The organism is Bacillus sp. YC2, from assembly GCF_019891195.1.
In the GTDB taxonomy this organism is placed as follows: Bacteria; Bacillota; Bacilli; order Bacillales; family Bacillaceae; genus Bacillus.
Genome location: NZ_JAHXDO010000007.1, coordinates 1 through 56,515 on the forward strand (window position 1 = coordinate 1; position 56,515 = coordinate 56,515).

General features: G+C 46.8%; 62 protein-coding genes and 1 pseudogene (1 of these 63 cut by a window edge). 42 read left to right on the forward strand and 21 right to left on the reverse strand.

Annotated elements, in window-relative coordinates; all coding sequences use genetic code 11:
- Together KY305_RS20050 and KY305_RS12340 are read left to right on the forward strand one after the other, a co-directional pair.
- Positions 1-177 (forward strand): annotated as a pseudogene (locus tag KY305_RS20050) (lipase); the annotation flags it as partial.
- 12 nt (positions 178-189) lie between these two features.
- Positions 190-501 (forward strand): hypothetical protein, encoded by a 312-nt coding sequence (locus tag KY305_RS12340; protein WP_223062793.1) that lies wholly within the window; start codon positions 190-192, stop codon positions 499-501.
- Positions 502-757: 256 nt separating this feature from the next.
- Here the strand turns inward: KY305_RS12340 and alr are convergent, their stop codons facing one another.
- The 6 genes from alr to KY305_RS12370 all read right to left on the reverse strand — a co-directional run bounded on the left by alr (position 758) and on the right by KY305_RS12370 (position 5,302).
- A complete protein-coding gene (gene alr, locus KY305_RS12345) occupies positions 758-1,942 on the reverse strand; it encodes an alanine racemase (protein ID WP_223062954.1) in 1,185 nt (394 codons plus the stop codon).
- A gap of 379 nt (positions 1,943-2,321) precedes the next feature.
- A complete protein-coding gene (locus KY305_RS12350; RefSeq protein ID WP_223062794.1) occupies positions 2,322-2,534 on the reverse strand; it encodes a spore germination protein in 213 nt (70 codons plus the stop codon).
- 145 nt (positions 2,535-2,679) lie between these two features.
- Positions 2,680-2,892, reverse strand: coding sequence for a spore germination protein (locus tag KY305_RS12355; protein WP_223062955.1), 213 nt, complete (start codon positions 2,890-2,892; stop codon positions 2,680-2,682).
- 131 nt (positions 2,893-3,023) lie between these two features.
- Positions 3,024-4,142 carry an NADH-dependent flavin oxidoreductase gene (locus KY305_RS12360; protein WP_214798965.1) on the reverse strand — a complete coding sequence of 373 codons (1,119 nt, stop codon included), beginning with the start codon at positions 4,140-4,142 and terminating at the stop codon, positions 3,024-3,026.
- A 92-nt stretch (positions 4,143-4,234) separates the two neighbouring features.
- On the reverse strand, positions 4,235-4,390 hold the full coding sequence (locus tag KY305_RS12365; protein ID WP_316252450.1) for a hypothetical protein: 156 nt from the start codon (positions 4,388-4,390) through the stop codon (positions 4,235-4,237).
- Between the two features lie 279 nt (positions 4,391-4,669).
- On the reverse strand, positions 4,670-5,302 hold the full coding sequence (locus KY305_RS12370; protein WP_223062795.1) for a helix-turn-helix domain-containing protein: 633 nt from the start codon (positions 5,300-5,302) through the stop codon (positions 4,670-4,672).
- A 147-nt stretch (positions 5,303-5,449) separates the two neighbouring features.
- On the opposite strand from KY305_RS12370, the gene ytaF reads away from it, so the two are divergent.
- The 10 genes from ytaF (at position 5,450) to prpB (ending at position 15,028) form a co-directional block, all read left to right on the forward strand.
- Complete coding sequence (gene ytaF / locus KY305_RS12375; RefSeq protein ID WP_396021522.1) at positions 5,450-6,085, forward strand: sporulation membrane protein YtaF; 636 nt, start codon at positions 5,450-5,452, stop codon at positions 6,083-6,085.
- A 329-nt stretch (positions 6,086-6,414) separates the two neighbouring features.
- On the forward strand, positions 6,415-6,708 hold the full coding sequence (locus tag KY305_RS12380; protein WP_223062796.1) for a hypothetical protein: 294 nt from the start codon (positions 6,415-6,417) through the stop codon (positions 6,706-6,708).
- A 19-nt stretch (positions 6,709-6,727) separates the two neighbouring features.
- Positions 6,728-7,354, forward strand: coding sequence for an N-acetylmuramoyl-L-alanine amidase family protein (locus KY305_RS12385; RefSeq protein WP_223062797.1), 627 nt, complete (start codon positions 6,728-6,730; stop codon positions 7,352-7,354).
- Between the two features lie 85 nt (positions 7,355-7,439).
- The gene (locus KY305_RS12390; protein WP_223062798.1) at positions 7,440-8,177 is read left to right on the forward strand and encodes a glycerophosphodiester phosphodiesterase; all 738 of its coding nucleotides are present in this window, start codon (positions 7,440-7,442) and stop codon (positions 8,175-8,177) included.
- Between the two features lie 126 nt (positions 8,178-8,303).
- A complete protein-coding gene (locus KY305_RS12395) occupies positions 8,304-9,485 on the forward strand; it encodes an acetyl-CoA C-acetyltransferase (RefSeq protein ID WP_223062799.1) in 1,182 nt (393 codons plus the stop codon).
- A gap of 23 nt (positions 9,486-9,508) precedes the next feature.
- Complete coding sequence (locus KY305_RS12400) at positions 9,509-10,360, forward strand: 3-hydroxybutyryl-CoA dehydrogenase (RefSeq protein WP_223062800.1); 852 nt, start codon at positions 9,509-9,511, stop codon at positions 10,358-10,360.
- 36 nt (positions 10,361-10,396) lie between these two features.
- The gene (locus KY305_RS12405; protein WP_223062801.1) at positions 10,397-11,530 is read left to right on the forward strand and encodes an acyl-CoA dehydrogenase; all 1,134 of its coding nucleotides are present in this window, start codon (positions 10,397-10,399) and stop codon (positions 11,528-11,530) included.
- Between the two features lie 21 nt (positions 11,531-11,551).
- Positions 11,552-12,649 carry a citrate synthase gene (mmgD, locus tag KY305_RS12410; RefSeq protein WP_223062802.1) on the forward strand — a complete coding sequence of 366 codons (1,098 nt, stop codon included), beginning with the start codon at positions 11,552-11,554 and terminating at the stop codon, positions 12,647-12,649.
- Positions 12,650-12,679: 30 nt separating this feature from the next.
- Positions 12,680-14,104, forward strand: a complete 1,425-nt coding sequence (locus KY305_RS12415) for a bifunctional 2-methylcitrate dehydratase/aconitate hydratase (protein WP_223062803.1) — start codon at positions 12,680-12,682, stop codon at positions 14,102-14,104.
- 18 nt (positions 14,105-14,122) lie between these two features.
- Complete coding sequence (gene prpB / locus KY305_RS12420; RefSeq protein WP_223062804.1) at positions 14,123-15,028, forward strand: methylisocitrate lyase; 906 nt, start codon at positions 14,123-14,125, stop codon at positions 15,026-15,028.
- A 25-nt stretch (positions 15,029-15,053) separates the two neighbouring features.
- Here the strand turns inward: prpB and KY305_RS12425 are convergent, their stop codons facing one another.
- Positions 15,054-15,296 (reverse strand): DUF2627 domain-containing protein, encoded by a 243-nt coding sequence (locus KY305_RS12425; protein ID WP_223062805.1) that lies wholly within the window; start codon positions 15,294-15,296, stop codon positions 15,054-15,056.
- 154 nt (positions 15,297-15,450) lie between these two features.
- On the opposite strand from KY305_RS12425, the gene KY305_RS12430 reads away from it, so the two are divergent.
- The 8 genes from KY305_RS12430 (at position 15,451) to KY305_RS12465 (ending at position 25,477) form a co-directional block, all read left to right on the forward strand.
- Complete coding sequence (locus KY305_RS12430) at positions 15,451-17,520, forward strand: sigma 54-interacting transcriptional regulator (protein ID WP_223062806.1); 2,070 nt, start codon at positions 15,451-15,453, stop codon at positions 17,518-17,520.
- A gap of 123 nt (positions 17,521-17,643) precedes the next feature.
- Positions 17,644-18,537, forward strand: a complete 894-nt coding sequence (gene yqiS, locus KY305_RS12435; protein ID WP_223062807.1) for a phosphate butyryltransferase — start codon at positions 17,644-17,646, stop codon at positions 18,535-18,537.
- Between the two features lie 11 nt (positions 18,538-18,548).
- Entirely contained in the window at positions 18,549-19,643 is a 1,095-nt protein-coding gene (gene bcd / locus KY305_RS12440; protein WP_214798666.1) for a Leu/Phe/Val dehydrogenase, read from the forward strand.
- A gap of 22 nt (positions 19,644-19,665) precedes the next feature.
- Positions 19,666-20,775 carry a butyrate kinase gene (buk, locus tag KY305_RS12445; protein WP_262417738.1) on the forward strand — a complete coding sequence of 370 codons (1,110 nt, stop codon included), beginning with the start codon at positions 19,666-19,668 and terminating at the stop codon, positions 20,773-20,775.
- A complete protein-coding gene (gene lpdA, locus KY305_RS12450) occupies positions 20,765-22,186 on the forward strand; it encodes a dihydrolipoyl dehydrogenase (RefSeq protein ID WP_223062809.1) in 1,422 nt (473 codons plus the stop codon). The genes buk and lpdA overlap by 11 nt, the downstream gene beginning before the upstream one ends.
- Positions 22,187-22,207: 21 nt before the next feature.
- Complete coding sequence (locus KY305_RS12455) at positions 22,208-23,200, forward strand: thiamine pyrophosphate-dependent dehydrogenase E1 component subunit alpha (RefSeq protein ID WP_223062810.1); 993 nt, start codon at positions 22,208-22,210, stop codon at positions 23,198-23,200.
- Positions 23,201-23,212: 12 nt separating this feature from the next.
- A complete protein-coding gene (gene bfmBAB / locus KY305_RS12460; protein WP_223062811.1) occupies positions 23,213-24,196 on the forward strand; it encodes a 3-methyl-2-oxobutanoate dehydrogenase subunit beta in 984 nt (327 codons plus the stop codon).
- Positions 24,197-24,217: 21 nt separating this feature from the next.
- Positions 24,218-25,477 (forward strand): dihydrolipoamide acetyltransferase family protein, encoded by a 1,260-nt coding sequence (locus KY305_RS12465; RefSeq protein WP_223062812.1) that lies wholly within the window; start codon positions 24,218-24,220, stop codon positions 25,475-25,477.
- 39 nt (positions 25,478-25,516) lie between these two features.
- On the opposite strand, the gene KY305_RS12470 is transcribed toward KY305_RS12465, so the two are convergent.
- Positions 25,517-26,422 carry a YegS/Rv2252/BmrU family lipid kinase gene (locus KY305_RS12470; RefSeq protein ID WP_223062813.1) on the reverse strand — a complete coding sequence of 302 codons (906 nt, stop codon included), beginning with the start codon at positions 26,420-26,422 and terminating at the stop codon, positions 25,517-25,519.
- 179 nt (positions 26,423-26,601) lie between these two features.
- Between KY305_RS12470 and brxB the strand changes: the two genes are divergently transcribed.
- The 6 genes from brxB (at position 26,602) to KY305_RS12500 (ending at position 31,115) form a co-directional block, all read left to right on the forward strand.
- Positions 26,602-27,039 carry a bacilliredoxin BrxB gene (gene brxB, locus KY305_RS12475; protein ID WP_003153223.1) on the forward strand — a complete coding sequence of 146 codons (438 nt, stop codon included), beginning with the start codon at positions 26,602-26,604 and terminating at the stop codon, positions 27,037-27,039.
- A 244-nt stretch (positions 27,040-27,283) separates the two neighbouring features.
- Positions 27,284-28,051, forward strand: a complete 768-nt coding sequence (gene artP / locus KY305_RS12480; RefSeq protein ID WP_223062814.1) for an arginine ABC transporter substrate-binding protein ArtP — start codon at positions 27,284-27,286, stop codon at positions 28,049-28,051.
- A 61-nt stretch (positions 28,052-28,112) separates the two neighbouring features.
- A complete protein-coding gene (artQ, locus tag KY305_RS12485) occupies positions 28,113-28,772 on the forward strand; it encodes an arginine ABC transporter permease ArtQ (protein ID WP_223062815.1) in 660 nt (219 codons plus the stop codon).
- The gene (gene artM / locus KY305_RS12490; RefSeq protein WP_223062816.1) at positions 28,765-29,487 is read left to right on the forward strand and encodes an arginine ABC transporter ATP-binding protein ArtM; all 723 of its coding nucleotides are present in this window, start codon (positions 28,765-28,767) and stop codon (positions 29,485-29,487) included. The genes artQ and artM overlap by 8 nt, the downstream gene beginning before the upstream one ends.
- A 77-nt stretch (positions 29,488-29,564) precedes the next feature.
- Positions 29,565-30,533, forward strand: a complete 969-nt coding sequence (locus tag KY305_RS12495) for an aromatic acid exporter family protein (protein WP_223062817.1) — start codon at positions 29,565-29,567, stop codon at positions 30,531-30,533.
- A gap of 51 nt (positions 30,534-30,584) precedes the next feature.
- Positions 30,585-31,115, forward strand: a complete 531-nt coding sequence (locus tag KY305_RS12500; protein WP_223062818.1) for a L,D-transpeptidase — start codon at positions 30,585-30,587, stop codon at positions 31,113-31,115.
- A gap of 13 nt (positions 31,116-31,128) precedes the next feature.
- Here the strand turns inward: KY305_RS12500 and prli42 are convergent, their stop codons facing one another.
- Entirely contained in the window at positions 31,129-31,224 is a 96-nt protein-coding gene (gene prli42, locus KY305_RS12505; protein WP_156476224.1) for a stressosome-associated protein Prli42, read from the reverse strand.
- Positions 31,225-31,314: 90 nt separating this feature from the next.
- On the opposite strand from prli42, the gene mce reads away from it, so the two are divergent.
- From mce to KY305_RS12520, 3 genes are read left to right on the forward strand one after another with little or no spacing between them, the layout of a single operon-like run.
- On the forward strand, positions 31,315-31,743 hold the full coding sequence (mce, locus tag KY305_RS12510) for a methylmalonyl-CoA epimerase (protein ID WP_223062819.1): 429 nt from the start codon (positions 31,315-31,317) through the stop codon (positions 31,741-31,743).
- Entirely contained in the window at positions 31,736-33,253 is a 1,518-nt protein-coding gene (locus KY305_RS12515) for an acyl-CoA carboxylase subunit beta (protein ID WP_223062957.1), read from the forward strand. Before mce ends, KY305_RS12515 begins: the two co-directional genes overlap by 8 nt.
- 16 nt (positions 33,254-33,269) lie before the next feature.
- Positions 33,270-34,385, forward strand: coding sequence for a M20/M25/M40 family metallo-hydrolase (locus KY305_RS12520; RefSeq protein ID WP_223062820.1), 1,116 nt, complete (start codon positions 33,270-33,272; stop codon positions 34,383-34,385).
- 377 nt (positions 34,386-34,762) lie between these two features.
- Here the strand turns inward: KY305_RS12520 and KY305_RS12525 are convergent, their stop codons facing one another.
- Both KY305_RS12525 and KY305_RS12530 read right to left on the reverse strand, forming a co-directional pair.
- Positions 34,763-35,596, reverse strand: coding sequence for a membrane protein insertase YidC (locus tag KY305_RS12525; RefSeq protein ID WP_223062821.1), 834 nt, complete (start codon positions 35,594-35,596; stop codon positions 34,763-34,765).
- 32 nt (positions 35,597-35,628) lie between these two features.
- A complete protein-coding gene (locus tag KY305_RS12530; RefSeq protein WP_223062822.1) occupies positions 35,629-35,910 on the reverse strand; it encodes a hypothetical protein in 282 nt (93 codons plus the stop codon).
- Between the two features lie 74 nt (positions 35,911-35,984).
- Between KY305_RS12530 and KY305_RS12535 the strand changes: the two genes are divergently transcribed.
- Positions 35,985-37,229, forward strand: a complete 1,245-nt coding sequence (locus KY305_RS12535) for a DNA polymerase IV (RefSeq protein WP_223062823.1) — start codon at positions 35,985-35,987, stop codon at positions 37,227-37,229.
- A gap of 108 nt (positions 37,230-37,337) precedes the next feature.
- Positions 37,338-38,747 (forward strand): NADP-dependent phosphogluconate dehydrogenase, encoded by a 1,410-nt coding sequence (gndA, locus tag KY305_RS12540; protein WP_223062824.1) that lies wholly within the window; start codon positions 37,338-37,340, stop codon positions 38,745-38,747.
- A gap of 86 nt (positions 38,748-38,833) precedes the next feature.
- On the opposite strand, the gene zwf is transcribed toward gndA, so the two are convergent.
- Positions 38,834-40,303 (reverse strand): glucose-6-phosphate dehydrogenase, encoded by a 1,470-nt coding sequence (gene zwf / locus KY305_RS12545; protein WP_223062825.1) that lies wholly within the window; start codon positions 40,301-40,303, stop codon positions 38,834-38,836.
- A gap of 208 nt (positions 40,304-40,511) precedes the next feature.
- Between zwf and rnz the strand changes: the two genes are divergently transcribed.
- Both rnz and rpmG read left to right on the forward strand, forming a co-directional pair.
- Positions 40,512-41,438 carry a ribonuclease Z gene (gene rnz / locus KY305_RS12550; RefSeq protein WP_223062826.1) on the forward strand — a complete coding sequence of 309 codons (927 nt, stop codon included), beginning with the start codon at positions 40,512-40,514 and terminating at the stop codon, positions 41,436-41,438.
- 75 nt (positions 41,439-41,513) lie between these two features.
- On the forward strand, positions 41,514-41,663 hold the full coding sequence (gene rpmG / locus KY305_RS12555) for a 50S ribosomal protein L33 (RefSeq protein ID WP_214798733.1): 150 nt from the start codon (positions 41,514-41,516) through the stop codon (positions 41,661-41,663).
- A 55-nt stretch (positions 41,664-41,718) separates the two neighbouring features.
- Here rpmG and KY305_RS12560 read toward each other — a convergent pair whose 3' ends face one another.
- The 3 genes from KY305_RS12560 to KY305_RS12570 form a co-directional block, all read right to left on the reverse strand.
- Positions 41,719-42,492 carry an alpha/beta fold hydrolase gene (locus tag KY305_RS12560; protein ID WP_223062827.1) on the reverse strand — a complete coding sequence of 258 codons (774 nt, stop codon included), beginning with the start codon at positions 42,490-42,492 and terminating at the stop codon, positions 41,719-41,721.
- Positions 42,493-42,605: 113 nt separating this feature from the next.
- Complete coding sequence (namA, locus tag KY305_RS12565; RefSeq protein ID WP_223062828.1) at positions 42,606-43,622, reverse strand: NADPH dehydrogenase NamA; 1,017 nt, start codon at positions 43,620-43,622, stop codon at positions 42,606-42,608.
- 178 nt (positions 43,623-43,800) lie between these two features.
- A complete protein-coding gene (locus tag KY305_RS12570) occupies positions 43,801-44,124 on the reverse strand; it encodes a GlpM family protein (protein WP_223062829.1) in 324 nt (107 codons plus the stop codon).
- Between the two features lie 136 nt (positions 44,125-44,260).
- Between KY305_RS12570 and KY305_RS12575 the strand changes: the two genes are divergently transcribed.
- Positions 44,261-45,139: a LysR family transcriptional regulator gene (locus KY305_RS12575; protein WP_223062830.1), complete on the forward strand. Its 879-nt coding sequence runs from the start codon at positions 44,261-44,263 to the stop codon at positions 45,137-45,139.
- 418 nt (positions 45,140-45,557) lie between these two features.
- Here the strand turns inward: KY305_RS12575 and proC are convergent, their stop codons facing one another.
- Positions 45,558-46,397, reverse strand: a complete 840-nt coding sequence (gene proC, locus KY305_RS12580; RefSeq protein WP_223062831.1) for a pyrroline-5-carboxylate reductase — start codon at positions 46,395-46,397, stop codon at positions 45,558-45,560.
- Positions 46,398-46,793: 396 nt separating this feature from the next.
- On the opposite strand from proC, the gene KY305_RS12585 reads away from it, so the two are divergent.
- The 5 genes from KY305_RS12585 (at position 46,794) to KY305_RS12605 (ending at position 51,343) form a co-directional block, all read left to right on the forward strand.
- The gene (locus KY305_RS12585) at positions 46,794-47,753 is read left to right on the forward strand and encodes an MBL fold metallo-hydrolase (protein ID WP_223062832.1); all 960 of its coding nucleotides are present in this window, start codon (positions 46,794-46,796) and stop codon (positions 47,751-47,753) included.
- 5 nt (positions 47,754-47,758) lie between these two features.
- Positions 47,759-48,535 (forward strand): SDR family NAD(P)-dependent oxidoreductase, encoded by a 777-nt coding sequence (locus KY305_RS12590; protein ID WP_223062833.1) that lies wholly within the window; start codon positions 47,759-47,761, stop codon positions 48,533-48,535.
- 16 nt (positions 48,536-48,551) lie between these two features.
- Complete coding sequence (gene dsdA, locus KY305_RS12595) at positions 48,552-49,889, forward strand: D-serine ammonia-lyase (RefSeq protein ID WP_223062834.1); 1,338 nt, start codon at positions 48,552-48,554, stop codon at positions 49,887-49,889.
- An 83-nt stretch (positions 49,890-49,972) separates the two neighbouring features.
- On the forward strand, positions 49,973-50,932 hold the full coding sequence (coaA, locus tag KY305_RS12600; RefSeq protein ID WP_223062835.1) for a type I pantothenate kinase: 960 nt from the start codon (positions 49,973-49,975) through the stop codon (positions 50,930-50,932).
- 24 nt (positions 50,933-50,956) lie between these two features.
- Positions 50,957-51,343: a VOC family protein gene (locus tag KY305_RS12605; RefSeq protein ID WP_223062958.1), complete on the forward strand. Its 387-nt coding sequence runs from the start codon at positions 50,957-50,959 to the stop codon at positions 51,341-51,343.
- On the opposite strand, the gene KY305_RS12610 is transcribed toward KY305_RS12605, so the two are convergent.
- The 5 genes from KY305_RS12610 to KY305_RS12635 form a co-directional block, all read right to left on the reverse strand.
- On the reverse strand, positions 51,338-51,505 hold the full coding sequence (locus KY305_RS12610; RefSeq protein ID WP_214798758.1) for a DUF4083 family protein: 168 nt from the start codon (positions 51,503-51,505) through the stop codon (positions 51,338-51,340). The genes KY305_RS12605 and KY305_RS12610 overlap by 6 nt on opposite strands.
- Positions 51,506-51,551: 46 nt before the next feature.
- On the reverse strand, positions 51,552-52,778 hold the full coding sequence (locus KY305_RS12615; RefSeq protein ID WP_223062836.1) for an MDR family MFS transporter: 1,227 nt from the start codon (positions 52,776-52,778) through the stop codon (positions 51,552-51,554).
- Positions 52,779-53,323: 545 nt separating this feature from the next.
- The gene (locus KY305_RS12625; RefSeq protein WP_223062959.1) at positions 53,324-53,530 is read right to left on the reverse strand and encodes a YqzH family protein; all 207 of its coding nucleotides are present in this window, start codon (positions 53,528-53,530) and stop codon (positions 53,324-53,326) included.
- A gap of 103 nt (positions 53,531-53,633) precedes the next feature.
- Positions 53,634-53,978, reverse strand: a complete 345-nt coding sequence (locus tag KY305_RS12630; RefSeq protein WP_223062838.1) for a YolD-like family protein — start codon at positions 53,976-53,978, stop codon at positions 53,634-53,636.
- A gap of 14 nt (positions 53,979-53,992) precedes the next feature.
- On the reverse strand, positions 53,993-55,219 hold the full coding sequence (locus KY305_RS12635) for a DNA polymerase IV (protein ID WP_223062839.1): 1,227 nt from the start codon (positions 55,217-55,219) through the stop codon (positions 53,993-53,995).
- 281 nt (positions 55,220-55,500) lie between these two features.
- Here KY305_RS12635 and KY305_RS12640 point away from each other — a divergent pair, with 281 nt between their 5' ends.
- The 3 genes in view from KY305_RS12640 to KY305_RS12650 are tightly spaced (at most 14 nt apart) and all read left to right on the forward strand, a layout consistent with a single transcriptional unit that may run on beyond the window.
- On the forward strand, positions 55,501-55,971 hold the full coding sequence (locus KY305_RS12640; protein ID WP_223062840.1) for a GNAT family N-acetyltransferase: 471 nt from the start codon (positions 55,501-55,503) through the stop codon (positions 55,969-55,971).
- A gap of 14 nt (positions 55,972-55,985) precedes the next feature.
- Positions 55,986-56,330 carry an antibiotic biosynthesis monooxygenase family protein gene (locus tag KY305_RS12645; protein ID WP_223062841.1) on the forward strand — a complete coding sequence of 115 codons (345 nt, stop codon included), beginning with the start codon at positions 55,986-55,988 and terminating at the stop codon, positions 56,328-56,330.
- Positions 56,327-56,515, forward strand: partial view of a GNAT family N-acetyltransferase gene (locus KY305_RS12650; protein ID WP_223062842.1) — the 5' portion only. 783 nt of this gene lie beyond the right edge of the window; 189 of the gene's 972 nt are visible here — the first part of the coding sequence; the start codon lies at positions 56,327-56,329; its stop codon lies beyond the right edge, outside the window. The genes KY305_RS12645 and KY305_RS12650 overlap by 4 nt, the downstream gene beginning before the upstream one ends.

The following is a 56,515-nucleotide window of genomic DNA, read 5'->3' on the forward strand; positions in this document are numbered from 1 at the left end:
ATTGCGCAATCTTACGATAAAGGCCCGATTTTTTATGACACACAGGCAGAGCAGGCATACATTGATTCATTGCAGGCAGCGATAACAGACCTTGAAGAGATCGGCGGATTCTTACATCAAATCGCGGATGACTTTAAGGAAAAAGATCAAATGCTGGCAAACTGGTTACGTTTATAGGAGATGATTTTCATGACGACATTAGACAAGCTTCTGGAACAAAAAGATGACCCCATGAGAAAAATGCTTCAGCGGCAAATGCTGAAAACAGGAATGACGCAAGCAGCAAACACGAAGTTACAGACTGTGCGCAGTGCTTTGAAACCGAAGTTCCAGATGAGCGCCATTCAGGAAGAATTAAACGAGGTCTATACAGCGCTTCTTTACAGCTTTGAGGGAAAGGCTCAAAAAGCGATGGCAGAACGGATCAGTGAGAGTGCTCAGCAGATTGTTCGCACTGAGGCAGAAGGGGAAGCTTTTGTGAATAGTTTTAGGACGAGATGAGAGTAATAGACGGGACCGCCGCCCGTCTATTTTTTTGTCCATTTTTCGAAGGCTATACGCATCTATTAATGACGGATATATTTTAGCAAAAAGGTGTCCGTTTTTAAAAGTGACTTCTCAATTATTTCCGAAGAGGCCAATCCGCAACTAACCTCGCAGTTACTAATAATGGGAAGAAATTTTCGATGAACTGTGCGGCTTTGATAGTCGTGGGTATTACTGGTTGAGGAGGTGGTCGGATGTCCCCAAATAAAATCTACACGTATAATATTGGAGCTGATACCTTGATAATCTCGCCATCTCTTATAAAAAAACGAGGGATGCGGCGGCTTAATGTAGACACCACTTCATAGTTGATCGTATTAAGCATTTCAGCAACTTCATCAACGGAAATCTCGGCTCCTTTTTGCTTACCGTAAATCACGACTTCTTCCCCTTGTTTACCTTCACTGTTCTCTCCTAAACTGACCATGATCATATCCATTGTTACTCTTCCCGCTACCGGCACTCGTTTTCCGCGATGAAGAACAAATCCGCGATTGGAAAGGGCACGAGAATAGCCGTCAGCATAGCCGATCGGAAGTGTAGCAATTGCTTCATTAGGTTCTGTGACATATGTAGCACCATAGCTAACGGTTCGGGGTTCTGTCCGCATGGTTTTGACATAAGCGATGCGCGCCTTTAAACTTAGCGAAGGTTCAAGTTTAACGAGATTTAGTTGTTTAATATAGGCTGAAGGATATAAACCATATAAGCCGATACCTAAACGAATCATGTCAGCGCTAAATTCCGGAAAGGCGATAGCTGCAGCCGTGTTGCACATATGCACGGTGGGCAGCTCAATCCCCTGTTTTTTTAAAAAGCTGAGAAAACTGATAAATTTTTCGTGCTGCAGCTTTGTGAGTGTTGTGTCTGGTTCATCAGCTGTCGAAAAATGTGTGAAAATCCCTGTCCACCTGAGGAATTCGCTTGCCTTTAGGGCTTTCACTACTGCTATAAGTTCTTCCTTTGTGCGTACACCTAATCGTCCCATGCCGGTATCCACGTTAATATGAATAGTTAGCTGATTAGCACTCGCTTCTTTTTCCAATATCTCGTTTGCTTCTTTAATCCAATCAACCTGAAATGCTGATAATGTTATATTCCAAGCCGCTGACTTCTTTACACAACTAAGGGACGTAAAACCAAGCACAAGGATAGGTGCTGTAATCCCTGCTTTTCGTAAAACGATTCCTTCCTCCACACTGGCAACAGCGAGCTCACTCGCCCCATGTTCCAATGCATGGCGCGCCACTTCTACAGACCCATGACCATAAGCGTTCGCTTTTACGACAGCCATAATTTTGGTCTTATTTGGAATATGATGGCGAATCGCTCGTAAATTTTTTTTAATGGCATCAAGATTTACTTCGATCCAAACTTCTCGGCAGAGCTTTTTCATCAATGCTACCTTCCTTCTTATAGGATAGTAAACCGCCGTTCAATAAATTCCGTAACATCAATGGTTGGATGCTTTCAATCTAATTTTTATTCCGCTTTAACTGAAATCATTCAACAGCAAGCCTTCAATTTAACGAGTTTGAAATCATCAAGCAAATAAAGTGATACATGCGGCTTTAGGTGAAGATTGATGGCGAGTGAGGATATCAGATCGTACATTTTAATCATCATACGTAACCTTCACCTTTTCATATGTGATTGTTTTGGGAATGGCAGGCAGCACAAGGGGGACATAAGTGCTGTTATACATTAGCGGAGGGTGCTGCATAGCGGATGATAGGCGCGGGGAGCGCATATCCTCCACATGAACGCAGCCTTAACTAAAACGATTTCACAACATTCTGATCTGAAAATTGGCGGCCGATCATTTTCGACTGGCTTACAAGGTTGTTTTCGATGACAATTCCGGTATTTAAACCTCCGGATCCATACGCTGTTTTTGAAGCGCTTAAAGGGCTGATGGTAAACGCGCCGCCGACATTGACAACTCCGTTTCCTGATACGTTGTTAATATGAATAGGGAAATCGGTCATGTTATTTTGTCTCCTTTCCCTGCAATCTACTAACTATATGTACGCATTCTTTCTAAATAGGATTAAACGGAGCGGCAAAAATTTTGAAAAAATAAAAAGACCGGCTTTCCTGCAGCCGGATGAAGGGAGATATTCGGAGTCATCATCATATCGTTTTTGTTACGTTTTGATCTGAATATTGGGAGTTTACTGAATTTGTTGTGCTGAACAAGTTATTTTCGATGACAATTCCCGTATTAGAACCCCCGGACCCGAAGACGCTTTTTGATACGGTTAACGGACTTATTGAAAACGCGCCGCCGACATTGACAACTCCGCTCCCGGAAACGCTGTTAATATTAATAGGAAAACCAGCCATCATATACGGTCTCCTTTCTATTAATCTATTAACTATATGTACGCTGTCATTTTGAATAAGATTAAACAAAGCGGCAAAAATTTTATGGGCGATAAAAAAACTGCCGGAATTCCCGGCAGTTTCTTCTATGTTTACTCCTCAAACGGCACCCAGCCGCGTGTGTTTTTGATCATTTCCCATAACGGATCAGGGAGGCGGTATTTTTCTTTTTCAGAAGCTTTGATGACTTTTTCGATATCTTGTTCTCGGCCTTCCTTAATCTTCACTGCCCATTCAGGATCAATTAAGATGACGCGTCCCAAAGCCACTAATGGAATTCCGCTTTCAATCACTGCCAGTGCTTCATCTGCAGTATAGATGGAACCGACTGCAATCAGCGGCACTTTTTGACCGACACGTTCGTTCAGTAAATCCATTCGGGTCCGTGTAACATCTGCCCCGCGGCGTGCTTTAGAATTGACGTCCATCAGGGAAATATGCAAGTAATCCAAGTTTTTTTCCGCGAGCGCATCAACAAGCGTGAATGTTTCAGTCATTGTAAGGCCCGGCGTTTCCGGCTCTTCCGGTGACAGGCGGTAACCGAGCACAAACGGATCCTTCGCGTGTTCGGCGATCGCTTTTTTGGCTGCGTCAACAACGGCAAGCGGAAAAGCTAATCGTTTCTCAGCGCTTCCGCCCCAGCGGTCTGTGCGCTGATTTGTTTTCGGGGAGTAAAATTGCTGAATTAAGTAGCCGTTTGCCCCGTGAATTTCTACGCCGTCAAAACCTGCTTCAATCGCTCTTCGTGTCGCTTCGCCGAACGCTTTTACGATATGTTCAGCCTCTTGTTCAGTGAGGGCGCGGGCTGTTTGACTGCCGTTTTCTTCTGCACCGCTCGGACTGACGACGTCTTCATTCGGCACGAGCTCAGGAGGGCATTCCAATCCGCCGTGGTGGATTTGGACAATGGCCTTTGCTCCTTGTGATTGAATGGTCTCGGCAAGTCTGCGCAAGCCGGGAATGTGGGAATCATCATGGATGGCAGGCTGGCCCGGAAACGCTTTGCCGTCCGGTGTTACGTTTGCGCATGCCGTAATGACCATGCCCATCTCTTTTGAACGTGGGGTAATATAGCTGATTTCGCGGTCAGATATCGTACCGTCTTCATTGGATGAATAGTGGGTCATCGGTGCAACCGTGATCCGGTTTGGTATGGTGACGCCGCTTTGAAACGTAAATGGTTCAAACAGCGGTTTATATTTTTGCTTCATTATTTCGCCTTCTTCCTTGGGAGTTTGACTCGACAGTATTCTAGCCTATGTTTGAATTGTGTGCAATTAATTTGCTTATGCTTCTTCTGCATCTAGGACCAGTTCAGCCATTTAAGCGTATGGAACGGTTTTCTGCGCTCTTTTTCAGGGTCCGTATAGCCGCCTGAAATCTGATGGCCGATCGAGCTGAATATCACAGCAACAGCGAAGAGGAGGAGGATTTTTTTCATATTCATATCTTCTTTCATATCATTTACAAGTTATTTATAAGCATACGCCTGCTGAAAAATCCCGTCAATTTGTTTTCGTTATTCTTTGTTATACTTTCCCGCGGCGAATATCGTTCCGATCTGAATCACAACACTTAATAGAGCACAAACTGCCACAACTGTGTTGCTGTCCATAGAAGACACCCTCCTTTTTCTTAGGTTAATGCATCATATGACAGCTGTCTCTGTTTTGACAAAACCGTAATACGGTGTTTCATTTTTTTCAACACGAAAAAGCGCTTTTTTCAAAAAGCGCCGTCACGTCTTTTTCAGCCGATGCAAAGCGATTTGAACGGCGATTGCGTCATCCAAATAGCCGATCGGAAACATATAATCGGGGATCACATCTGTCGCCAAAATAAAATATAGCAAAGCGCTTCCGAGGATGGCGCGATCTTCGGGCGGGGTCGATTCATCCATATATTGAAGGTGCATCTCCTTTAAATGATCAATAATCGGGCCGACACTTCCTTCGTCATCCATTTTTTTTTGAAACTCTTCACAAATGAGGCGATGGCCCTGCTGGGTTTTGGCATATTGCTCATATCTGGTCAGTTCACGCTCAATTTGTTCTTGCGTAAAAGGCTTATCAAACATTTCGGCCATATTGAGCATATCCTGAATCGCTGTCAGCGGGTCTGGGGATGGCGTTTCTTTGTCATTTCCGATATCTATGCCGGACGCTTCAAGTAATTCTTCGAGCGAAATATGCAGATGTTTCGAGAATTCCTGAAGGTGCTTTAAGTTTGCTTTTTGCTTTCCGTTAATAATGCGGGAGATGGTAGCTGTATCAATGTTTGTCAGTGTGCTGAGCTTTCTCATTGAGAGTGAGTTCTCTTCAAGCAATGATTTTAAAAGGAGGCCAAGGTCTTTGTTTCTTTTCTCTGTCAATGGGTGTCACCTCGTTTCCGCAGGTATGATGATAAATGATCAACAAATTGATGAATAACGGGTACCTTTCCTGAGCAGCTGAATAGGATAGTGTAGATTCAACAGCATGACGTGTTGAAAAGACATCAAAGAATGGAGAGGGAATACATGGCTTGGTTATTGATTTTGGGATTGGCAGTATCATCAAGCATCGACAATTTGGGTGTGGGGATGTCTTATGGAATCAGAAAAATAAAAATACCACATGCAGCAAATATAATGATCGCGTTTATCTGTTTTTTATTCAGCTATATCGGCATTTATTTCGGAAAATGGATTTCGGCTATTTTACCAGGCATTCTTCCCGTATTGCTGGCAGCCTTTATTTTATCCGTCATCGGCATCCGTATCATCCTGCTGGCCGTTCCGAGAAAAAAACAAGAAACAGCGCGTATTGATGTTTCGTCAAAAAAAGAAGGCCGTTTTTCCGGTTTGTTGAAAAACCCGGAGGCTGCTGATGCCGATGGCTCAGGAGTAATCGGCATGCTGGAATCTATGGTTCTGGGGGTAGCCGTATCTGCAAATGCGCTCACAAATGGATTAAGCGCGGGATTAATCGGGCTGTCTCCTGCCGCGATTTCCATCACCGCTGCTGCCGGAAGCTTCCTTACTATATGGATCGGCTGTACGCTGGGGAAAAAAGCCGCGTCATTGCGGATCGGATCCTTTCATGTCGGGCAGTTCAGCACGGTGTTCAGCGGAGCCATTATTCTTATCATTGCCATTAATACACTGCTCTTTTAAGTTGTCCCGTTCATTCTATGAAACACGCAAAATAAATATGAACGGTTTCTAAAGAGGGAGCGCTATGCGCCCCTCTCTTTTTGCGGAGAAGCCATTTTTTCAAAATGAATAGAAAGTCGTCTGTTTCCGTTAAATTTTGCATATGCAGCCTTCCGATAGAGCCTTTTTCATAGACTGATCAGCTTGCTTTCTTTCTAACTTCAGGTAATCAGCGGGTCTTGCAGCCCTCTTCTAAAATGTGGAAAAACGCTGGGTGAAAGGAGGCGCCCTTTACAAAACGGCCATTCTGTTCAAAGATTAAGCCGAACAAGAAAACGAGGGGTGATCCAGTGAAGTCTGTCATTCTGCTGATCTTCACCGCATGGCTGTTATCAGGCTGCGATTACACCGCGGAGGCGGATTCAGCACCGTCATTTACACAGGAAGGGATCTACATCAAAACAAACGGCCAAGATACGATAACAGTGGAAATAGACGGTGAACGGCAAAAGGTCAAGGTGCCCCCGGCAAAGCGATTTGACTGTCAGTCTCTGCCTGAACATACGGCGGTGCAAATCACCTATAAAAAAGAGAGCAGCGGACAACTGCGTCTTGAGGAAATGAAAAGAGAAAACAACAAGTGAAAATGGGGGAGGAAAAAACGTGAGGTTACTAACGAAAAGCGCTGCCGCATTCGGTGCGGCTTTGCTGCTGCTTGCGCCGTCAGTCTATGCGGCCGAACCGATACAAGGGAAAACCATCTATATTGACGCCGGACATGGCGGCGGGGACAGCGGGGCATCCGGCAGCGGATTATTGGAGAAAAACGTGAATGTGGCGGTTTCGAATCGAGTCATAGCCAAACTGGACGCAGAAGGCGCAAAACCGGTAGCTTCAAGAACTGACGATACCTTTTTAAGCCTGGACGAGAGAGTGGCAAAAGCAAGCGCCAGCCAATCGGATTTGTTCGTCAGCCTGCATGCGAATTCAGGTGTATCATCAGCGGCGGGAACGGAAACGTATTTTAATTCGGCATATGAAGGAGCAAACAGCGAAAAGCTTGCTTCAGAAATTCAGCATCAGCTTGTCTCGTCCTTGGGCACGAGAGACAGAGGTGTAAAAGAAGCGCCTTTTTATGTCATTACATATTCGAAAATGCCGAGTGTGCTCGCTGAATTAGGCTTTATCACAAATCCTTCAGATGCGGACAAGCTGAAAAACAACAGCGGCCAAGAACATGCCGCCGATGCCGTCGTTAACGGAATCGAAGCCTATTATGAAAATCAGTAAATGTAAAAATTGCGTAAATGGCGCCCTCCTTTTATGCAAAACGATTATAATATAGAAAACCGATGACAAACATCTGAGGTGACATATGACAAATATCTTTGCCCATCGGGGGGCGTCGGGACACTACCCCGAAAATACAATGCTTGCTTTTACAAAAGCGATTGAGGCGGGCGCGGACGGAATCGAGCTTGACGTACAAATGACAAAAGACGGCCGCATCGTTGTCATTCACGATGAAGCACTTGACCGAACCACGACGCTGAAAGGCTTTGTGAAGGATACGGCTTATGAGAAAATCAGAACTGCCAGTGCAGCCGGCAAATGGAAGGATTCCTTTAAAGGCGTCAGAGTGCCGCTTCTGTCAGATGTGCTGCGTTTGGCGGAAAAGGCCGACTTTCTGATCAATATAGAGCTGAAAAACAGCATATTCCATTACGAAGGAATGGAAGAAGAAGTCATTAAGAAGGTCAGGTATTACGGACTGGAAAAACGCATTATATTTTCTTCCTTTAATCATGAAAGCATGGCGCTTTGCCATACGCTTGCACCCGATATTGAAAGAGCGGTGCTGACAATGGATGTGATTCACCAGCCCGAACGGTACGCGGCAGCGATTCCGGCTTCAGGTTATCATCCGAAGCTTGGCACGCCGGCTGTCAGCGCGGAAGCCGTGAAACAGCTGGCAAAGAATCAGGTGGCGCTGCGGCCGTTTACCGTCAACCGTCCGGAAGATATGAAATGGCTGATAAAGGCGGGAGCCGATGCATTTTTTACAGATTACCCTGAGCTGGCTGTTTCTGTAAGGCGAGAATGCGGCAAATAAGAAGACTGTTCATGCAGTCTTCTTTTTTTATAGGCAAAAAACATAACACCATCTAAGGCTTCATATAATCAAACAGGGCGTTTTATGTAAGCGTTATCTTTATCTTGATGAAAGTGAGGCAAAATTGTGGGGAAAACGGTAATCGTAAGTGCGGCTAGAACGCCGTTTGGAAAATTTGGAGGGGCATTAAAAGAAGTAAAGGCGGCAGAGCTTGGCGGCATTGCTATAAAAGAAGCAATGAAACGCGCCGGTGTCAGTACCGGGGAAGCAGAAGGAGCCGTCATGGGAATGGTCGTTCAGGCTGGAGCGGGCCAGATTCCGGCGCGGCAGGCTGCCAGGTTCGCAGGACTTCCTTGGTCCGTTCCGGCTGAGACGATTAATAAAGTATGTGCATCGGGGCTCAGAGCCGTCACGTTCTGTGACCAGATGATTCGGGCGCATGATGCGGACGTGCTTATCGCCGGCGGAATGGAGAGTATGAGCAGCATTCCGTACGCCGTGCCGGCCGGCCGCTGGGGCGTTCGGATGGGAGACGGTGTACTTCAGGATTTAATGGTACATGACGGATTGACATGTGCATTTGAAAACGTTCATATGGCCGTTCACGGGAGCCATGCGGCCAAAAAGTACGGCATTTCCCGAAATGAACAGGACAATTACGCCTTGCTGAGCCAGAAACGGGCCGCTGATGCAGCTGATGCAGGCAAATTGGCAGAAGAAATCGTCCCCGTTACTTGGACCGGCAAAAAAGGCAAAGAATACACTGTAGCAGCTGATGAGGGGCCGCGCCCTGATACAAGCCTCGAACAGCTTGCGAAACTTTCTCCTATTTTTACTAAAGACGGAACGGTCACAGCAGGCAATGCTCCGGGTGTAAACGACGGTGCGGGAGCCTTTGTGCTGATGTCAGAGGAAAAAGCTGCAAAGCGCGATGTCAAACCGCTTGCTTCAATTCTCGGATTTGTTTCTGTCGGATTGGAAGCTTCTGAGCTTGCAAGCGCGCCGGGGGAGGCCATCAATCAGCTGCTGAAAAAAACCGGCTATTCGATTGAGGACATTGATTTGTTCGAAGTGAATGAAGCGTTTGCGTCCGTCGTACTGGTGAGTGAGAAAATAGCCGGCTTCAGCCTTGATAAAGTAAATGTAAACGGCGGCGCGATTGCTTTCGGCCATCCGATCGGAGCAAGCGGCGCCCGCATCATCATGACTCTCATATACGAGTTGAAGCGGCGCGGCGGCGGTTTAGGCGTGGCGGCCATATGCAGCGGAGCCGCTCAAGGGGACGCCGTGCTGCTTGAGGTGTACTGAATATCAAGCGAAGGGAGAAACAGATGAAGATGAAAAGGATAATGGTCGCAGGCGCGGGACAGATGGGGGCAGGCATTGCCCAGACTGCCGCAGAAGCAGGGTTTGACGTCATTTTATATGATTGGGAGCCGGCTGCAGTGACAAAAGGCCTTCAATACATACAAAAAAATCTGGACAGAGATAAGGCGAAAGGGCGCAAGTCACATCTTGAGACAGAAACCATTTTCAGCCGCATTTCTCCGGCCGGGCTGGATGAAGCGGAAACAGCCGATTTTGTCATTGAAGCCATAGCCGAAAACAAAAAAGCCAAAGCTGAATTGCTTCAAAAACTAGATCGCATTTGCCAGCCTCATGCCATTTTAGCCAGCAATACTTCCTCTCTTCCGATTACAGAGCTTGCGGCTGTCACGCAAAGGCCGGAGAAAGTGATCGGCATGCACTTTATGAACCCGGTTCCGGTCATGGAACTTGTTGAAGTAATCAGAGGGCTCGCCACATCCGATGAAACGACGGAAACCGTACAGAGGCTTGCCTTAAAGATGAAAAAAACACCGGTGAAAGTCAATGACTTTCCGGGCTTTGTGTCCAACCGTGTATTGATGCCGATGATAAATGAAGCTGTTTTCTGCCTTTATGAAGGAGTTGCGTCAAAAGAAGCGATCGATGAGGTGATGAAGCTCGGCATGCGTCATCCGATGGGGCCTTTAACGTTAGCCGACTTAATCGGCTTGGACACATGCCTTTCCATAATGGAGGTCCTGCACACGGGGCTTGGAGATTCGAAATACCGTCCATGTCCGCTGCTCAGAAAATATGTAAGCGCCGGCTGGCTCGGCAAAAAAAGCGGCCGTGGTTTTTATGAGTATGAAAGGTGACGTAAGTATGGCGAAAATATGCGGGAGGCGGCAGCCGTGCATTTGACGGAAGAGCACATCATGATGAGAAAAATGTTTCGGGATTTTGCCCGTAAAGAAGTCGCGCCGATGGTCGAGCTCATGGAACAAACAGATGAATTTCCAAGCAGCCTGATCAAAAAAATGGGTGCGGCAGGCCTTATGGGAATCCCTGTTCCGGAAGCCTATGGCGGAGCCGGAGCCGACCCAGTGTCTTATATCATGGCGATACACGAAATCTCAAAAATCAGCGCGGCCGTCGGCGTTATTTTATCGGTTCACACATCAGTAGGGACAATCCCGATTCTGCATTTCGGGACAGAAGCCCAAAAACAAACATATATCCCCAAACTGGCTGCGGGGGAGTATGTAGGCGCGTTTGCGCTCACCGAGCCGCAATCCGGATCTGACGCGGGCAGCTTAAAAACAACGGCGATGCGAAGAGGCGGCTCTTATATTCTTAACGGCTCAAAAATATTTATTACAAACGGCGGAGCGGCAGATCTGTATCTCGCGTTTGCCTTGACAGATCCGGAAAAAGGGAGAAAGGGCATATCTGCTTTTATCGTTGAAAAAAGCACACCAGGCTTTCACATCGGAAAAAAAGAAAAAAAGCTGGGGCTTTTGGGCTCCAACACGGTTGAATTGCGATTTGATCAAGCGGAAATCCCCGTTGAAAACAGGCTTGGAGAAGAAGGAGAGGGTTTTTCAATTGCCATGAAAAACCTTGACGTCGGACGGATCGGCATCGCGGCTCAGGCGCTCGGCATTATAGAAGCGGCGCTCGGCTGTTCTGTTGAGTATGCGAAAAACAGGACGCAGTTCGGCCGGCCCATCGCCTCCAATCAGGCAGTCTCATTTAAGCTTTCTGAAATGGCTGTGAATGCCGAAGCGGCGAAACTGTTAGTCTATCAAGCCGCTGATCTGTACCAGCGGGGACTTCCTTGCGGAAAAGAAGCATCAATGGCGAAGCAATTCGCGTCTGATGCAGCGATGAAAGCAGCGACGGAAGCCGTTCAGATTCACGGCGGCTACGGCTACATGAAAGATTATCCGGCAGAACGTTTATTTCGGGATGCGAAAGTGACACAAATCTATGAAGGTACAAATGAAATTCAAAGACTGATTATTTCAAAGTATCTTCTTCAATAATAGCAGAAAAGGAGCGAAATCATGGAATCATATTCTCCCGGTTTAGAAGGCGTCATCGCAGTGGAAACGGGGATTTCTTTTCTTGATACACAAAAAGGAAACATTTTAATCAAAGGCCATGATCTGATTGAACTTTCTAAAACGAACAGCTACATGGATATTGTCCACCTCTTGCTGGCAGGCAGGCTTCCTAATCCAAAGGAAAAGGCGGTGCTGGAGGGAAGCATTAAACGCAGCGGGCGAATTCCTGAGGAAATCTTGCAGATCTGCCGGCTGCTGCCCCGAGGTACTCACCCGATGGACGGATTGAGAACGGGACTCTCTGCACTTGGGGGCTTTGACAAAAACCTTGACGGCCGTTCGCCTTCTGAAAATCAGCACCGAGTCTGTGAGCTATTGGGGAAAATGCCGAACTTAACGGCAAACAGTTATCGCGTTATAAACGGTCTGGAACCTCTGGCGCCGGTCGAGTCGTTATCATACAGCGCAAATTTCTTATACATGATTACAGGAAAAATACCTTCATCGCTTGAAGAGGATACTTTTGACCGTTCCCTCATCTTATACAGTGAGCATGAATTGCCCAACTCAACGTTTGCCGCCCGCGTCATTGCATCCACTCAATCAGATATATACGGCGCTTTAACCGGAGCTGTCGCGTCGCTGAAGGGAAATCTTCACGGCGGAGCGAATGAGGCAGTCATGTATATGCTTCAGGAAGCGAAGGATAGCGACGGATTCGTACAACTATTAACTCAAAAGCTGGCAAAGAAAGAAAAAATCATGGGCTTCGGCCACCGTGTCTACATGAAAAAAATGGACCCGAGAGCGCTTATGATGAAAGAAGCGCTGAAACAGCTGTGCGATCTTTCCGGCGATGACCGTCTATATGACATGTGTGAAGCCGGTGAAAAGGTCATGCTGGAGGAAAAAGGCCTTTATCCGAATTTAGATTATTACGCCGCACCCGTCTATTACATGCTCGGCATTCCGATTCCGCTGTATACGCCTATTTTCTTCAGCGCAAGGACCGTCGGTTTATGCGCTCATGTGATGGAACAGCACGATAACAACCGGCTTTTCCGCCCGCGTGTCCGCTATACCGGGGCGCGCCTGTAAACAGATATGCAAGAGAAAGGAAGAGGAAAAATGACAGCAACCCGAATGGATACGGTGATAGAAGAAATCTCAGATTACGTGCTCCATCAAGAGATTGACAGTTCAGAAGCTTTCACTACAGCCGGACATGTACTGCTCGATACGATAGGCTGCGGCATTCTGGCGCTCAGCTATCCGGAGTGCACGAAGCTGCTCGGCCCGATTGTCCCCGGCACCGCCGTTCCGAACGGAAGCAGAGTCCCCGGCACGCCGTTTGTCTTAGATCCTGTCTTGGCGGCTTTTAATATCGGGTGTATCAATCGCTGGCTTGATTATAATGATACGTGGCTTGCAGCCGAATGGGGACATCCGTCTGACAATCTCGGAGGAATTTTGGCTGCAGCTGATTATATATCAAGAGTGCGTCTTGCTGAGGGGAAAGAGCCGCTTACAGTGCGGGATGTCTTGGATGCGATAATAAGAGCGCACGAAATTCAAGGCGTGCTCGCCCTTGAAAACAGCCTGAACAGAGTCGGGCTTGATCATGTTTTGTTTGTCAAAGTGGCAACAACCGCTGTTTGCGCAAAACTGTTAGGCGGTACAAAAGAGGAAATCAACAACGCCGTATCTCACGCATGGCTTGATAATTCAAGTCTCAGAACATACCGACATGCGCCGAACACCGGCTCGCGAAAATCATGGGCGGCCGGTGACGCAGCGAGCAGGGGAGTTTATTTGGCGCTTATGGCATTAAAAGGAGAGATGGGATATCCGACAGCTCTGACCGCCCCGGGCTGGGGATTTCAAGACGTTTTATTTAACGGGCAGGATATAAAGCTTGCCCGCCCGCTTCAATCCTATGTCATGGAGAATGTTTTATTTAAAGTTTCTTATCCTGCGGAATTCCATGCTCAAACAGCGGCAGAATGTGCGGTTTTGCTCCATCCGGAAGTGCAAGACCGGATAGAGGACATCGATCGGATTACGATTCAGACACATGAATCAGCTATCCGGATCATTGACAAAAAAGGGCCGCTTAAAAATCCGGCGGATCGAGATCATTGCTTGCAGTATATTACAGCGGTCGGTTTGATTTTCGGGGATATTACAGCTGATCATTATGAACAGGAAACAGCGTCAGATCCGCGAATTGATATATTGCGCGGCAAAATGGAGGTGACTGAGCATAAAGTGTACTCTGAGGATTACTTAAAGCCGGATAAGCGATCCATATCAAATGCCGTACAAGTACATTTTAAAGACGGCACAAGCACAGAACGGATAGAATGCGAATATCCGCTCGGGCACCGGTTCCGCCGGGAGGAAGCCGTTCCGAAAATTCTCGCTAAGTTTTCAGCTAACATCGGCACTCACTTCTCAGCAAAGCAGCAATATAAGATAGAAGAAGCCTGTAAACACCATGACCGGCTTCAGCAGATGGCCGTCAATGAATTTATGGATTTATTTTGTGTATGAAAAAGGAGGATTACAAACATGACGTGGATCGTCAGCAGGCAATCATCACAAGAGGAGCTTGCAGAACGGTTCCGCACTCTGATGACAGCGCCGGAGCTTTTGCAGATACCTGGCGCTCATGATGCGATGGCCGCTCTTATCGCCAAGAAAACGGGATTTTCCGCGCTGTATTTATCAGGAGCAGCGTACACCGCCAGCAGAGGGCTTCCTGATTTAGGCATCGTCACATCGGCGGAAATGGCTGAGCGGGCAAAAGATTTAGTCCGCTCGTCCGACCTGCCCGTCCTTGTGGATATCGACACAGGCTTCGGCGGTGTTTTGAATGCCTCCCGCACAGCGAGGGAAATGTACGAAGCGCGTGTGGCCGCCGTGCAGATGGAAGACCAGCGCCTGCCGAAAAAATGCGGGCATTTGAACGGGAAACAGCTCGTGCCGATAGAAGAAATGGCGCAAAAAATCCAAGCCGTCAAGCAGGCAGCCCCGACGCTTATTGTTGTCGCAAGGACAGACGCCAGACAGCAGGAAGGAATAGAGGGGGCTTTAAAAAGAGCCGCCGCATATATAAAAGCGGGCGCAGACGCCATCTTCCCTGAAGCGCTCCAATCAGAAAGTGAGTTCAGAGAGTTCGCCGAACAGCTCGGCGCCCCGATCCTCGCAAATATGACTGAATTCGGAAAAACGCCGTATTACAGCGCAGAAGAATTTGCCGAGATAGGCTGTCAGATGGTCATTTATCCGGTCACATCACTCAGAACCGCAGCCAAGGCTTTTGAACGGATATTTCGTCTCATAAAGGAAGAGGGATCGCAAAAAGAGGGGCTGTCACAGATGCAGACGCGAAAAGAATTATATGAAACAATTGCTTACCATGACTATGAAGCTCTGGATGATTCCATTGCCAAAACGATTTTGCCGGACGAGTAAAAAGCCCTTCTTTTCAAGGGCTTTTTTACAGCTTTTTTTTCCTGAATCGGGGGCTTACTTGATTGCGTTTCCGGTCTCTGTACAAAATAAATCCGGCCAAAATATACAGGCCGAACAGAAAAAACGCCAATCCGGCTGAACCTTGAAGAAAAAGTGAGGGAAACGGAGCAAATGTATGTCCGAATAAAGCATCTCTCATCAGTTTAATGCCAAGCGCGGAAACAGCGCCGGGAATGACTAAAATCAAAAGCGCAGCAAGCCGGCTCATATTCAGAAAACCCCTTTATCTTTTATATTTCCTTTATTGTCCAATTGAAAAAATATTTTGTCAAGAGAAGAAAACGTGGTAACATAAGGGTTGTGCAAATTATTGCAACGGAAAATACAGGTGTGCAAATTCTTTCATACAAAGGGGTATCGGGATGCAGAAGGTGCTGATTATAGGTGCTGGTAAAGGAGGCACAGCGCTCTTACAGATTTTGATGAAAACAAAGCTGATTCAAATCATTGCTGTTGTTGATCAAAATTCGGAGGCGCAAGGGCTGAAAGAAGCCGAGAAATACGGAATTGCAACCTCATCAGATTGGAAACCCTACATAACCAAGGAAATTGATATCATCATTCATACAACGGGCGACAAAGCGGTCATGGACGAGCTGCTCCGCGAAAAATGCGAACAAACCATTGTTATGCCGGGAAAATTGGCGTACATGGTATTTCAGCTGATGGAAGAAAAACAGCAGCTCATTCAAATGCTGAAGTCGCAAACCTATAAGCACGACCGGATTTTTAATTCAACACATGACGGAATGATTTTTATTGACGTCAACGAAACGATCATTTTATTTAATCACATGGCGGAAAAAATGGTCGGGGAAAAACGGGAGGACGTCATCGGCCGCCCGATAAAAGAGGTGGTAGCGAATACGAAGCTGCCGCGGATTTTAAAGACGAGAGAACCGGAATACAATCAAAAGCAGCTTCTCGGAAAGCACTTGCAGATAGTCACCACAAGGCTGCCGATCATTGATGTAGGCGGAAAGCTTCTCGGGGCGTTATGCGTATTTAAAGACATTACAGACGCAGTCGAGCTTGCAGAAGAGGTGACAAACTTAAAAGAAATCCGTACGATGCTGGAAGCGATTATTCAATCGTCAGACGAGGCCATTTCAGTTGTGGATGAAAACGGCATAGGCCTGTTAATTAATAAAGCATATACGAAAATGACCGGGCTTTCTGAAAGTGAAGTGATCGGCAAACCCGCCGGCACGGATATTTCCGAGGGGGAAAGCATGCACTTAAAGGTATTAGGGACAAGGCGGCCCGTTCGGGGTGTGAGAATGAAGGTCGGCCCTAATAAAAAAGACGTCATCGTCAATGTTGCCCCTGTGATTGTGGACGGCATTTTAAAAGGCAGTGTCGGGGTCATTCATGACGTGTCAGAGATTAAAACACTGACTGCCGAACTGAATCGGGCGCGGCAGATCATCCGGACGCTGGAAGCAAAATACACGTTCGACGATATTATCGGCACGAGTGAACAGATGCTGGTTGCGCTTGAACAGGCGAAGCTTGGCGCAAAAACGCCGGCAACGATTTTATTGCGGGGGGAATCCGGCACCGGAAAAGAACTGTTTGCCCACGCCATACATAATGAAAGCGACCGAAAATACAATAAATTCATTCGCGTTAATTGTGCGGCGCTGTCTGAATCCCTGCTGGAATCCGAACTGTTCGGTTACGAAGAAGGAGCCTTTACGGGTGCCAGGCGCGGAGGCAAAAAAGGGCTTTTTGAGGAAGCGAATAACGGCAGCATTTTCTTAGATGAGATAGGAGAGCTGACGCAAAATACGCAGGCGAAGCTGCTCAGGGTGCTTCAGGAAAAAGAAATTATCAGAGTCGGCGGCACAAAAGCGATTTCTGTAAATGTCAGAATCATTGCAGCGACAAACGTCAATATTGAAAAGGCGATGGCGGACGGAACATTTCGTGAGGATCTGTATTACCGCATCAACCGCTATCCGATCTCCATTCCGCCGCTTCGGCAGCGAAAAGAAGATATCGAAGCGTTAAGTGTCCGGCTTATTGAAAAAATCAATCAGGATTACGGCCGCAATGTGAAGGGGCTGACCCCCAATGCTTTGCGTGCCTTATCAGCCTACCGCTGGCCGGGAAACGTGCGTGAGCTGGAAAATGTGCTCGGACGGGCCATGATATTTCTGGAGCCGCATATGGAGCGGATTGAACAGCAGCATTTGCCTGTTTTTGAAACGGAACAAAACGAAAAGAATGGCGGCCAAAGTGATTTTCCTGATGTAGAAGGAGAAAAGCTGTCTCAGGCCGTTGAAAAATTTGAAGCTCATTTAATTCAAAAAACGCTTGAAAAGCATAAATACAATCGTACAAAAACGGCAAAGGCGCTCGGCGTCAGCATTCGAAATCTGTACTACAAAATGGACAAGTACGGTCTTGCAAATGACGGCATGCAATAAATTGCAGGGACAGCGCAAGCCGCTGCATGTTTTTTTAAGAGAAGCCGAAAAATGCCTCTTGCTTCATGTGGCACAGAACTTGCATCTGAGTAGAACGGATTCGCACAAGGAAGGTGGTACAAAATGAAGCTGAAAGACCTAATTGAAAAAGCTGCGGCAAAAAAAGCGAAAACGATTGCAGTGGCCCACGCAGCAGATAAAGAAGTGATCCAGGCCGTCAAAATGGCGGCAGAGCATCTGTCGGCGCGATTTTTACTGACGGGTGACAGCGAAAAGCTGAAAGAACTTCTGGCAAACGAGCCGAAGTTCAATGCTGAGATCATACATGCTGATTCACCTGAAGAATCTGCGGCAAAAGCAGTCCGCGCAGTGCATGAAAAAGAAGCGGATATACTGATGAAAGGGAATCTGCCGAGCTCGACCCTTTTAAAATCGGTTTTAAACCGTCAAGAAGGGCTCCGTTCGAACCGGGTGTTATCCCATGTAGCAGTTTTTGAGGTGCCGGACTATGACAGACTGATATATGTCACCGATTCAGCGCTGAACATTGCCCCGTCTCTTGAAGAATTGCGGCATATTCTCCAAAATGCCGTTCATGTTGCGCATTCAGTAGGGAATCATATGCCAAAAGCCGCAGTTCTAGCCGCCATTGAAACTGTTAATCCGAAAATGGAGGCAACGCTGAATGCGGCAGCGATCGTCCAGATGTGCAATAGAGGGCAGATTACCGGCTGTGTTGCGGATGGGCCGCTTGCTTTGGATAATGCCGTCTCAGCAGCGGCGGCAGCGCAAAAAAATATTTCCGGAAGTGTAGCGGGCCAGGCAGACATTTTGCTCGTCCCGTCAATTGAAGCTGGCAATATGCTTTATAAGTCAATGATTTATTTTGCCAAGGCAAACGTCGCGGCCGTCATCTCGGGTGCGAAGGCGCCGATCGCATTAACGAGCAGAGCGGATACCGCAGAAAATAAACTGTATTCCATTGCGCTTGCCATTTGCGCATCACAAGAACAGTAGGAGGAACAAATATGGAAATTTTTAAATATATGGAGAAATACGATTACGAACAGCTGGTATTCTGCCAAGATGAGCAGTCAGGTTTAAAAGCGATCATCGCGATTCACGATACGACGCTTGGCCCGGCGCTCGGCGGAACAAGAATGTGGACATATGAAAATGAAGAAGCGGCGATTGAAGATGCGCTGAGACTTGCAAAAGGCATGACATACAAAAATGCCGCTGCCGGTTTAAATTTAGGCGGCGGAAAAACCGTCATTATCGGCGACCCCCGAAAAGATAAAAATGAAGAAATGTTCCGTGCATTCGGCCGCTATATTCAAGGCTTAAACGGAAGATATATTACAGCCGAAGACGTCGGTACTACTGTTGAAGATATGGATATTATTCATGATGAAACCGACTATGTAACTGGGATTTCCCCGGCATTCGGTTCATCAGGAAACCCTTCTCCCGTCACCGCTTACGGCGTGTACAGAGGGATGAAAGCCGCTGCTAAGGCGGCGTTTGGAACGGATTCTTTAGAAGGAAAAACGATTGCCGTGCAGGGTGTGGGAAATGTGGCGTATAATCTTTGCCGCCATCTTCACGAAGAGGGTGCTTCTCTCATCGTTACAGACATCAATAAGCAGTCAGTTGAACGTGCCGTTCAAGACTTTGGCGCCCGTGCGGTTGATCCTGACGACATCTACTCGCAGCAGTGTGATATCTATGCCCCGTGTGCTCTCGGCGCCGTCATTAATGACAGCACGATTACGCAGCTGAAAGCGAAAGTCATTGCCGGAGCCGCCAATAACCAGCTGAAAGAAGCGCGCCACGGCGATATGATTCATGAAATGGGAATCGTTTACGCGCCGGATTATGTTATCAATGCCGGCGGCGTGATAAATGTAGCCGACGAGCTTTACGGCTATAATGCTGAGCGGGCTTTGAAAAAGGTGGAAGGCATCTATGGAAATATTGAACGGGTGCTCGATATTTCTGCACGTGACGGTATTCCGACTTACTTAGCGGCTGACCGGTTAGCCGAAGAACGAATTGAACGCATGCGCCGTTCAAGAAGCCAATTTCTTCAAAACGGCCAAAGTGTATTAAGCAGGCGATAGGACTTGATCTGGAGGTGTGAAAATGTTCGAACAGGAAAAACGCATTCTCATTCTTAATCCAGGCTCAACATCCACGAAAATTGGCGTCTTTCACCATGAACGCTGTATTTTTGAAAAGACGCTGCGGCACCCCGAGGAAGAGCTGAAGAAATATAACAGCATTATTGATCAATATGAATTTCGTAAATTAAGCATATTGGAGTCTCTGCACGAACAGGGCATCAACATTTCAAAGTTTGATGCCGTTTGTGCAAGAGGCGGCCTGCTTCGACCGATTGAAGGCGGCACATATGAGGTGAATGACGCCATGATATCCGATTTGAAAACCGGATATAACGGTCAGCATGCATCAAATCTCGGCGGCATTATTGCCAGGGAAATAGCGGACGGCTTAAATATTCCCGCCTATATTGTCGATCCTGTCGTAGTAGATGAAATGTCGCCGCTCGCCAAAGTGTCAGGGATGCCCGAAATCAAGCGGAAAAGCATCTTCCATGCGTTAAACCAAAAGGCTGTAGCCCGTCAAGCGGCGGCGTCTCTCGGCAAACGGTATGAACAAATGAAGATGATTGTCACCCATATGGGCGGCGGCATCACAGTCGGTGTCCATGACTGCGGCCGGGTGGCGGATGTTAATAACGGGCTTCACGGAGAAGGCCCGTTCAGCCCGGAAAGAGCCGGAACCGTTCCGGCGGGGGATTTGGTGGAAATGTGTTTTTCCGGCAAGTATACAAAAGCGGATATGATGAAGAAGCTTGTCGGTACAGGGGGGCTCTCCGGTTATCTCGGCACAACGGATGCGATGAAAGTGGAACATCTCATTCAAGCGGGGGATGAAAATGCCCGGCTCATTTATGACGCCATGGCTTATCAAGTAGCAAAAGAAATCGGGGCGGCAAGCGCCGTATTAAAAGGAAAAGTCGACATTATCGTCCTGACAGGCGGATTGGCTTACGGAAAAAGCTTCGTTTCCGCTATCAGATCGTACATAGATTGGATTTCGGATGTATTCGTTTATCCGGGAGAAAATGAACTGCAATCGCTGGCGCAAGGAGCACTCAGAGTGCTGCTCGGCGAGGAGAAGTCAAAACAATATCAGATCAGCGAAGGAGTGAAAACAAATGGCGACTGAATATGATGTGGTCATTCTGGGCGGCGGCACGGGCGGTTATGTTGCTGCCATCAGAGCGGCTCAGCTCGGCTTAAAAACAGCCGTAGTGGAAAAGGAAAAACTCGGCGGAACTTGCCTTCATAAAGGCTGTATTCCGAGCAAAGCGCTGTTAAGAAGCGCAGAGGTGTATCGAACTGCAAAGGAAGCCGCGCAATTCGGCATTGAAACGGAAGGTGTCTCCCTTCGTTTTGACAGCGTGCAAAAACGAAAGCAGGGGATCGTTGATAAATTAGCAGGCGGTGTCGCCCACCTTATGAAAAAGGGAAAGATCGATGTATACAACGGGTATGGGCGTATGCTCGGCCCTTCTATCTTTTCACCTCTACCGGGTACGGTTTCTGTAGAATACACGAACGGCGAAGAAAATGACATGCTGATACCGAAGCAATTAATTATCGCCACCGGTTCAAGGCCGAAAATGCTTTCTGGTTTAGAAGCCGACGGAGAATATATTTTGACGTCAGACGAAGCGCTGGAGCTGGAGCAGCTGCCTCAATCCATGATCATCGTCGGCGGCGGAGTAATCGGCATTGAATGGGCGTCCATGCTGCATGACTTCGGCGTAGACATCACTGTCATTGAATATGCAGACCGGATATTGCCGACAGAAGACCGGGATATTTCGAATGAAATGAAAAACCTTCTGACGAAAAAAGGAATTACAATTGTAACGGGGGCTAAAGTGCTGCCGGATACATTAGAAAAAACGGACGGCGTCAAAATCGAAGCGGAAAAGGACGGAAAAGCCGTTGCCTATCATGCTGAAAAAATGCTCGTCTCCATCGGCCGTCAGCCGAACATTGAAGGGATCGGCCTTGAAAACACCGAAATTGCAGTTGAAAACGGCGCCATTACGGTAAACGAAGCGGGCCAAACAAAGGAATCGCATATTTATGCGATTGGGGACGTCATCGGCGGCCTCCAGCTTGCCCATGTCGCCTCCCGCGAAGGCATCATCGCCATTGAGCATATGGCAGGCCTCAATCCCGCTCCGCTGGATGCTGCGCTTGTGCCGAAATGTATTTATTCAAATCCCGAAGCAGCGAGTGTCGGCCTGACAGAAGAGGAGGCCGCTGCGAAAGGGCACGAGCTCAAAATCGGCAAATTTCCGTTCATGGCGATCGGGAAAGCGCTGGTTTACGGAGAAAGCGACGGCTTTGTCAAAATCGTCGCAGACCGAAACACAGATGATATTCTCGGAGTTCATATGATCGGTCCGCATGTAACCGATATGATCTCAGAAGCCGGTCTCGCCAAGGTGCTGGATGCTACGCCGTGGGAAATCGGGCAGTCCATCCACCCGCACCCGTCTCTTTCTGAGGCGATTGGAGAAGCGGCGTTAAGCGCCGACGGAAACGCGATTCATTTTTAAAAGGAAGAAGGAGGGGTTTGAATGACTACAAACCGCCATCAAGCATTAGGGCTTTCTGATGAAGAAGCCGTTGATATGTATAGAACCATGCTGCTAGCCAGAAAAATCGATGAAAGAATGTGGCTGTTAAACCGTTCGGGGAAAATTCCGTTCGTCGTTTCATGCCAGGGACAGGAAGCCGCTCAGGTAGGCGCAGCCTATGCGCTGAACCGTGACACCGACTACGTTCTCCCGTACTACAGAGATATGGGAGTCGTGCTTGCATTCGGCATGACTGCCAAGGATTTAATGATGTCCGGATTTGCGAAAGCAGCAGACCCGAACTCCGGCGGCAGACAGATGCCGGGCCACTTCGGACAAAAGAAAAACAGAATCGTTACGGGCTCATCGCCTGTTACGACTCAAGTGCCTCACGCAGTCGGCATTGCGCTGGCAGGACGCATGGACAAAAAAGATATCGCCGCATTTGTTACGTTCGGAGAAGGCTCTTCCAACCAGGGTGATTTTCACGAAGGGGCAAACTTTGCCGCCGTGCATAAATTGCCGGTGATCTTTATGTGCGAAAACAATAAATATGCCATTTCAGTTCCATATGATAAACAGGTTGCCTGCGAGAATATTTCTGACCGGGCAGTGGGCTACGGCATGCCGGGAGTAACCGTTGACGGAAATGATCTGCTTGAAGTATATAAGGTTGTGAAAGAAGCGCGCGAACGGGCTTCTAAAGGAGAAGGGCCGACATTAATAGAAACGATCTCCTACCGTCTGACGCCGCATTCCAGTGATGACGACGACAGCAGTTACAGAGAACGTGAAGAAGTAGAAGAAGCTAAAAAACATGATCCGCTTCTCATATACAAAGCATACTTGCAAGAAACCGGGCTTCTCAGCGGAGAAGAAGAAAAAACGATGCTTGATGAGATCATGGCGATCGTAAACGAAGCGACAGACGAAGCGGAGAAAGCACCATATGCATCTCCTGAATCAACGCTTGATCACGTTTATGCGAAGTAGGGAGGAATACGAATGTCTGTAATGTCTTATATCGACAGTATTAATGCAGCAATGAAAGAAGAAATGGAAAGAGATTCACGGGTTTTTGTGCTCGGAGAAGACGTTGGGAGAAAAGGCGGCGTGTTTAAAGCAACTGCCGGCCTCTATGATCAGTTCGGTGAAGAGCGGGTCATGGATACGCCGCTTGCAGAGTCAGCCATTGCAGGTGTCGGGATCGGCGCGGCAATGTACGGTATGCGCCCGATTGCAGAGATGCAGTTCGCAGATTTCATTCTCCCTGCAGTCAACCAAATCATTTCGGAAGCGGCGAAAATCCGCTACCGCTCAAACAATGATTGGAGCTGCCCGATGGTGATCAGAGCGCCATACGGCGGAGGCGTTCACGGCGCATTATATCATTCTCAATCAGTAGAAGCTATTTTCGCCAATCAGCCAGGACTTAAAATTGTCATGCCTTCAACTCCTTATGACGCAAAAGGGCTTTTAAAGGCTGCGGTCCGCGATGACGATCCGGTGCTGTTTTTCGAGCATAAGCGTGCATACCGCCTTATTAAAGGAGAAGTTCCGGCTGAGGATTATGTTCTGCCGATCGGAAAAGCCGATGTCAAACGCGAAGGCAGCGATATTACCGTCATTACGTACGGATTGTGTGTCCATTTCGCTTTGCAGGCAGCCGAACGGCTTGAAAAAGACGGAATTTCTGTACACGTATTAGACTTGCGTACAGTTTATCCGTTAGATAAAGAGGCCATCATCGAAGCGGCTTCTAAAACCGGAAAAGTGCTCTTAATCACAGAGGATACAAAAGAAGGCAGCATCATGAGTGAAGTCGCGGCCATTATTTCTGAAAACTGCCTATTTGATTTAGACGCGCCGATCAAGCGGCTGGCAGGTGTTGATGTTCCGGCAATGCCTTATGCGCCGACGATGGAAAAATACTTCATGATGAATCCTGACAAAGCGGAAGCCGCAATGAGAGAATTAGCGGAGTTTTAAAGACGTAAGGAGGTTTTTGACATGGCGATCGAACAAATGGCGATGCCGCAGCTTGGAGAGAGCGTAACGGAGGGGACGATCAGCAAATGGCTGGTTTCTCCCGGAGATCAAGTGAATAAATATGACCCGATCGCAGAGGTCATGACAGATAAAGTAAATGCAGAGGTGCCTTCCTCTTTTTCCGGCACGATTACCGAGCTTGTAGGAGAAGAAGGCCAAACTCTTGCAGTCGGAGAGATTATCTGCAAAATTGAAACAGAAGAAGCGCAAACGGCAGAGGCGCCGAAACAGAGCGAAGCTGAGCAGAAAACATCTGCTGAAGCCGAGCCGCAGTCCTCAGGCGGAGGAACATCAAATAAAGCGCGTTTTTCGCCGGCAGTCCTCAGATTAGCAGGAGAACACGGCATCCGGCTTGAACAAGTTGAAGGAACGGGAGCCGGCGGAAGAATCACAAGAAAAGACATTCAGCGGATCATTGATTCAGGAATGCCGCAAAAAACAGAAGCACCGGCAGCCTCTGTTCAGCAGCCGAAAGAACCGAAGCAAGAGCAAAAGCAAGTGCAATCCCCTGTACCGGCATCCGGAGATATTGAAATTCCGGTGACAGGCGTCAGAAAAGCCATCGCATCCAATTTGCACAAAAGCAAAACAGAAATTCCTCACGCCTGGACGATGATGGAAGTCGACGTCACAAACATGACGGCGTACCGAAACAGTATAAAGGATACATTTAAACAAACAGAGGGTTTCAATTTAACGTTCTTCGCTTTCTTTGTAAAAGCGGTCGCGCAGGCTTTAAAAGAGTTCCCGCAGATGAACAGCATGTGGGCCGGAGATAAAATCATTCAAAAGAAAGATATCAATATCTCTATTGCCGTCGCTACAGAAGATTCTCTGTTTGTCCCGGTCATTAAGCGGGCTGATGAGAAAACAATTAAAGGCATTGCCAGAGAGATAACAGATCTCGCGAAAAAAGTGAGAGACGGAAAACTCACGGCCGAAGATATGCAGGGCGGTACATTTACCGTCAACAATACGGGATCATTCGGCTCCGTTCAGTCAATGGGCATCATCAATCATCCGCAGGCCGCGATCCTTCAGGTGGAATCAATCGTCAAGCGTCCGGTTGTCATGAATAACGGGATGATTGCTGTGCGCGATATGGTTAATCTTTGCCTGTCCTTAGACCACAGAGTGCTCGACGGACTCATTTGCGGCCGTTTCCTCGGACGTGTGAAACAAATTTTAGAAAATATCGATGAAAAAACATCAATATACTAAAAAAATCTCCTTTTGCCCCAGCGGCAAAAGGAGATTCTTTTATTTCAATTCTGTATTTTCTTCCGGAACAAGCATACATATATGCTGTTTCAGCACCTCGATCGTGCAAGGCGATTTTCCGTACACCTCACCGTCCGTATCCGCATTCATCTCGCGCCCGGTTTCGATCTCAACCCGCGAGGCTTGAATATAGGACAGCTCCCCTGAGAAATCATCAAATGAACCTTGCTCCATTGTCATCAGCTCCCGTAAAGCGGAAAGGCTTGTATTGCGGCAGATTAAGATATCAGCCAAGCCGTCCTGAAGGTTTGCATCAGGCAGGGGAACCCGGTTTGTGCCGATATAATGCCCGTTCATCACAAGCAGCATGACGGCCTCGTCCTCTTTCACTTTTCCATCTATCGTCAGCCTGACGGAAAACGTGTTCGAGTTTGTCATCGTCCTCAACGCGCTTGTCAAGTAGCTGATTTTTCCGAAAAGCGCTTTTTCTGTTTCGTTGATATGGCTGGAGGCTTCGGTGATCAGCCCGATACCCCAAAAATTCAGGAAAAAGCCGTCATCCGTTTTACAGACATCAATATTCCGTCTTTTTCCGGATACGAGCGCTTCAGCGGCCTTTTGAAGGTTTTGTGGTATGCCGAGCGCTCTTGAAAAATCATTACACGTTCCTCCCGGCAAAATGCCGACAGCCGGCCTGTGATTAAGCGTGCTGATGCTGTTGATGCATTGGTGAACCGTTCCGTCACCGCCCAGAATGAATAATACATCGACCGAGCTGTCAAGGTCCTCACAAAACTGCCGTGCGTCATTCGGGTGTTTAGTCGGTTTAATCAGAAGCTCATCAACTGATTGGGCTAATATGGGAACGACCGTGCCGAGTGTTTTTTCTATCTGTTTTTGACCTGCGTTTCCGTTATAGATTAAAACAGCTTTCCGTTGGCTCATACAACTGCTCCTTTGTCTCAGTCAATCTCTTTATCACGTTTCCCGTTTTTGAATGGTCATAAACTGTCATCCGAAGCATAAAAGTGAGAAAAACAATGGCAAATGAAGCGGTGTGATTTGCCGATACGGCAGGTTCCTTGCTATCATAAGAAGAGATGACGAAAAAGGAGAGGTCCCACTTGAATATGGATTTTAATTTATTTATGAATGATGTTGTGCGTCAAGCCCGCCAGGAAATTACGGCGGCCGGTTATACGGAGCTGAAAACAGCTGAGGAAGTGGACGAAGCGCTTTCGAAAAAAGGAACGACGCTTGTCATGGTCAATTCAGTGTGCGGATGCGCAGGCGGCATTGCAAGACCTGCGGCATACCATTCCGTTCATTACGATAAACGCCCGGATCAGCTCGTCACGGTATTTGCCGGACAGGATAAAGAGGCGACAGCGAAAGCGAGAGAATACTTTGAAGGCTACCCGCCGTCTTCTCCGTCATTTGCTATTCTAAAAGACGGAAAAATTATGAAAATGGTCGAACGTCATGAAATTGAAGGACACGAACCGATGGCTGTCGTGACAAAACTGCAAGAAGCATTTGAAGAATATTGTGAAGAAGTATAAAGAAACACGAACCCCGAAGCCTGGAGCTGAGGGGTTTTTTTGCGTTGAGAATGCATAAATATTAATGCTTATTCACGTTACGCCCGACAGTAATCTATTTTTAAATCTATTGCAATAATAAATATAGAAAGGGATAGGTATTTTTTAAAAATAGTATTGCATAACAATTAAAAAGTGTTTAAAATACAAATTAACGAATAAATATTCAAGTTTACGAGAGAAAAAGATATGGGGGAAAATGATCATGAAAAAATGGCTGTTGGTATTGATTGCCGCATGTATCACTTTTGCGCTGTCGGCCTGCGGATCGGGCAATTCGGACTCAGGAGACGGAAAGAAAAAACTGATTATGGGTACATCGGCTGATTATAAACCGTTTGAATATAAAGATGGAGATAAAATCGTCGGATTTGACGTTGATTTGGCAAAAGCTTTGGGCAAAAAGACGGGGTATGACGTTGAAGTGCAGGATATGGACTTTAACAGTCTGATTACTGCACTGAAATCAAAGCAGGTTGACATGATTTTATCAGGAATGACACCTACACCGGAACGAAAAAAACAAGTTGATTTTTCTGATATTTACTATACCGCTAATAATATGATCGTTACGAAGAAGGGAAGCAGCATCAAATCCCTGAAGGATTTAAAAGGCAAAACCATCGGCGTTCAGCTCGGTTCCATTCAAGAGGAAAAAGGAAAACAGCTTTCTTCTAAATACGGCTTTCAGCTCGAAGACCGCAACCGCATTTCAGACTTAACCGAGGAAATCAAATCCGGGCGTTTCGATGCCGCGATTATTGAAGACATCGTAGCGCAAGGTTATTTCAGCTCAAATAACGATTTGCAGGGCTTTACGGCCGAGGATGCAAAATCAGACGAATCCGGCTCCGCAATTGCGTTCCGCAAAGACAGCGATGTAACAGCGAAATTTAACAAAGCGCTCAAAGAAATGGAGAAAAACGGAGACATCGAAAAACTGAAGAAAAAATGGTTCAGCAACGAGAAATAAAAGAAAGCTCAACTTTTCGTTGAGCTTTTTATCGTGAATGAAGATAAAGGAGATAAAGCGTATGAATTTGGATTTCTCAGCGACAATACCCCAAATTCCTTTTATATTAGAAGGCCTCGCGATTACATTAAAAATTGTACTCGTCTCAGCAGTGATCGGCCTTATATTAGGAATTGTGCTCAGCTTGTTTAAAATCAGCACATTCAGTCCGCTTAAATGGATTGCAGATTTTTATACTTCAATATTCCGCGGCACGCCGCTCGTGCTGCAGCTGATGATCATTTATTTCGGAATGCCTCAGCTGCTCGGTTTTCAGATTGACCAATTTTGGGCGGCGGTCACGGCATTATCGCTCAATTCTGCCGCTTACGTCTCTGAAATTATCAGGGCCGGAATTAACGCGATTGACAAAGGCCAAAAAGAGGCGGCTGTCGCCCTTGGCGTGCCGTACGGAAAAATGATGAAAGATTTGCTGCTGCCTCAGGCGTTTAAAAATATTTCACCGGCAATCATTAATGAATTAATCACATTGACGAAAGAATCGGCGATCGTCACAGTCATCGGTCTCGGCGACATTATGAGACGGGCTTATCAAGCGGGAGCGGCGACATACAACTATTTGGAGCCCCTCATCGTGGCCGGTTTAATCTATTATGTGCTCGTGCTGATTTTAGCGTTTATCGGCAAAGGCGTAGAAAGGAAGCTGAAAGCCAATGATTAAAGTTGACAAGCTGTCAAAATCATTTGGAAAACATGAAGTGTTAAAAAATATCTCGACACAGATAGGCGAGGGGGAAGTCGTAGCGGTAATCGGGCCTTCAGGTTCAGGGAAATCAACATTTCTGCGCTGTTTAAACCTGTTGGAAAAACCAAGCGGCGGAACGATTACGATTAAAGAAAAAGAAATTACGGCTGCTAAAACGAATACGCTGAAGGTGCGGGAAAATATCGGAATGGTCTTTCAGCATTTCCACCTGTTTCCCCATAAAACGGTACTGGAAAATATCATGTACGCGCCTGTAAACGTGAAGAAGGTTTCAAAAAAGGAAGCGGAGGAAAAGGCTTGCGCGCTCCTTGAAAAAGTCGGACTGCTTGAGAAACAAAACGACTATCCGAACCGTTTGTCAGGAGGCCAAAAGCAGCGTGTCGCCATTGCTCGGGCTCTTGCCATGAACCCTGACATCATGCTGTTTGATGAACCGACCTCAGCTCTTGATCCGGAAATGGTAAAAGAAGTGCTTGAGGTTATGAAAGAGCTTGTTGAAACGGGCATGACCATGGTCATCGTTACGCATGAAATGGGTTTTGCCAAAGAAGTGGCCGACCGCGTATTATTTATGGACGAGGGAACAATAGTGGAAGACGGACCGCCAAAGGAATTTTTTCTTTCTCCGAAGTCGAAAAGAGCACAGGACTTTTTAGAAAAAATATTATAAAATAAAACTGTGAGAAAAGAAGAAGGTTATATCTTCTTCTTTTTTATTGAGAAAGAAACAACAGAATGGAGTCAGCAATGTTTAAAATTGGTTATCGCACACTAAAGACGGCACTTGGAACGGCATTGGCCATTTATTTAGCCCAGCAGCTGCATTTGCAAAACTTCGCATCCGCAGGCATTATCACCATCTTGTGCATACAAATTACGCAAAAGCGGTCACTTCAAGCATCATGGGCCCGATTTGCCGCCTGTTTATTGGCGATCGTCTTTTCTTATGTCTTTTTTGGACTGATCGGGTATCAACCGTTTGTGATCGGAATATTGCTGGTGCTGTTCATTCCGACTACCGTCGTCTTGAAAATTAACGAAGGAATCGTCACCAGCTCAGTTATTATTCTTCATTTATATATGTCCGGGGGCATTACGATGTCGTTTATCTGGAATGAGTTTCAGTTAATCACCGTCGGCATCGGTGTCGCGCTTTTAATGAACCTGTATATGCCCAGCCTGGACAGAAAACTCGCTGCGTACCGAAAAAAAATCGAGGATAACTTCGCTGTCATTTTTGCCGAAATCGAGCGTTATTTGTTAACTGGTGAGCAAGATTGGACCGGGAAGGAAATACCGGAAACGCACCAATTGATTCAAGAGGCGAAAAACTTGGCCTATCGTGACGTGCAAAACCACATCATGCGCCACGAAAATCTTTACTATCATTATTTTAAAATGAGACAGAAGCAATTTGAAATCATTGAGAGGCTGCTGCCGAAGATTACATCTATTTCAATGACCGTAGAACAGGGAAAAATGATCGCCCATTTCATTCAGGAATTAAGGGAAGCCATTCACCCGGGGAATACGGCCCATAAATTTTTAAAAAGACTTGCTGAAATGAGAATGGAATTTGAAGAAATGCCGCTCCCGGCAACACGCGAGGAGTTTGAAGCCCGGGCGGCATTGTTCCACCTGCTCGGTGAGATGGAACAATACTTGGTCATTAAAAGTTATTTTAAAGGCATTAAGCTGCAAAAAACACTTGGATAATCGCATGAGCTCCTCCTTCATTGGTCATTCTAATGAAAAAAGGAGGAGCTCATGCGATTTTTTTTATGCTCAATTGCCTTATTGATGTCCCCGCTCTGGCCGCTTGGCGCAAATCCATTGCCGGGTGATCCTTATATCATCGTCAATAAAACAACCAACGCACTGGCCGTTGTGAAAGACAATAAGATAGAAGGTATTTATCAGGTGGCAACGGGAAAAACAGATGATTTGACGCCGGAGGGTGAGTTTACGGTTACGGTCAAAGCCGTTAATCCGTTTTACCGAAAGAAAAACGTAAAGGGCGGAGCGCCTGAAAACCCGCTCGGAGTCCGCTGGATCGGCTTTGACGCCAAAGGAACTGACGGTAGAATGTACGGGATTCATGGGACGAACAGAGAAGAGCTGATCGGCGGGTTTGTATCAAACGGATGCATACGCATGAGGAACCGGGACGTCATTCACGTATTTCAGATCATCCCTGCCGGAACAAAGGTATTCATTACGAAAGACAGCCGTTCCTTTGAGGATATAGCAAAAGAGCGGAAAGCCCTCATAAAAAAGCAGGAAATACCCGTTCAATGAGGTGCCTGCTTTTTTATTGCAAATACATAATGATGCCTGAGAGGACTGTTGACAGTATAAAAACGCCCAAAATGACGATGACTGCGCTTTTCATGAATTTCTGGGACATCGTTTCACTCCTTATCTTTACTGTCTACATTTTAACGTGTTTTGTGTGTATGAACAAGCCATATCCTATGGCAGAAAGCAGGTCTGTCCTATGAAAAAACTTGATCATATCGGCATTGCCGTCTGCTCCGTTGAAGCTGCAAAAGAGTTTTACAAACGTATGCTGGGGCTGAAGGATTTGGGAGATGAACTGGTTGCGGAACAAAAGGTGAAAGTCTGTTTTTTGGAGGCGGGAGAAACAAGGATTGAACTCATTGAACCCCTGTCTGATGACGGCCCGGTCTTTTCATTTTTGCAAAAAAGGGGCGAAGGGCTGCATCACCTCGCATTTCAGTGCGGCGATATAACGGAGACGATAAAGGAATTTGAAGCATCACACATGACGATGATTCACAAAGAGCCGCAAACCGGGGCCGGCAGGAAAAGAATCGCGTTTCTTTCTCCCCGGGAAACGAACGGGGTCCTGATTGAGCTTTGCGAAACAATTGAAAAAGGAGAACCTCACGATGAGCATGAGTGACCATATCAGAAACTTAAATGAAAAACGTTCCCGTTTAACAAATGGCGGCGGAACCGTCAGAAATGCAAAACAGCATAAAAAGGGCAAGCTGACGGCAAGAGAGAGAATTACATATTTATTGGACAAAGACAGTTTTTCAGAGCTCCACCCATTCGCAGAAAGCCGCATACCGGGGCTTCAAAGCGCAGCCGGAGACGGTGTCATTACCGGATACGGCACGATTGAAGGCCGGCCCGTCTATTTGTTTGCCCATGACTTTACTGTGCTTGGCGGTACGCTTGGTGAAACACATGCGAAAAAAATCGCTGCGGTGATGGATCTTGCGGCGAAAAATAAAGCCCCGATGATCGGTCTGAATGACTCAGGTGGTGCGAGAATTCAAGAGGGTGTGGTATCATTAGATGGATACGGTCATATCTTCAGGCGCAACGTCCTTTACTCAGGGGTGATCCCGCAAATCTCGGTCATTTTAGGGCCTTGCGCGGGCGGCGCCGTTTACTCTCCCGCCCTGACAGATTTTATCTTTATGGCGGAAAACACGTCGCAAATGTTTATCACAGGCCCGAAAGTGATTGAGCATGTAACGGGTGAGCAGATTGACGCGGAAAGCTTAGGCGGTGCGGGAATACATAATGTCATAAGCGGAAACGCCCACTATTCGGCAAAAACGGAAAAAGAGGCGCTTTCCGCAGTAAAAAACCTGCTTTCTTATCTCCCGTATGGCGCAGAAGCACCTTCCCCTGCCAAAAAGGAAGACGTCAGGCCGTTATTACACACCCTCGTTCCCCCGGACAGCTCGAAGCCTTACGATGTGTTACACGTGATCAAAGAGCTGGCGGATGACGGAACGTTTTTTAACATTCAGCCGTATTTTGCCAAAAACATTGTTGTCGGTTTTCTGAAGCTCGGCCGGCGCACAGTGGGCGTTGTCGCAAGCCAGCCGAAACATTTGGCGGGAAGCCTGACGATTGACGCCGCTGATAAAGCGTCAAGATTCATCCGTTTTTGCGATGCGTTTCATATTCCGCTGTTAACGATAGCAGATGTCCCCGGGTTTCTGCCCGGCGTTCAGCAGGAGCACGGCGGAATTATCCGGCACGGAGCGAAATTGCTGTATGCTTTCGCGGAAGCGACCGTTCCGAAAGTAACGCTGATCATCAGAAAAGCTTACGGCGGAGCTTATGTCGCCATGAATTCGAAAGCGATCGGAGCAGACCTTGTATTTGCCTGGCCTAATGCAGAAATTGCCGTCATGGGAGCGGAAGGAGCCGCTTCGATTTTATACGGCAAAGAAATTAAAGCTTCTGATGACCCGGAAAAAACAAAACGCGAAAAAACAGCCATATACCAAAAGGAAAACTCAGGCCCGTTCAGAGCCGCAGCCTGCGGAATGGTGGATGACATCATCAGGCCGGAAGAGTCGAGGAAAAAATTGATTCAAGCATATGACATGCTTGCGCATAAGGAAGAGGAAAGACCGAAAAAAAAGCACGGTAATATACCGCTTTAAACGGAGGGAACAGCAAATGGTAAACGAAAAACGCCTGCTCGACGAATTTTTAGAACTCGTTCAAATCGATTCAGAAACAAAACATGAAGCGGAAATCTGCAAGGTGCTCAAACAAAAGTTTACTGATTTAGGCTTGAGCGTAAAAGAAGACGATACAAAAGATGTGACGGGGCACGGAGCCGGCAACTTAATTTGTACGCTGAAAGGCACAAAAGAAGCAGATACGATTTATTTTACATCACACATGGATACGGTTGTCCCGGGTAACGGAGTAAAACCGATCGTAGAAAACGGTTATGTGAAAACAGACGGCACGACCATTCTTGGCGCCGATGACAAAACAGGCCTTGCTGCAATGTTTGAAGCCATTAAAGTGCTGAAAGAACAAAATATTGAGCACGGCACGATTGAATTCATTATTACAGTCGGCGAAGAATCAGGATTAGTCGGAGCCAAAGCGATGGATCGTTCAGACATTACCGCAAAATACGGTTTTGCGCTTGATTCAGACGGCAAAGTCGGCAATATCATTGTAGCCGCACCGACACAAGCGAAAGTAAAAGCGACGATCTACGGCAAAACGGCCCATGCCGGAGTAGAGCCGGAAAAAGGCATTTCAGCCATTACGATTGCGTCAAAAGCGATCTCAAAAATGCCGCTGGGCCGAATTGACGAAGAAACGACGGCAAATATCGGGCGTTTTGAAGGCGGCACGCAAACCAATATCGTGTGCGATCAAGTCGACATCCTCGCCGAAGCACGTTCATTAGTCCCTGAAAAAATGGAAGCGCAAGTGCAAAAAATGAAAGAGGCCTTTGAGTCGGCTGCAGCTGACATGGGAGGACGCGCTGAAGTGGACATAGCGGTCATGTATCCCGGCTTCAAATACCAGGACGGAGACCAAGTTGTAGAAGTCGCTAAAAAAGCGGCGGCGAAAATCGGCCGGCTGAGTGAGCTTCAGACAAGCGGCGGCGGCAGTGACGCAAACGTCATTGCCGGCCACGGCATTCCGACAGTCAACCTGTCAGTCGGCTACGAACAAATTCATACGAAAAACGAAAAAATGCCGATTGAAGAGCTTGTCAAAACAGCAGAAATGGTCGTTGCAGTGATCGAAGTGGCGGCAAACTAAAGACGAAGCACCCAATATGACTTGGGTGCTTTTTTATGCACAAATCTCTTATAAAGATGGTAGATATTTTTTAAGAAAGCAGTGAGAAAATAGGTAAAAAGCAAAAGTCTATTTTAACACTTTTGTCCTTGTTATTTTATTTACATGGCTTTAGAGTAAAGTGCGCTCCGGACTGCTGAAGATTATTAGTAAATGTTATGGTTCTGCCGTCGCAAGTAATCTCCTAAACTTGAACATACAGATTATAAAAGGATGCTTCTACGCAAGATCGCATTCTGTTATGTCTTTTTTGGTGATATATTCTACACCTTAGGGGACACATTTTCCTGGTGCCCATCAAGAAAAACCTGCCGGAATCCTTCCGGCAGGTTTCTGTATTATTTTGCAGGCTCCGCTTGAGCCGCCGTTGCTTTCTTTTTATGATGAGTTTGCTGTAACAGCACGTTTTGCACGGTCAGGAACAATCCGCTTGTAAACCAGTAAAGCGGAAGTGCAGCCGGTACGTTAAGCGAAAAAATCGTCATCATGACCGGGAAGATGAATACCATGATTTTAGCAGACTGCATAGAGGCCGGATTTTGAGCGGCCGGTGAATATTTCGCATTTAATTTTTGAGAAATATAAGCCTGTAAAAAATACATGGCACCCGCGCAAAGTGATACAAGGATATCGGAATGCCCTAAGCTGAACCACAGAAAAGAGTGCGAAGCGATTTCCGGTGTCGAACGGATGGCGTAATAAAAACCGATCAGAATCGGGAATTGCACCAGCATCGGAAGACAGCCCATCGCCATCGGATTCAGATTGTGATCACGATACAGCTTCATCATTTCCATCTGAAGTTCTTTTTGTTTCTCAGGATCTTTGTTTTTTTTCATTTTTGCCTGAATGCTGTCTACCTGCGGTTTAATCACAGCCATTTTTTCCTGGAACATCCGCTGCTTTTTAAACTGGTTCACGAACAAAGGCAATACAACAATACGGACGATAATCGTCACAAGAATAATCGACAGTCCGTATTCACCATGGAACAGGCCGGCCACTCCTTTTAACAGTGCGGAAAACGGCTCAATCAGGTAATGATGGAAAAATCCGATATTCCCGAGTCCTCCCGTCTGAGTCTGAGCTGTTGCGGCAAAAGCCGACTGGCCTGTGCACAGCACGATGAAAAATAGTCCGAACGCAATAAGTTTTTGATATGTTTTAGACAATCATAATTCCTCCTTTTAATCATTGCTTTGTGTTATAAAAGGAGGAGGCTGACATCTTCATCATCATTCGCCGGTGAATTCATGCGGATGACTTTACGTATCCACGTGGTAATGCGATGATATATAATAATAAGAAAGTCTGTTCGGTTCAGCTGAACGACTGCTTGATGTTCATCTATGCGTTTCGTTCTCCAATGCTCGCCTGCACGGCACTCACGTAAAAGAAAAGCGATACCGATCGCAGTCAGAGCGGGAAGAATAATTGTGAAAAAATCGACTAAGAATAAAAAGTCATTCATTGACTCAAGAATCATTTTATCACATCCATTCAGTCCTTATTTTACTATATATATAAGAGGTTGTCTATCGAATGAAAGGGGGGGCGGCGATGACTGGAAAAGGAAGAATTATATTTCATATTGATATGAACAGCTTTTATGCTTCAGTTGAAATGGCGTATGATCCGTCTTTAAGGGGAAAGCCCCTTGCCGTTGCCGGAAACGTCAAGGAACGAAAAGGAATCGTTGTCACTTGCAGCTACGAAGCAAGAGCTCACGGCGTGAAAACCACGATGCCTGTTTGGCAGGCAAAACGCAACTGTCCGGAACTGATCGTGATTCCTCCGAATTTTGACCGCTATCGCAGCTCGTCAAAAGAAATGTTCAGCATCCTCCGTGAGTATACGGATTTAGTCGAGCCTGTCTCTATTGATGAAGGTTATATGGATATAACGGATACGCCGTACAGAAGCCGGGCGTATGAAACGGCGAAAGAAATTCAGGACAGGCTGCAAAAAGAGCTGCTGCTCCCCTCAAGCATCGGCATCGCCCCGAATAAATTTCTCGCAAAAATGGCGTCTGATATGAAAAAGCCGCTCGGTATCACGATTTTAAGAAAAAGGGAGCTGCCGGCTGTATTGTGGCCTCTGCCGATCGAAGAAATGTACGGTATAGGAACGAAAACCGCGGAAAAAATAAAAACACTCGGCATCACTACAATCGGAGATTTAGCAAAGGGGGATGAGTACGCGCTGAAAACGCTGCTCGGCATTAACGGGCCGCGGCTGAAGGAAAAAGCAAACGGCATTCACCATGCGGAGGTTGACCCTGAGCGGATTTATGAATTTAAAAGTGTCGGAAACTCCACAACCCTTTCGCATGACAGCACAGACGAGGGCGAATTATTCGGTGTGTTTGAAAGGCTGGCGCTGTCTGTAAGCGAACGTCTTCAGCGTAAGGAAGTCATGGCCTGCCGGCTGTTTATCATGATCCGTTACGCGGATTGGAAAACAGTCACGAGAAGCATGACCCTTACCAACCCGATTGATCAAAAAAAAGACATTCTGAATGCGGCGATGCAGCTGTTTGAAAAGCATTGGAGTCAGAATCCTGTCAGGCTCCTCGGCATAACCGGCACTGAACTAGTCGAAAAAGAACAGGCTTACAAACAGCTTGATTTGTTTTCGTTCAAAGAGGACGCAAAGGACGAACCGATTTATCAAATGATGAATCAGCTGAATGAGAAGTATGGCTCGAACCTGATCAGAAAAGGCGTCACATTAAAAAAAGAGGAAAGCAAAACAAAAGGGACGAGCTTTAACAGAGACTTTTTTCAGGATGAAAAGAAAAGCTGAATAACTTGAAAAAAGGGGTTATGTATGATAGTTTCTTTAGTATAAATATCATTTTATTTTAATTTAAATTTTAAAATGGTTAAACGTTTGTAGAAGGGACGTTAGAATATGTCAAAACAACAAATCGGAGTTATCGGTCTTGCGGTAATGGGTAAAAATCTGGCTCTTAATATCGAAAGCCGGGGATTTTCTGTTTCTGTGTTTAACAGATCAAGCAGTAAAACGGAAGAGTTTTTGGAAGAGGCAAAAGGCAAAAACGTTGTCGGTACATACAGCATTGAGGAATTTGTCCAGTCTCTGGAAAAACCCCGTAAGATTTTATTGATGGTAAAAGCAGGAACTGCAACAGATGCGACGATTCAATCTCTTCTTCCGCACCTGGAAAAAGACGATATTTTGATTGACGGCGGAAATACATACTACAAAGATACACAGCGCCGAAACAAAGAGCTTGCCGAAAGCGGCATTCACTTTATCGGAACGGGTGTATCAGGCGGTGAAGAAGGAGCGCTCAAAGGGCCTTCTATTATGCCGGGAGGACAAAAAGAAGCGCATGAGCTCGTGAAGCCGATTTTAGAAGCCATTTCTGCAAAAGTTGACGGCGATGCTTGTACGACATACATCGGCCCGGACGGAGCGGGGCACTATGTGAAAATGGTGCACAACGGTATTGAATACGGAGACATGCAGCTCATTTCTGAATCTTACTTCATCTTGAAACAGGTGCTCGGGCTGTCTGCTGAAGAGCTTCACGAAGTATTCGCTGAGTGGAATAAAGGCGAGCTTGACAGCTATCTGATCGAAATCACGGCTGACATCTTTACTAAAAAAGATGAAGAAACAGGCAAACCGCTTGTTGACGTGATTCTTGACAAAGCCGGCCAAAAAGGTACGGGTAAATGGACAAGCCAAAGCGCACTTGACTTGGGCGTACCGCTTCCGATCATCACTGAATCCGTGTTTGCGCGATTTATCTCAGCGATGAAAGAAGAACGTGTGAAAGCGAGCGGCCTTCTGGCTGGACCTGACGTGAAACCTGTTACTGAAAATAAAGAAGAGCTGATTGAAGCAGTCAGAAAAGCGCTCTTCATGAGTAAAATCTGTTCTTACGCACAAGGCTTTGCACAAATGAAAGCCGCGTCTGATGAATATAACTGGGATCTGAAATACGGTGAAATCGCTATGATCTTCCGCGGCGGCTGCATCATCCGTGCTGCATTCCTGCAAAAAATCAAAGATGCGTATGACCGTGAGCCTGAGCTTAATAACTTATTGCTCGACAGCTATTTCAAAAATATTGCAGAGAGCTACCAAGGAGCTCTGCGCCAAGTGATTTCACTTGCCGTAGCCCAAGGTGTGCCGGTACCTTCATTCTCAAGCGCACTTGCGTATTATGACAGCTACCGTACGGCTGTGCTTCCTGCGAACTTAATTCAAGCGCAGCGCGACTACTTCGGCGCGCACACATATGAGCGTACGGATAAAGAAGGCATTTTCCACACTGAGTGGATGAAGTAATAAAACAAAACCCCCGCAAATGCGGGGGTTTTTGTTATGAAAAAACCGCGGCAGTTATGATCAACCGCCGCGGTTTTGCTTTTTTCTTATATGTTCCACCAATGCAAACCGTCCTTCTCCAAAAGCTCATCAGAAGCTTTCGGGCCCATTGAGCCTGCTTCATAGTTTGGAGAGAGTGTTTTGTTTGCCGCCCATGATTCGGAAATCGCATCGACGAAGCTCCAGGAAAGCGCCACTTCATCCCAGTGCGCAAAGTTTGTCGCATCTCCTAACAAGCAGTCGTGAATTAATTTTTCATAGGCTTCCGGTGTATTCATTTCATCACTGCAGTTGCTGCAGTAATCGAGTTTGATAGGCTGAGCGTGAGCGGCTCCGCCTAATTTTTTTGCGTTCAAATAAAGAGTGATGCCTTCATCCGGCTGGATGTGGATAACAAGCAGGTTCGGATTCACATTCGTTTCATTGCCGTAATAAAGGTTCATCGGAATGTCTTTAAACTGAACGACGATTTTCGTTGATTTTTCTTTCATCCGTTTACCTGTGCGGATATAAAACGGAACGCCCGCCCAGCGGAAATTATCGATTAAAAGCTTCCCGGACACGAAGGTTTCTGTGTTTGAATCAGGTGCTACGTTGTGCTCTTCCGTATAGCTCGGCACAGGATTGCCGTCAATGCTGCCGGCTTGATATTGGCCGCGGACGAAGTAATCATCAACTTCATCTGTGGCAATCGGCCGGAGGGCTCTCAGCACCTTCACTTTTTCACTGCGGATTTCTTCAGTGTTCAGTTTAATCGGCGGTTCCATCGCCAAGAGAGCAACCATTTGTAAAATGTGGTTTTGCACCATATCCCGGAGAGCGCCTGATTTTTCATAATACCTCGCACGATCCTCGACACCGAGGTCCTCACTAGACGTAATTTGTATATTTGAGATGTAGCGATTGTTCCACAGCGGTTCGAAAAGCGCGTTGGCAAACCGGATCACTTCTATATTTTGAACCATCTGTTTTCCTAAGTAGTGGTCAATCCGGTAGATTTGATCCTCTGTGAACGCTTCGCGAATTTCTTGGTTAAGTTCCTTGGCGCTTGGCAGGTCATGGCCGAACGGCTTTTCAATCACGAGACGGGACCAGCCTTTTGTCGCTGTAACGCCTTCATTTTTTAGCGATTTTGCGATTGTGCCGAAAAACTCAGGCGCCATCGCAAGGTAGAACATTCTGTTATTCGGAATTTCATATGTATCTTCAAGCTGATCAAGCAGGCCCTTCAGCTCCTGATAGGAACTCGGATTCGTTACGTCAAACGGGTGATAATAAAAATGAGATGTGAAATCATCTATATCTTTTTCTCTTGATGGAGAAACAGACGTTTTAACGGTTTCCCGGAGATCTTCATTTGACCAAGGTCTTCTTCCAACACCTACAACTGCAAACTCTTCACCAATTTGACCATTTTTATATAAACGGTGAATGGATGGGTAAAGTTTTCGTTTTGCTAAATCCCCTGTGGCACCAAATATTACAATCACTGCTTTTGGTTTGTCGTTTGTTTTCACTTAGAGTACCTCACTTTATCTGAAGCATGGTTTAAAACCCCGCATATTTCCTTCATTTTAAATCTAAAATTCGTTGAAAGCAAACATTTCAGCCTGTTTTTTGCGGAATGCTGAAAAAAATGAAGCGGAGCGGCTGAACCCCGATTGAATTCACATTTTCACCCTGATCCTGTATTCTTAGTAGTACAAAGATCTAGGAGGAAGCAATGTGGAATTATTATTTTTAGGGACGGGGGCCGGCATGCCGGCCAAGACGAGGAACGTAACGTCCATCGCGCTGAAACTTCTTGAAGAAAGGCGTTCCGTCTGGCTGTTTGATTGCGGGGAAGCCACTCAGCACCAAATATTACATACAACCATTAAACCGCGGAAAATTGAAAAGATCTTTATCACCCATCTTCACGGCGACCACGTCTACGGCCTGCCGGGGCTTTTAGGAAGCAGGTCGTTTCAGGGCGGGGAAGAGGAGCTGGCCATTTATGGGCCAAAAGGCATAAAAGCGTTTATTGAGACAAGCCTGAAAGTGACCGCGACTCATCTGACATATCCACTTGCCGTCTATGAAATCGAAGAAGGAACCGTATTTGAGGATGATCAATTTATCGTTACCGCCAAACCTGTCATTCACGGCGTAGAGGCGTTCGGCTATCGGGTTCAGGAAAAGGATTTGCCAGGCGCTTTAAAGGCAGACAAACTGAAAGAAATGAACATCCCGCCAGGCCCCGTTTATCAGGACATAAAAAAAGGCGAAACCGTCACGCTTGATGACGGACGAGTCATAAACGGAAAGGATTTTTTGGAACCGCCAAAGAAGGGAAGGATTGTCGCTTTTTCCGGGGATACCAGAGTGTCAGAGCATGTAACAGAGCTTGCGCGTAATGCAGATGTGCTTATCCATGAAGCGACGTTTGCCAAGGAGGATGCAAAGCTTGCCCATGATTATTATCATTCAACGACAGAGCAGGCCGCACAAACTGCAAAGGAGGCCGGGACCAAAAAATTGATTCTGACCCATATCAGCGCCAGGTATCAGGGAGAAGCACCGCTTGAACGATTGCAGAATGAGGCGAAAGCGGTTTTTGAAAACAGTACGGTTGCATCCGATTTTATGGAAGTCATTGTGGAAAAGCCCTAAAAAAGAGCAGTTGACAAGTTTGTTTGTTCATGTATAATAAAGCGTAATTATTACGATTTGTTAGGAGGGAAGATCATGCGGGTAAACGTCACACTGGCTTGTACAGAAACAGGGGACCGAAATTACATCACAACGAAAAATAAACGGACAAATCCAGACCGTCTAGAATTTAAAAAATATTCACCGCGGTTAAAAAGATATACCGTTCATCGTGAAACAAAATAATCGAACAAGAAAAAAAGCCATTGTGCATATCCCACAATGGCTTTTGCTTTTTTAACTAGTTCACTGCCTGATAAGCAGGAGCGTTCAATTGCTGGCGGGCCGCACACCATACATCGTAAATGGCAAGGTGAACAATGTGCGGTTCATCGTGATGAATGGCATGAGAGCTGTTTGTTGCCTGTATCCAGCCGCTCTGATGAGAAAAATTCAGGAGATTTCTGTGCAGCTTGATCCATTGCTGATGTGCTGTCTTTAAACGTTCATTTCGTTCTCCCGAAGATAAAATCAAAAGCGGCATATTGCCTAAGTGGAGCTGCTGCTGCTTGATCTGCCGAAGACTGGCACGGAATTCCGCGTGTGATCCTTCCATCATAAACTGCTTCAAATAGGCGGCTTTCATCTCTTCAGGCAAAAGCGGCAATACTTTTTGTTCCTGATCTTCAGAAGCCGGATCAAGCAGCACCATGCCGATAATATCCCGGCAGTTCCTGCTGGCCCATAGTCTGCTGATAATCGTGCCGTATGAATGAGAGACGACAAGGTACGGAGGCTTTACGCCTGCTTTCAGGAGTAAGGCTTGTAATTCCTGAACCATGTGGTCTGCCGTTCTGCTGTTTGGGCTGTGTCCGCTCTTGCCGATCCCGGCTCTATCGTATGTGAAAACCCCAAATTCTTCATCCACGTCAGCGATTAATGATGTCCATGTCTCAGATGAAGTGCCGTAGCCGGCTTCAAAGACGATCGTCACTTCGCTGGTTCCTTTGCGGCGTTTCGTATAAAACGGACAGCCGTCAATCAGATATGTCTTTTCCATCCATGCTGCATTCATTGGAGTCATCTCCTCTAATTGGTTCTATAGGGAAGACGGAGAACCTTCGGCAATCGTTTCTCACAAAATAAAAAAAGAGACGGCCGAAAGAAAGTTTCCGGCTGTCTCTTCTGTTACCAGGCTCTGTCGTATTGGACGGGCGCAGGTATTTCTGTATTCAGCTGCTTTGCTGCGGTTCTTGCAAAATGCGGGTCGCGCAAAAGTTCTCTGGCAATAAAAATAAGATCGGCGCGTCCGTTTTGCAGAATTTCTTCAGCCATCGTTCCTGTCGTAATCATGCCGACAGCGGCCGTGGCGATTTCGGCCTGCTCGCGGATTTTATCAGCGAAGCTTACTTGATAGCCCGGGAAGACGTTAATATCCGCTTGAACAAGTGCGCCTGAACTGCAATCAATCAAGTCGACGCCCTGTTCCTTCATCCATTTCGCAAAACCGATGTGATCGGCGATGTCCAGGCCCTTGTCTGTGTAGTCAGATGCAGATACACGGACAAATAACGGACCGTCCCACACCTCTTTCACCGCATCAATCGTTTCCCTTAAGAAACGGTAGCGGTTTTCAGGTGAGCCTCCGTATTCATCTGTGCGATGGTTGGACAGCGGCGATAAAAATTCATGTATCAAGTAGCCATGAGCCGCGTGTAGCTCGATAATGTCAAAACCGGCTTCTTTTGCACGCGCTGCAGCTTGTTTAAATTCGTGTATTGTTTCTTTAATTTGCTCCGCACTCATCTCAACGGGTGTGTTGGACTGTTCATCAAAAGGGATGGCTGAAGGAGCGTAAATCTCTCCTTCCAGCTCGGCTTTACGGCCGGCATGCGCAAGCTGAATGCCGATTTTTGAACCCTGTGCTTTGACCTGTTCAGTCAGGTTAGCAAAGCCTTCAACATGCTCATCACTCCAAATGCCTAAATCCTGATCGGAGATACGGCCCTGCGGATTGACCGCACTTGCTTCAACGATAATTAGTCCGACCTGCCCGATTGCACGCGATATGTAGTGCGCCATGTGGAACGGCTGTACTTTCCCGTCCTTTTCATGAGAAGAATACATACACATCGGTGACATGACAATGCGATTTTTAATCGTTACATCTTTTATCGTCCAAGGTGTAAATAATTTTCTGGCCATTTCTTTCGCCTCCCGTAATGTTTTCAGACATTGATTATAACAACTCAATTCTTTCCCGTCATATAAACTGCTCAGGCGGGTATGGGCGTGAGGGCAGCTTTCTTATTTTTGAGGATAGGAGTCATTTTATACATCATAAGCGTGAAGCCGCTGTATTGTACTGGTTTTTCATGCCAATTCATAAAAGGCATTTACAGCCGATCATGTAGAAGATATAAATGATAAACGCACCGAGAACAGCGTGGCCTGCTTTTAACCAGTTAGTGAGAATAAAAATACTGCTGATGAAAATAACTGCCCCGAACGCCCCGAATATTCCATTTTTTTGAGCGGCTCGAAAATCGTCGGCGCTCATGTTTTTCAGCTGCAATTGAATATTCAGTAAAGTCATGATAGGCAATAATGTAATGACACCAGATAAAAATAAGTATTTCGATTTGCTTAAATACGCGGCAGAAACCATAACAGTGCCGCCAATTATAAATTGAACAATAAAATTCATGCTGAAATCTCACCTTCTGTTTGTTGTAAAGTATAATTATGGAGACATTGACATTTTATTTTTGATTTATGTATAAGTAAACTAAATATAAATAATGTACTGGATTAGAAAGAATAATATCTGGGAGTTGAGCCAGTTGGATTTAAAGAAGCATTTAGCTTTTATTAAAACGGTTGAAAGCGGAAGTCTGACCCAAGCCGCCGCAATATTGAATTACACACAGCCGAGCATCAGCCAAATGATCAGTAAATTAGAAGAAGAGTACGGCTTTCCGCTGCTGATCAGACTTCGGCATGGGGTCAAGCCTACTGCAAACGGTTTGAAAGTTTTTCACATCATGAAGGATATTCAAAAAACCTATGAAAAATTGTCTGAGACCGTTGATAATATTAACGGATTAGAGACAGGGGAAATCCGGCTCGGCGCTTTCACGAGCGTGGCCGTAAAGTGGCTGCCGCAAATTTTAAGAGAGTTTAACAGGCTGCACCCTTCTATTAAGGTACAGCTATTTGAAGGAAACTCAACTGAATTGGAGCAATGGCTGAAAGAGGATAAAATTGATGTGGGAATCGGAACATCTCATAGTGAGAAGTGGAATTTTCATCCTTTGGCTAAGGACCCGATTGTAGCGGTCATGAGTCCGCAGCATGAATTGGCTGGGCTTGAAACCGTACCTTTAAAGATAATGGAGTCTGTCATGTGCATCGTCCCTTATCCGGAGACACATTTTGATGTCCTGAAAGTACTCAGAGAAGAAAAAATATCGCCGAGAATTGCGTATCAAATCAGAGGAGACGAGACTCTAATCTCAATGGTGAGGAATAATCTGGGGATCAGTCTGCTCCCCAAATTGCTGGTGAGTGATTGTGATGTGCTCATCAAGCCGTTAGATCAATATGTGTACAGACAGATTGGCATTATCACAACTCATGCAGAGGAGGCGCAAACACCTTCCGTTCAGAAAATGATTCAATGTATTAAAGAGTGGGTGAGCGGCATCCGCGCTTCGGTGTGAAGAAGCATGATATTTTTCTATTCCGGTTCAGGATAATCATGAGCATAAAATAAGTGACCGGTTCGTTTGAGGAATTGATACAACTATGCGGCGTCGATCCTGTAAATTTCAACTTTTTCTCCGGATAGTAAGGAAAACGGGATAGACTAAATCATCCATTTGAAACGTTCAGAAGAATGGCTGATTCAGCGAGCTGTAAGCCTTGGCGTTAACATTGATTCTGTCTCGCGCTGCTAACACCGATAAACCAATGATTAAACCGGGTTTGGGCGCCTTTCCTTTGTTGAAATAGAGCGGCGGTTTGAAACTGTTGGAAGAAGATTGGGGATTCACTGATCAATGATGTGTGCGGTTACGATTTCCGCAGAAAAATAGAGTGAAAAAGCACGGATCAATGCCCCCATGCTTTTTCGTCACCTTATTTTTTCGTTTTTTGCAGGGCGGCTCCGGCAAATTGTTCTTTAATGGCCGCGCTCCGTGCAGCTGTTTCTGTAATGCAGTAAATAATGGCTTCTTCAAAACGGCGTTCGCTTAATGCGCGCAGACCCGCTTCTGTTGTGCCGCCGGGGCTTGTGATTTCCTTGCGCAGGCGTTCAGGGCGTTTGCTGCTTTTGAGAAGCATTTCAGTCGCACCTGTCATTGTTTGTAAAATCAGCTGTTTCGCCGTTTCTTCCGGTAAGCCGACTTGAAGGGCGGCCTTTTCCATCGCTTCGACATATCGATACACATAGGCGGGGCCGCTTCCGGCAATGGCTGTGACTGCATCAAGATGCTTTTCCTCAAATAATACAGCTTCCCCGATCGTTTCCAAAAGCGCCTTGGCCAAGCTGATCTCATCCTCACTCGCTTCAGGGCTTGCGGAAAAGCCGGTCGCTGATTTTCTGATTGCCGCCGATGTATTCGGCATCGCCCGGATGACGGTAAGCTTTCTGCCGAAATAATGCTGGATGGTATCAATTGTCAATCCGGCGAGAATAGAGATAACGAGCTGATTTTTCACATAATCACGGATGCTCTCAATGCTTTCTGCGGCATCTTTCGGCTTAAAAGCGAGAACGATGATGTCGGTCTGGCTGAAAAACTCCCGTTTATCCCGGCACGGCTGCACACCGTATGTTTGCTTCAGCTCATGAAGCCTCTGGTCATTTGACCGGTTTGTCATATATATATGTTCGGGTTTCGTCATTCCGCTTTGCAAAAGCCCGTTAACCATTGCCTCCGCCATTGATCCTGCTCCGATAAAGCCGATTTTCTTCATATGAATCCTCCTTCTTTCCAAAACACAAAAAAACCTTCCCGTCAAAAGGACGAAAAGGTTTCGCGGTACCACCTTATATTAGCACGAATGGGCCGTGCTCAGCTCAACTCCCGTAACGAGGGATACGTTTAGGTTTTCCTAACCGCTCTGAGGACAGGTTCTGTAAACAAGAGGGCCGCAACGTCTTTCAGCCTGGGACATCGCTCTCTGCTGCCGTTGTTTATATACTGGTTCCCCGTCATAGCGTTCCGTGTTTTTCATAGTTTGTTGTTCATTATGCTATGCGGCACAGCGGGATGTCAATCTTTTTTTCTGATATGCGGCAATAATGACACGGCGAATAGAAAAGGCTAAAATATGAGTATTCAGGAATTAAAAGAACTAAGGAGCGTAAAAATGGCAGCGAGAGAAATCATTCCGATGCGTGTGCCGACTCCGTTTGCAGTCGGTGACGTTATCGTTTACTTAGTAAAGGATGAAGCCCTGACCCTTATCGATTGCGGTCCGAATACAAAGGAAGCGGCTGAATCACTCAGCAGGCAGCTCGCGGAGAACGGGGCCGCTGTGTCGGATATTGAGCAGGTGGTGCTGACTCATCATCACGCCGATCATTCAGGTTTACTGCATTTGTTTTCCGACCAGACGGAAATTATCGGGCATCCGCTTAATGAGAGATACATCACACAGGATAAGTCGTATATGGCGCAGCAGGAACATTTTTTTCTGCGGTTTTTGACTGATATGGGCGTTCCTCTCACCCCTGAAGACATACATAAAACGATTAAGATGTCATACTTATTTTCCGCTAAGCGCTCTTTAACAAAAACGGTGAGAGAAAACGGGAAAATCGACGGCCTTGATGGCTGGACGGTGCTTGAAACGCCGGGCCATGCCGTTTCTCACATCGCGCTCTTCCATGAAGAAAGCGGCGAAATGTTCAGCGGAGACCTTCTGTTATCAAACAGTTCTACAAATCCGATTTTGGAGGCTCCCGAGCGGGAGGGCGACCGCACTTTGCCGATGCTCGACTATTTAAAATCTATGAAGCGGCTGTATGACATAAATCCGTCCATTGCGTATCCGGGGCACGGCGATCTGCTGACACAAGTAAGGCCGGCAGCTGACAGACGATTAGAAAAACAGAGAAACCGGGCGGAGTACGTGCTGCACATGCTGTCAGAAGAAACGCTGACCGCTTATCAAGTATGCCGGCGTTTGTTTCCGGCTGTGTATGAAAATGAATTGTTTTTGACGATGTCAGAAACGATCGGGCATCTTGATGTGCTGACTGAAGAGGGGAGCGTTGTTTCCTGTCAGTCGGGAAATACTCTGATGTTTAAAGCTGTGAAGGGGTGAAGGAAGTGGGCCGATTAACAGATAAGCGGATTTGGATCACGGGAGCGTCCGGCGGGCTTGGCGAGCGGCTTGCGTACTTATGCGCGGCAGAAGGAGCGCATGTCTTTTTGTCCGCCCGGCGCGAGGGTCGCTTACAAGAAGTGAAGAAAACAATTACCGGGCGAGGCGGACGGTGTGATGTGTTTCCGCTTGACGTCAGCAACATAGAAGAAGCTGAAGAAGTACGGCGCCGGATCGGACCCGTTGATGTATTGATCAACAATGCCGGGTTCGGCATATTTGAGACTGCGGCTGATTCATCATTAGAGGATATGAAAGCCATGTTTGAAGTCAATGTATTCGGCTTAATCGCCTGTACGAAAGCTTGCTTGCCCGTTATGCTTCACGCAAACAGCGGTCACATTATCAATATTGCGTCACAGGCCGGCAAACTGGCGACGCCGAAATCAAGCCTTTACTCCGCTACAAAACATGCCGTTTTAGGGTATTCCAACGCGCTGCGGATGGAATTGGCCGGCACGGGGATATCTGTGACGACCGTCAATCCGGGACCCATCCAAACTGATTTCTTTACGATTGCGGACAAAGAGGGCGGTTATGTCAAAAGCGTCGGAAGATGGATGCTTGATCCGGACAGCGTTGCGGAGCGCATTACGTCAGCGATCTTAACGAATAAACGGGAAATCAACCTTCCGCGCTGGATGAATGCGGGGACGAAGCTGTACCAGCTCTTTCCTTCGTTTGTAGAAAAACTGGCGGGGCGCGTATTAAAGAAAAAGTAAAAAAGGGGAGAAAAAAATGTCAGGTCGGGATATACGCACATCTCTTATGGAAGAGCCGCTTGTTAAACAATTGGCGCTGGCGCATGAAGTTTTTTGGATCAACCCGGACAAAACAGACGAGGCGGTAAAAAATCGCGCTAAGTGGGAAGAGGAGATTGCCGATGCGGAAGAAAGGCTGCTCCGGTTTGCGCCATATATCGCTTCTGCCTTTCCGGAGACAAAAGAGGCAGACGGTCTTATTGAATCGCCGCTTGCCGCCATCAATGACATGAAGAAGCAGCTGGAACAAGACTGCGGTGAAGCTTTTCCCGGACGCTGGCTTTTAAAGTGTGACCATGACCTGCCGATTTCCGGTTCAATCAAAGCCCGCGGCGGTATTTATGAAGTGCTGAAACATGCTGAAAACATTGCGGTAAAAGAGGGAATGCTGAAACACGATGATGATTACAGCATATTACATGACGAGCGGTTTACCGCTTTTTTCTCCCGCTACTCAATAGCTGTCGGATCTACTGGCAATTTAGGTTTAAGTATCGGCATAATCGGCGCAAAGCTCGGCTTTCGCGTAACCGTTCATATGTCTAGTGACGCGAAGCAGTGGAAGAAGGATTTGCTGCGCGAAAAAGGGGTCTCCGTGATAGAATACAAAGCCGACTACAGCCAGGCGGTAAAAGAGGGACGCCGGCAGGCTGAACAAGATCCTTATTGTTATTTTATTGATGATGAACATTCGCGGGATCTGTTATTAGGCTATGCGGCAGCGGGCGGCCGTTTAAAAAAACAGCTGGAGCACATGAATATAACTCCGGGCGCTGATGAGCCGCTTTTTGTCTATTTGCCGTGCGGTGTCGGCGGCGGGCCGGGAGGAGTTGCGCTCGCTTTAAAACTTATCTATGGAGAGTATGTCCATATCTTTTTCGGTGAACCGACACATTCCCCGTGTATGCTTTTGGGTTTATTTTCCGGTTTGCATGACGGCATCAGCGTGCAGGATATCGGCCTCGATAATCAAACGGCCGCCGACGGGCTGGCGGTGGGAAGGCCGTCCGGGTTAGCCGGACCGCTCATGGAGCCTCTGCTCAGCGGCTGTTATACCGCGGATGACAGCACGCTTTTTTCGCTTCTTTATAAGTTAAAAGCGTCCGAAGATAAAAGTCTGGAGCCTTCTGCACTCGCCGGGATGGCCGGGCCTGTCAAGTTATATCAAACGAAAGCCGGAAAACGCTATATGAAAGAGCACGGACTGAATATGAAAAATGCCGTCCATCTTGTCTGGAGCACGGGCGGGAGCATGGTCCCGCCGGAAGAAATGGAAGAGTACAGCCGAACCGGCTGCTCATTTGCAAAAAAATGAGCAGACAGTGAGGCGGATTTCCGTTACAATCTTTGTAAGCGTTTGTTTAAACCGGAAGCTATACAGAGAGATTGGTGTAAATTGTGAAAAGGAAAGAATTAAACTTACATACATTGTACACGCAGCACAGCCGCGAGTCGTGGTCGGGATTCGGCGGCCACCTCTCCATTGCTGTCTCAGAGGCCGAGGCGAAGGCCGTAGAGGGGCTGAATGACTTCTTATCGGTGGAGGAAGTGGAAACGGTTTATATTCCGCTTGTGCGTCTGCTTCATCTTCATGTGACATCTGCCGCCAGACGGAACAAGCATGTAAACGTATTTTTGAAGCATCCCCACTCAGCGAAAATACCGTTTATCATCGGGATTGCCGGCAGCGTTGCCGTCGGCAAAAGCACAACGGCGAGAATTTTGCAAAAGCTGCTTTCCCGTTTGCCGGACAGGCCGAAGGTGAGCCTTGTGACAACCGATGGTTTTTTGTACCCGACAGCCGAATTAAAAAAGAAAAACCTCCTGTCCAGAAAAGGATTCCCTGAGAGTTATGACGTAAAGGCGCTGCTTGAATTTCTGAATGATGTGAAGTCGGGAAAAGAGAGAGTGGAAGCCCCGGTATATTCCCACCTCACCTACGACAGGGAAGAGGGCGCTGTCGAAGTGGTGGAAGGAGCGGACATCGTCATAATAGAAGGAATCAACGTTTTGCAGTCGCCGACTTTAAAAGATGACAGGGAAGACCCCCGCATCTTTGTATCCGATTTCTTTGATTTTTCGATTTATGTGGATGCGGAAGAAAGCCGTATTTTCACTTGGTATTTACAGCGTTTTCGCCTTTTGAGGGAAACCGCTTTTCAGGACCCTGCTTCTTATTTTCATAAATTTAAGGACTTGTCTGACGAGGAAGCGGATGCGATGGCCGCCTCCATCTGGGAGAGCGTCAACCGCCCTAATCTGTACGAAAATATTCTGCCGACGAAATTCAGGTCTGATCTGATTTTACGAAAAGGGGACGGCCATAAGGTGGAAGAGGTGTTGGTAAGAAGAGTCTGATTTGAGGAGGGTGCGGATGCTATGATGCATCATATTGAATTGTATGTATCTGACCTGAAGGCCTCCTCGCAGTTTTGGGAGTGGTTTTTAGGTGAACTCGGTTATACGGAATTTCAAAAGTGGGACTCAGGCATCAGCTGGAAAATAGATGGATTTTATATAGTGCTTGTACAGACAAAAGAGCGTTTTTTAAAGCCGGAGTACCACAGATGCCGGGTCGGACTGAACCATCTGGCCTTCCATGCTGCATCAAGAGAGCAGGTGGACGAGATGACGGAAAAGCTGTTTGCCAGAGGCTGCCCCGTGCTTTACAGAGACCGCCATCCGTATGCGGGCGGAAGCACGCATTACGCCGTATATACGGAGGATCCGGATCGGATAAAGGTCGAATTGGCTGCTCCTGAACTATAACTTTTCGTTTTCTTCTTTGCGGAGCGCATCAAGCTTTTTTTCGATTCTGTCTAATTGCACGCTGCGCTGCTTCAAACTTCTGAATACATAGACAACGGCAAAAAAGAAAAGGGCGGCAATGACAAACGAAAACAATTGAAAGATTACATCACCAATATTCATCGTCTCACCTCGCTTTTGCGGCGGGCTTTTAAGAGCCCGCCTTTTTTTACAGCGGTTTTTCCATTTCCGGCGTGCTGTGAGCGGCTGTCCTCACTTGCCGGTAAGCCAATGCTAAAAGCGGCATGCCGAGAAGCGTCACTCCCGCAAGAACGGAAAAAATCAGGGATGGACGATCTGGACCGAATAAATCAATGCACACTCCTCCGGCCCACGGTCCGATTACGTTGCCAAGCTGCGAAAAACCCATCGCTCCGAAATACGTTCCTTTCATATCCGGTTTGGCAATGCGGTCGACAAACAGATCCATCATTGAAAACAGAAGCACCTCTCCGACCGTAAACAGTATCACAATCACCACTAGGGAAGAAAGACTGTGAGAAATTGTGAAAATGAGCAGACTTGCGCTGATCATCACGTTGCCGAGCATAATCGAAAACAGCGGCGGAAACCGCTTGGCGACATGGACGATCGGGTATTGCGTCACCAATACCACCACAGCGTTTAATGTCAGCATATATCCGAACAGCTTTGCTCCGTTTTCAATAAACGGGCTCTCTGCCATATATTGAGGAAAAGTGGAGCTTAATTGCGAATACCCAAACGCAGATAAAATGATTCCGGCGAGGGCGATTGTAAACAGCCGATCGTTTTTTGCAGTGAAAAAAGCCTCCCGGACGGTGATTCCATTTACACGGGCTCCCGTTCCGGCCGGGTGTTTTTTAAACTGGATGAACAGCATCAGCCCGTACAGTGCGTAAATGACCGCGGGCGCGAGAAACGGCGCGGTGGAATGCGACGAGCCGAGGTACAATCCGAGGAGCGGGCCGAACACAACGCCGATATTGATGGCCGTATATCTTAAATTAAAGACAAGCAATCTCGTTTCTTCTTTTGTCATAGCGGATAACAGAGCCTTTGAGGACGGCTCGAACAAAGCTTTACATAGCCCGTTTAAAGCATTCATTACTATGAAAACCCAAATGTGGGATGCGAGCGCAAAACCGGCGAATACAAATGTCCAGCCGAAGATGGCTGCGAGCATCACCTTTTCTCTGCCGAGTTTGTCTGATATATACCCGCCGTAAAAACTAGCCAATATGCCGACTAACGAGCTCACGGCAATGACAAGCCCCGCAAATGAGGCTGACGCTCCCTTTTCGGCTGTTAAATATATCGCCAAAAAAGGGATGCTCATTGACGTAGACATGCGGCCGAAGATGGTTCCGATAATAATGGTCCAACTGGTGGGATGAATCTCTCTCCATTTTTTCATCTGTTTCTCTCCTGTATGTCATCTTCTTCTATCATACAAGAAAAAAATTCCTCTTCCAATCAAAAAAAGAATCCAGAACAGTTTCACAGAGCTATTTTCTGAGAATGAACAGTTTTTGCAGACGACTGACAATGACCTTTGATACCACTATTTCGGAATCGCCAGCAGCATCCCGATAATGCCTGCACACTTATCGGCGGCAAGTAAAGAAAAATAATAGTCAGCGGATGAATTTCCGGTTTCTGGGTTCTCTGAATCTGTCCGATCCAGTTTTCAGCCTGTGCGGGCAGCTCTGCCCCCTATGAAGCAGCCGGACGAGCGGACGGCATAAATAGTAAAGGGCGCCGGATAACACAATGGGCAAAACAAGGATTTTAGGGCAAAAACAAAAAATCCATTAATGTTCCAAGATAAATAATGACATAACAAAAGAACGGCATAACCGATTTTGAAATAGGGCCTGACAGGCATACACTCGCACCGTGCAATCTGAAAGGTTTACCCTCGAACGATCCTTTATGGCCCGGTGCATAAACGTGTACCTGTCAGGAAAACTGCCCTTGATTGGTGACATAATCATAAATAATATCCTCCACATGGGCATGGAGATCCTCATCGGGCTCTTCGTTTCTTCTCTCTTCCAAGGCTTTTTTTAAGCTTTGCTTTTCATACGGGCTCAGCGGGTCTGTTGCCACATTCCGCCCATACTGGCGGAGCGCCTGTCCTATCATTTTTTCTATAAATTGATCCATCATTTACTCTCCTATTCTTATGATTCGCCTTTATTCTACTAGATATGATGCCATTCTCACACCCTTGTATCATATTTTCTGTCAGGCTAATGCCGCTTTGGAGTTATTCCAATTCGACTGATATAATACGATGAAAAGGTAAAGTTAACGCATCTTCGTCGTTGATGATTTTTAAGCGTTTTTCATGGTGCATCACTTGCTTTATCCACCCCCAAAACCGGAGCGGGCCTTGAGCTGAGGCATAGGTGACCATAATGGCTCTGTCCTCTTCGATCGACTTTGTGATGATGCAATTTATATCGTTCGTTTGATCCTCGCTCAGCTCCGGGAACCGGAATTCCCGTTCTTTTCGTTTTTTGGCAAGCAGCTGTTCTCTGTGCTCGGGCAGCATCATTCGGCTTGATTCCCACATGACATTATACCCGGGCGTTAATTTATTCGGATTCATGTATACCACCTCGATTATTTGTAATGCCCGCCGATTTTTTCAGCCCGGTGATAAGCCTGGCCGGCTTCAGTAAGAGAGGCGGCGTGAAGCAGCGCCGCGGGGCCGTATCGTTCGTGAATATCATCCAATACTTTGCCGAGGCTGATCTTTTTCTCCTGGGCATCAAACAGGCTCAGCTGAAAATAATGGCAGGGCTCAAGCTGGGAGAGGGCGACTCCGGCGCTTCGAACCGGCTCGCCGTTCCAATGCTCGCGAAAAAGCTTGACCGCCTCTTTAAAAATATCCATTCCGAAATTTGTTGGAGAAGCGAGTTTTCTTTGTCTGTGAAACCCTGTGGGGAAATCAAAATCAGCGCCTCTGATGCTTACGGAAACTGTATGGCCGATATATTGTTTAAAGCGGGCGCGGCGGGCCACTTCTTCGCTTAACTCAAGTAAAATGACTTTAATATCCTCAAAGCTGCAGTAGTCCCTCGGGAGGGTCATGTTATGGCCGACCGCTTTTTGCCGGCTGTGCGTGTCTGCGGTGACAGGTGAGGGATCAACCCCGTGCGCTGTCCGCTGAAGCAGTTCGCCGTTAATTCCCCAGCGCTTTTTCAGCAGTTCGGGAGGGTGCTCGGCAAGACCGCCAATCGTGCTGATGCCCATCCGTCTTAAATTGTGTTCCATCCGTTTTCCGACGCCGAATAATTTTCCGACCGGCAGAGGCCACAGATCCTGCTGGATGTTTGACATATCCAATCTGTGAATGCCTGACGCATTTTTTTTGGCAAAATGGTCGCAAGCCATTTTCGCGAGCACTTTATTCGGCCCGATGCCGACGCGGGCATAAATGCCAAATTCATTCATAATCGCCGTTTGAATGCTTTTGGCGATGGTAAAAGGATCGCCGAACAGCCTCATGCTTCCGGTCACATCGAGAAACTGCTCATCGATGGAGTAGGGCTCAACCAGATCTGTGTACCGCTCAAGCAGCTCGGTAATCATGACGGACACGTCAATATACCGCTGCATCCGCGGGCGGACAATGACGGCATCCGGACATTTGGTTTGCGCTTCCCACAGCCGTTCAGCGTTTTTTACGCCGAATTGTTTGGCAAGCGGGCAGGCTGCAAGCACGACGCCGCTGCGCCTTGCTGGATCTCCCGAGACAATCACGGGCCGGCTTTTGAGATGAGGCGCCTCCGCTTTTTCAACAGACGCGTAAAATGATTCCATATCCACAAGAAGGATCTCAGTCATAAAAAAACCACCTTTAGGAACACTTGTTCTGTTTTTATTGTATCCGAAGTATGACGGCGTTTATACTGGTAAATAGTTCTTCGGATGGGATAAAGAAAAGAAGCTGTAAACCGCTGTTATTTCGATGTTTGTCTTTTTTCTTTCTCAGGCCGGTCTATCGGACTGCTTTTTTCCTGAAAAGAAATCATTTACAATTACAAACAACCCACATATAATTTTTTATATTCCAGTAAGAAGAGCTGACATTCATTTTGCCGGGCGAAAAGGAGAGTCAATTGACAATGGATATTCGAACAATCACGTCTGAAGACTATGAAATGGTTACGTCTGTTTTGAATGAATGGTGGGGCGGCAGACAGATGAAAGAAAAACTGCCGCGTTTGTTTTTTGAACATTTTCAGGACACAAGCTTTATTACGTACGGCCAGGAGGGAATGACCGGTTTTTTAATCGGGTTTCAGTCACAATCAGATCCTGAGACAGCCTACATTCATTTTTCAGGTGTGCACCCTGATTTCAGAAAAATGCAAATTGGGAAACAGCTCTATGACCGATTTATTGAAACGGTTAAAGAAAGAGGCTGCACAAAAGTCAATTGCGTTACGGCGCCTGTCAATAAAGTGTCAATTGCTTATCATACAAAATTAGGATTCGAGGTTGAAAAAGGCACCAAAACCGTAAACGGAATCCCCGTTTTTGCGAATTACGACGGTCCGGGTCAAGACCGGGTTCTGTTTGTGAAGCACATTTAGAGAGGAGGCGGAGTATGAGTTTTTTAGCCAATACGCCGGAGCCGCCTTATTATGCGGTCATTTTTTCATCAATAAAGGGAAAATATGATGAAGAATATGAGAATACGGCAGAGCGGATGATGCTTTTGGCAAGCGGACAGCCGGGCTTTTTAGGCGTTGAAAGCGTCCGGGAGGAAAACGGGTGCGGCATCACCGTTTCCTACTGGGACAGCATGGATGCGATTAAGCGGTGGAAAGACCATAATGACCATCAAGCGGCGAAACAAAAAGGGAGAAGTACCTGGTATGAATCATATGCCGTCCGCATTACGAAGGCGGAGTCACAGCGGGTTTTTGCGCCAAAAGGAGCAGAAGATTGATTACATTTTTACCGCATACACAAGAACAGACGGCGCGGGAAATTGCGGCGGTTCAGCGCTGCTCATATCAAAAAGAAGCCGAGCTGATCGGATTTTTCGGCATTCCGGCCCTGCATGAGACAGAAACCGATGTAAAACGATCACAGGAAACGTTTGCCGGTTTTAGAGAAAAGGAAAAGCTCCTT

Excerpts from the sequence above, each read along its gene's own strand:
- artP (WP_223062814.1), top strand. The coding sequence starts at position 27,284 with ATGAAAAAATGGCTGTTGGTATTGATTGCCGCATGTATCACTTTTGCG.
- KY305_RS12625 (WP_223062959.1), bottom strand. The coding sequence starts at position 53,530 with ATGGATCAATTTATAGAAAAAATGATAGGACAGGCGCTCCGCCAGTAT.
- KY305_RS12515 (WP_223062957.1), top strand. The coding sequence starts at position 31,736 with ATGAGTGACCATATCAGAAACTTAAATGAAAAACGTTCCCGTTTAACA.
- KY305_RS12530 (WP_223062822.1), bottom strand. The coding sequence starts at position 35,910 with ATGATTCTTGAGTCAATGAATGACTTTTTATTCTTAGTCGATTTTTTC.
- KY305_RS12500 (WP_223062818.1), top strand. The coding sequence starts at position 30,585 with ATGCGATTTTTTTTATGCTCAATTGCCTTATTGATGTCCCCGCTCTGG.
- KY305_RS12350 (WP_223062794.1), bottom strand. The coding sequence starts at position 2,534 with ATGACCGATTTCCCTATTCATATTAACAACGTATCAGGAAACGGAGTT.
- KY305_RS12560 (WP_223062827.1), bottom strand. The coding sequence starts at position 42,492 with ATGAATGCAGCATGGATGGAAAAGACATATCTGATTGACGGCTGTCCG.
- prpB (WP_223062804.1), top strand. The coding sequence starts at position 14,123 with ATGACGTGGATCGTCAGCAGGCAATCATCACAAGAGGAGCTTGCAGAA.
- alr (WP_223062954.1), bottom strand. The coding sequence starts at position 1,942 with ATGAAAAAGCTCTGCCGAGAAGTTTGGATCGAAGTAAATCTTGATGCC.
- KY305_RS12355 (WP_223062955.1), bottom strand. The coding sequence starts at position 2,892 with ATGGCTGGTTTTCCTATTAATATTAACAGCGTTTCCGGGAGCGGAGTT.
- KY305_RS12570 (WP_223062829.1), bottom strand. The coding sequence starts at position 44,124 with ATGAATTTTATTGTTCAATTTATAATTGGCGGCACTGTTATGGTTTCT.
- KY305_RS12425 (WP_223062805.1), bottom strand. The coding sequence starts at position 15,296 with ATGAGCCGGCTTGCTGCGCTTTTGATTTTAGTCATTCCCGGCGCTGTT.
- KY305_RS12390 (WP_223062798.1), top strand. The coding sequence starts at position 7,440 with ATGACAAATATCTTTGCCCATCGGGGGGCGTCGGGACACTACCCCGAA.
- KY305_RS12455 (WP_223062810.1), top strand. The coding sequence starts at position 22,208 with ATGACTACAAACCGCCATCAAGCATTAGGGCTTTCTGATGAAGAAGCC.
- KY305_RS12415 (WP_223062803.1), top strand. The coding sequence starts at position 12,680 with ATGACAGCAACCCGAATGGATACGGTGATAGAAGAAATCTCAGATTAC.
- KY305_RS12470 (WP_223062813.1), bottom strand. The coding sequence starts at position 26,422 with ATGAGCCAACGGAAAGCTGTTTTAATCTATAACGGAAACGCAGGTCAA.
- proC (WP_223062831.1), bottom strand. The coding sequence starts at position 46,397 with ATGAAGAAAATCGGCTTTATCGGAGCAGGATCAATGGCGGAGGCAATG.
- mmgD (WP_223062802.1), top strand. The coding sequence starts at position 11,552 with ATGGAATCATATTCTCCCGGTTTAGAAGGCGTCATCGCAGTGGAAACG.
- buk (WP_262417738.1), top strand. The coding sequence starts at position 19,666 with ATGTTCGAACAGGAAAAACGCATTCTCATTCTTAATCCAGGCTCAACA.
- lpdA (WP_223062809.1), top strand. The coding sequence starts at position 20,765 with ATGGCGACTGAATATGATGTGGTCATTCTGGGCGGCGGCACGGGCGGT.
- bfmBAB (WP_223062811.1), top strand. The coding sequence starts at position 23,213 with ATGTCTGTAATGTCTTATATCGACAGTATTAATGCAGCAATGAAAGAA.
- KY305_RS12610 (WP_214798758.1), bottom strand. The coding sequence starts at position 51,505 with ATGAATATTGGTGATGTAATCTTTCAATTGTTTTCGTTTGTCATTGCC.
- artQ (WP_223062815.1), top strand. The coding sequence starts at position 28,113 with ATGAATTTGGATTTCTCAGCGACAATACCCCAAATTCCTTTTATATTA.
- KY305_RS12360 (WP_214798965.1), bottom strand. The coding sequence starts at position 4,142 with ATGAAGCAAAAATATAAACCGCTGTTTGAACCATTTACGTTTCAAAGC.
- artM (WP_223062816.1), top strand. The coding sequence starts at position 28,765 with ATGATTAAAGTTGACAAGCTGTCAAAATCATTTGGAAAACATGAAGTG.
- KY305_RS12365 (WP_316252450.1), bottom strand. The coding sequence starts at position 4,390 with ATGAAAGAAGATATGAATATGAAAAAAATCCTCCTCCTCTTCGCTGTT.
- KY305_RS12585 (WP_223062832.1), top strand. The coding sequence starts at position 46,794 with ATGGCAGCGAGAGAAATCATTCCGATGCGTGTGCCGACTCCGTTTGCA.
- KY305_RS12640 (WP_223062840.1), top strand. The coding sequence starts at position 55,501 with ATGGATATTCGAACAATCACGTCTGAAGACTATGAAATGGTTACGTCT.
- KY305_RS12635 (WP_223062839.1), bottom strand. The coding sequence starts at position 55,219 with ATGACTGAGATCCTTCTTGTGGATATGGAATCATTTTACGCGTCTGTT.
- bcd (WP_214798666.1), top strand. The coding sequence starts at position 18,549 with ATGGAAATTTTTAAATATATGGAGAAATACGATTACGAACAGCTGGTA.
- KY305_RS12495 (WP_223062817.1), top strand. The coding sequence starts at position 29,565 with ATGTTTAAAATTGGTTATCGCACACTAAAGACGGCACTTGGAACGGCA.
- rpmG (WP_214798733.1), top strand. The coding sequence starts at position 41,514 with ATGCGGGTAAACGTCACACTGGCTTGTACAGAAACAGGGGACCGAAAT.
- prli42 (WP_156476224.1), bottom strand. The coding sequence starts at position 31,224 with ATGTCCCAGAAATTCATGAAAAGCGCAGTCATCGTCATTTTGGGCGTT.
- gndA (WP_223062824.1), top strand. The coding sequence starts at position 37,338 with ATGTCAAAACAACAAATCGGAGTTATCGGTCTTGCGGTAATGGGTAAA.
- KY305_RS12645 (WP_223062841.1), top strand. The coding sequence starts at position 55,986 with ATGAGTTTTTTAGCCAATACGCCGGAGCCGCCTTATTATGCGGTCATT.
- namA (WP_223062828.1), bottom strand. The coding sequence starts at position 43,622 with ATGGCCAGAAAATTATTTACACCTTGGACGATAAAAGATGTAACGATT.
- yqiS (WP_223062807.1), top strand. The coding sequence starts at position 17,644 with ATGAAGCTGAAAGACCTAATTGAAAAAGCTGCGGCAAAAAAAGCGAAA.
- KY305_RS12400 (WP_223062800.1), top strand. The coding sequence starts at position 9,509 with ATGAAGATGAAAAGGATAATGGTCGCAGGCGCGGGACAGATGGGGGCA.
- KY305_RS12605 (WP_223062958.1), top strand. The coding sequence starts at position 50,957 with ATGCATCATATTGAATTGTATGTATCTGACCTGAAGGCCTCCTCGCAG.
- KY305_RS12340 (WP_223062793.1), top strand. The coding sequence starts at position 190 with ATGACGACATTAGACAAGCTTCTGGAACAAAAAGATGACCCCATGAGA.
- ytaF (WP_396021522.1), top strand. The coding sequence starts at position 5,450 with ATGGCTTGGTTATTGATTTTGGGATTGGCAGTATCATCAAGCATCGAC.
- dsdA (WP_223062834.1), top strand. The coding sequence starts at position 48,552 with ATGTCAGGTCGGGATATACGCACATCTCTTATGGAAGAGCCGCTTGTT.
- KY305_RS12535 (WP_223062823.1), top strand. The coding sequence starts at position 35,985 with ATGACTGGAAAAGGAAGAATTATATTTCATATTGATATGAACAGCTTT.
- KY305_RS12615 (WP_223062836.1), bottom strand. The coding sequence starts at position 52,778 with ATGAAAAAATGGAGAGAGATTCATCCCACCAGTTGGACCATTATTATC.
- KY305_RS12430 (WP_223062806.1), top strand. The coding sequence starts at position 15,451 with ATGCAGAAGGTGCTGATTATAGGTGCTGGTAAAGGAGGCACAGCGCTC.
- KY305_RS12465 (WP_223062812.1), top strand. The coding sequence starts at position 24,218 with ATGGCGATCGAACAAATGGCGATGCCGCAGCTTGGAGAGAGCGTAACG.
- KY305_RS12630 (WP_223062838.1), bottom strand. The coding sequence starts at position 53,978 with ATGAATCCGAATAAATTAACGCCCGGGTATAATGTCATGTGGGAATCA.
- KY305_RS12520 (WP_223062820.1), top strand. The coding sequence starts at position 33,270 with ATGGTAAACGAAAAACGCCTGCTCGACGAATTTTTAGAACTCGTTCAA.
- mce (WP_223062819.1), top strand. The coding sequence starts at position 31,315 with ATGAAAAAACTTGATCATATCGGCATTGCCGTCTGCTCCGTTGAAGCT.